Annotated in this window: 50 protein-coding genes and 1 pseudogene (2 of these 51 cut by a window edge); 46 read left to right on the top strand and 5 right to left on the bottom strand. The window is 71.3% G+C overall.

What is annotated here, in order from left to right:
• The 17 genes from ACFRAL_RS06135 to ACFRAL_RS06055 form a co-directional block, all read left to right on the top strand.
• Window positions 1-254 carry the 3' portion of a hypothetical protein gene (locus tag ACFRAL_RS06135; protein ID WP_336397996.1) on the top strand. Its footprint begins 136 nt before the window's first position, so 254 of the gene's 390 nt are visible here — the last part of the coding sequence; the start codon falls outside the window, past its left edge; its stop codon occupies window positions 252-254.
• Between the two features lie 176 nt (window positions 255-430).
• Window positions 431-1,060 (top strand): 30S ribosomal protein S4, encoded by a 630-nt coding sequence (gene rpsD / locus ACFRAL_RS06130; RefSeq protein WP_336397995.1) that lies wholly within the window; start codon window positions 431-433, stop codon window positions 1,058-1,060.
• Window positions 1,061-1,162: 102 nt separating this feature from the next.
• Entirely contained in the window at window positions 1,163-1,444 is a 282-nt protein-coding gene (locus ACFRAL_RS06125) for an ATPase (RefSeq protein WP_336397994.1), read from the top strand.
• Between the two features lie 92 nt (window positions 1,445-1,536).
• On the top strand, window positions 1,537-4,194 hold the full coding sequence (gene alaS, locus ACFRAL_RS06120; RefSeq protein ID WP_378880840.1) for an alanine--tRNA ligase: 2,658 nt from the start codon (window positions 1,537-1,539) through the stop codon (window positions 4,192-4,194).
• A gap of 13 nt (window positions 4,195-4,207) precedes the next feature.
• Window positions 4,208-4,675, top strand: a complete 468-nt coding sequence (ruvX, locus tag ACFRAL_RS06115) for a Holliday junction resolvase RuvX (protein WP_378880838.1) — start codon at window positions 4,208-4,210, stop codon at window positions 4,673-4,675.
• Window positions 4,675-6,291, top strand: coding sequence for an endolytic transglycosylase MltG (gene mltG, locus ACFRAL_RS06110; RefSeq protein ID WP_378880835.1), 1,617 nt, complete (start codon window positions 4,675-4,677; stop codon window positions 6,289-6,291). Before ruvX ends, mltG begins: the two co-directional genes overlap by 1 nt.
• Complete coding sequence (locus tag ACFRAL_RS06105; protein WP_378880832.1) at window positions 6,258-7,145, top strand: shikimate dehydrogenase family protein; 888 nt, start codon at window positions 6,258-6,260, stop codon at window positions 7,143-7,145. The genes mltG and ACFRAL_RS06105 overlap by 34 nt, the downstream gene beginning before the upstream one ends.
• Before the next feature lie 30 nt (window positions 7,146-7,175).
• A complete protein-coding gene (gene aroC, locus ACFRAL_RS06100) occupies window positions 7,176-8,405 on the top strand; it encodes a chorismate synthase (protein WP_378880829.1) in 1,230 nt (409 codons plus the stop codon).
• The gene (locus tag ACFRAL_RS06095; protein WP_378880826.1) at window positions 8,389-8,976 is read left to right on the top strand and encodes a shikimate kinase; all 588 of its coding nucleotides are present in this window, start codon (window positions 8,389-8,391) and stop codon (window positions 8,974-8,976) included. The genes aroC and ACFRAL_RS06095 overlap by 17 nt, the downstream gene beginning before the upstream one ends.
• Complete coding sequence (gene aroB, locus ACFRAL_RS06090; RefSeq protein WP_378880823.1) at window positions 8,973-10,049, top strand: 3-dehydroquinate synthase; 1,077 nt, start codon at window positions 8,973-8,975, stop codon at window positions 10,047-10,049. Before ACFRAL_RS06095 ends, aroB begins: the two co-directional genes overlap by 4 nt.
• Complete coding sequence (locus tag ACFRAL_RS06085; protein WP_378880821.1) at window positions 10,046-10,576, top strand: GNAT family N-acetyltransferase; 531 nt, start codon at window positions 10,046-10,048, stop codon at window positions 10,574-10,576. Before aroB ends, ACFRAL_RS06085 begins: the two co-directional genes overlap by 4 nt.
• 53 nt (window positions 10,577-10,629) lie before the next feature.
• Window positions 10,630-11,088, top strand: coding sequence for a type II 3-dehydroquinate dehydratase (locus tag ACFRAL_RS06080; protein ID WP_378880819.1), 459 nt, complete (start codon window positions 10,630-10,632; stop codon window positions 11,086-11,088).
• 115 nt (window positions 11,089-11,203) lie between these two features.
• Window positions 11,204-11,764: an elongation factor P gene (gene efp / locus ACFRAL_RS06075; protein ID WP_336397984.1), complete on the top strand. Its 561-nt coding sequence runs from the start codon at window positions 11,204-11,206 to the stop codon at window positions 11,762-11,764.
• Between the two features lie 18 nt (window positions 11,765-11,782).
• A complete protein-coding gene (gene nusB, locus ACFRAL_RS06070) occupies window positions 11,783-12,193 on the top strand; it encodes a transcription antitermination factor NusB (protein WP_378880815.1) in 411 nt (136 codons plus the stop codon).
• A gap of 58 nt (window positions 12,194-12,251) precedes the next feature.
• Window positions 12,252-15,503, top strand: a complete 3,252-nt coding sequence (locus ACFRAL_RS06065) for an SNF2-related protein (RefSeq protein WP_378880812.1) — start codon at window positions 12,252-12,254, stop codon at window positions 15,501-15,503.
• 101 nt (window positions 15,504-15,604) lie between these two features.
• Window positions 15,605-17,173, top strand: coding sequence for a Rieske 2Fe-2S domain-containing protein (locus tag ACFRAL_RS06060; RefSeq protein WP_378880809.1), 1,569 nt, complete (start codon window positions 15,605-15,607; stop codon window positions 17,171-17,173).
• Between the two features lie 171 nt (window positions 17,174-17,344).
• Window positions 17,345-17,881, top strand: a complete 537-nt coding sequence (locus ACFRAL_RS06055) for a DoxX family protein (protein ID WP_336397981.1) — start codon at window positions 17,345-17,347, stop codon at window positions 17,879-17,881.
• A 167-nt stretch (window positions 17,882-18,048) separates the two neighbouring features.
• Here ACFRAL_RS06055 and ACFRAL_RS06050 read toward each other — a convergent pair whose 3' ends face one another.
• Both ACFRAL_RS06050 and ACFRAL_RS06045 read right to left on the bottom strand, forming a co-directional pair.
• Entirely contained in the window at window positions 18,049-20,130 is a 2,082-nt protein-coding gene (locus tag ACFRAL_RS06050) for a hypothetical protein (RefSeq protein ID WP_378881320.1), read from the bottom strand.
• Between the two features lie 33 nt (window positions 20,131-20,163).
• Window positions 20,164-20,490, bottom strand: a pseudogene (locus ACFRAL_RS06045) (SIR2 family protein); the annotation flags it as partial.
• 633 nt (window positions 20,491-21,123) lie between these two features.
• Here ACFRAL_RS06045 and pyrR point away from each other — a divergent pair.
• The 13 genes from pyrR to ACFRAL_RS05980 all read left to right on the top strand — a co-directional run bounded on the left by pyrR (window position 21,124) and on the right by ACFRAL_RS05980 (window position 36,673).
• Window positions 21,124-21,654, top strand: coding sequence for a bifunctional pyr operon transcriptional regulator/uracil phosphoribosyltransferase PyrR (gene pyrR / locus ACFRAL_RS06040; protein WP_336397980.1), 531 nt, complete (start codon window positions 21,124-21,126; stop codon window positions 21,652-21,654).
• Window positions 21,651-22,664, top strand: coding sequence for an aspartate carbamoyltransferase catalytic subunit (locus ACFRAL_RS06035; protein ID WP_378880806.1), 1,014 nt, complete (start codon window positions 21,651-21,653; stop codon window positions 22,662-22,664). Before pyrR ends, ACFRAL_RS06035 begins: the two co-directional genes overlap by 4 nt.
• Window positions 22,661-23,971 (top strand): dihydroorotase, encoded by a 1,311-nt coding sequence (locus ACFRAL_RS06030; RefSeq protein WP_378880804.1) that lies wholly within the window; start codon window positions 22,661-22,663, stop codon window positions 23,969-23,971. Before ACFRAL_RS06035 ends, ACFRAL_RS06030 begins: the two co-directional genes overlap by 4 nt.
• Complete coding sequence (locus ACFRAL_RS06025; RefSeq protein ID WP_378880802.1) at window positions 23,968-24,477, top strand: hypothetical protein; 510 nt, start codon at window positions 23,968-23,970, stop codon at window positions 24,475-24,477. The genes ACFRAL_RS06030 and ACFRAL_RS06025 overlap by 4 nt, the downstream gene beginning before the upstream one ends.
• The gene (gene carA / locus ACFRAL_RS06020) at window positions 24,474-25,631 is read left to right on the top strand and encodes a glutamine-hydrolyzing carbamoyl-phosphate synthase small subunit (protein WP_336397976.1); all 1,158 of its coding nucleotides are present in this window, start codon (window positions 24,474-24,476) and stop codon (window positions 25,629-25,631) included. Before ACFRAL_RS06025 ends, carA begins: the two co-directional genes overlap by 4 nt.
• On the top strand, window positions 25,624-28,911 hold the full coding sequence (carB, locus tag ACFRAL_RS06015) for a carbamoyl-phosphate synthase large subunit (RefSeq protein ID WP_378880799.1): 3,288 nt from the start codon (window positions 25,624-25,626) through the stop codon (window positions 28,909-28,911). The genes carA and carB overlap by 8 nt, the downstream gene beginning before the upstream one ends.
• On the top strand, window positions 28,908-29,741 hold the full coding sequence (gene pyrF, locus ACFRAL_RS06010) for an orotidine-5'-phosphate decarboxylase (protein WP_378880796.1): 834 nt from the start codon (window positions 28,908-28,910) through the stop codon (window positions 29,739-29,741). The genes carB and pyrF overlap by 4 nt, the downstream gene beginning before the upstream one ends.
• Window position 29,742: 1 nt before the next feature.
• Window positions 29,743-30,684 carry a guanylate kinase gene (gmk, locus tag ACFRAL_RS06005; protein ID WP_378880793.1) on the top strand — a complete coding sequence of 314 codons (942 nt, stop codon included), beginning with the start codon at window positions 29,743-29,745 and terminating at the stop codon, window positions 30,682-30,684.
• An 89-nt stretch (window positions 30,685-30,773) separates the two neighbouring features.
• Entirely contained in the window at window positions 30,774-31,028 is a 255-nt protein-coding gene (gene rpoZ, locus ACFRAL_RS06000) for a DNA-directed RNA polymerase subunit omega (protein ID WP_194398411.1), read from the top strand.
• Between the two features lie 112 nt (window positions 31,029-31,140).
• The gene (metK, locus tag ACFRAL_RS05995; protein WP_378880790.1) at window positions 31,141-32,334 is read left to right on the top strand and encodes a methionine adenosyltransferase; all 1,194 of its coding nucleotides are present in this window, start codon (window positions 31,141-31,143) and stop codon (window positions 32,332-32,334) included.
• A gap of 10 nt (window positions 32,335-32,344) precedes the next feature.
• Window positions 32,345-34,366, top strand: a complete 2,022-nt coding sequence (locus ACFRAL_RS05990) for a primosomal protein N' (protein ID WP_378880788.1) — start codon at window positions 32,345-32,347, stop codon at window positions 34,364-34,366.
• Window positions 34,367-34,382: 16 nt separating this feature from the next.
• On the top strand, window positions 34,383-35,306 hold the full coding sequence (gene fmt, locus ACFRAL_RS05985) for a methionyl-tRNA formyltransferase (protein ID WP_378880786.1): 924 nt from the start codon (window positions 34,383-34,385) through the stop codon (window positions 35,304-35,306).
• The gene (locus ACFRAL_RS05980; RefSeq protein ID WP_378880783.1) at window positions 35,303-36,673 is read left to right on the top strand and encodes an RsmB/NOP family class I SAM-dependent RNA methyltransferase; all 1,371 of its coding nucleotides are present in this window, start codon (window positions 35,303-35,305) and stop codon (window positions 36,671-36,673) included. Before fmt ends, ACFRAL_RS05980 begins: the two co-directional genes overlap by 4 nt.
• Before the next feature lie 48 nt (window positions 36,674-36,721).
• On the opposite strand, the gene glsA is transcribed toward ACFRAL_RS05980, so the two are convergent.
• The gene (gene glsA / locus ACFRAL_RS05975) at window positions 36,722-37,894 is read right to left on the bottom strand and encodes a glutaminase A (protein ID WP_336397968.1); all 1,173 of its coding nucleotides are present in this window, start codon (window positions 37,892-37,894) and stop codon (window positions 36,722-36,724) included.
• 20 nt (window positions 37,895-37,914) lie between these two features.
• On the opposite strand from glsA, the gene rpe reads away from it, so the two are divergent.
• From rpe to pyk, 15 genes are all read left to right on the top strand, one after another.
• On the top strand, window positions 37,915-38,613 hold the full coding sequence (gene rpe / locus ACFRAL_RS05970) for a ribulose-phosphate 3-epimerase (RefSeq protein WP_378880779.1): 699 nt from the start codon (window positions 37,915-37,917) through the stop codon (window positions 38,611-38,613).
• A gap of 53 nt (window positions 38,614-38,666) precedes the next feature.
• Window positions 38,667-38,930, top strand: coding sequence for a phosphoribosyl-ATP diphosphatase (locus ACFRAL_RS05965; RefSeq protein ID WP_344091978.1), 264 nt, complete (start codon window positions 38,667-38,669; stop codon window positions 38,928-38,930).
• A 43-nt stretch (window positions 38,931-38,973) separates the two neighbouring features.
• Window positions 38,974-39,816: an ATP phosphoribosyltransferase gene (hisG, locus tag ACFRAL_RS05960; RefSeq protein WP_336397966.1), complete on the top strand. Its 843-nt coding sequence runs from the start codon at window positions 38,974-38,976 to the stop codon at window positions 39,814-39,816.
• Window positions 39,816-40,592: an imidazole glycerol phosphate synthase subunit HisF gene (gene hisF, locus ACFRAL_RS05955; RefSeq protein WP_336398062.1), complete on the top strand. Its 777-nt coding sequence runs from the start codon at window positions 39,816-39,818 to the stop codon at window positions 40,590-40,592. Before hisG ends, hisF begins: the two co-directional genes overlap by 1 nt.
• On the top strand, window positions 40,589-40,942 hold the full coding sequence (gene hisI, locus ACFRAL_RS05950) for a phosphoribosyl-AMP cyclohydrolase (RefSeq protein WP_336397965.1): 354 nt from the start codon (window positions 40,589-40,591) through the stop codon (window positions 40,940-40,942). The genes hisF and hisI overlap by 4 nt, the downstream gene beginning before the upstream one ends.
• A 154-nt stretch (window positions 40,943-41,096) precedes the next feature.
• Window positions 41,097-42,938, top strand: coding sequence for a cell wall-binding repeat-containing protein (locus ACFRAL_RS05945; protein WP_378880774.1), 1,842 nt, complete (start codon window positions 41,097-41,099; stop codon window positions 42,936-42,938).
• 13 nt (window positions 42,939-42,951) lie between these two features.
• On the top strand, window positions 42,952-43,563 hold the full coding sequence (locus tag ACFRAL_RS05940) for a Trp biosynthesis-associated membrane protein (protein WP_378880771.1): 612 nt from the start codon (window positions 42,952-42,954) through the stop codon (window positions 43,561-43,563).
• A gap of 55 nt (window positions 43,564-43,618) precedes the next feature.
• Entirely contained in the window at window positions 43,619-43,849 is a 231-nt protein-coding gene (locus ACFRAL_RS05935) for a DUF6704 family protein (RefSeq protein WP_336397962.1), read from the top strand.
• Between the two features lie 2 nt (window positions 43,850-43,851).
• Window positions 43,852-44,628, top strand: coding sequence for an indole-3-glycerol phosphate synthase TrpC (gene trpC / locus ACFRAL_RS05930; RefSeq protein WP_378880767.1), 777 nt, complete (start codon window positions 43,852-43,854; stop codon window positions 44,626-44,628).
• Complete coding sequence (gene trpB, locus ACFRAL_RS05925; protein WP_336397960.1) at window positions 44,625-45,890, top strand: tryptophan synthase subunit beta; 1,266 nt, start codon at window positions 44,625-44,627, stop codon at window positions 45,888-45,890. The genes trpC and trpB overlap by 4 nt, the downstream gene beginning before the upstream one ends.
• Window positions 45,887-46,681: a tryptophan synthase subunit alpha gene (gene trpA / locus ACFRAL_RS05920; RefSeq protein ID WP_378880764.1), complete on the top strand. Its 795-nt coding sequence runs from the start codon at window positions 45,887-45,889 to the stop codon at window positions 46,679-46,681. The genes trpB and trpA overlap by 4 nt, the downstream gene beginning before the upstream one ends.
• A gap of 54 nt (window positions 46,682-46,735) precedes the next feature.
• Entirely contained in the window at window positions 46,736-47,707 is a 972-nt protein-coding gene (gene lgt / locus ACFRAL_RS05915) for a prolipoprotein diacylglyceryl transferase (protein ID WP_336397958.1), read from the top strand.
• 77 nt (window positions 47,708-47,784) lie between these two features.
• On the top strand, window positions 47,785-52,392 hold the full coding sequence (gltB, locus tag ACFRAL_RS05910) for a glutamate synthase large subunit (protein WP_378880759.1): 4,608 nt from the start codon (window positions 47,785-47,787) through the stop codon (window positions 52,390-52,392).
• Window positions 52,385-53,851, top strand: coding sequence for a glutamate synthase subunit beta (locus ACFRAL_RS05905; protein WP_336397957.1), 1,467 nt, complete (start codon window positions 52,385-52,387; stop codon window positions 53,849-53,851). The genes gltB and ACFRAL_RS05905 overlap by 8 nt, the downstream gene beginning before the upstream one ends.
• 47 nt (window positions 53,852-53,898) lie before the next feature.
• Entirely contained in the window at window positions 53,899-55,347 is a 1,449-nt protein-coding gene (pyk, locus tag ACFRAL_RS05900) for a pyruvate kinase (RefSeq protein ID WP_336397956.1), read from the top strand.
• A 6-nt stretch (window positions 55,348-55,353) separates the two neighbouring features.
• Here the strand turns inward: pyk and ACFRAL_RS05895 are convergent, their stop codons facing one another.
• Window positions 55,354-56,979: a RecQ family ATP-dependent DNA helicase gene (locus ACFRAL_RS05895; RefSeq protein ID WP_378880754.1), complete on the bottom strand. Its 1,626-nt coding sequence runs from the start codon at window positions 56,977-56,979 to the stop codon at window positions 55,354-55,356.
• 146 nt (window positions 56,980-57,125) lie between these two features.
• Here ACFRAL_RS05895 and ACFRAL_RS05890 point away from each other — a divergent pair, with 146 nt between their 5' ends.
• Window positions 57,126-57,515, top strand: coding sequence for an SHOCT domain-containing protein (locus ACFRAL_RS05890; RefSeq protein ID WP_336397954.1), 390 nt, complete (start codon window positions 57,126-57,128; stop codon window positions 57,513-57,515).
• 73 nt (window positions 57,516-57,588) lie between these two features.
• On the opposite strand, the gene ACFRAL_RS05885 is transcribed toward ACFRAL_RS05890, so the two are convergent.
• Window positions 57,589-57,671: the 3' portion of an ABC transporter permease gene (locus ACFRAL_RS05885; RefSeq protein ID WP_336397953.1), read on the bottom strand. The gene runs 685 nt beyond the window's last position; only the last 83 of its 768 coding nucleotides appear in the window; the start codon falls outside the window, past its right edge; it ends in the stop codon at window positions 57,589-57,591.

Below are 57,671 nucleotides of genomic sequence, written 5' to 3'. Positions count from 1 at the left end.
CGCGTCGCCTGCGCATCGGCAGCGCCGTCTCGGTGGTGCTGTACGCGGCCTTCGCTGTCGTGCTGCTCAGCCGGGCGGGCGCGCTGCCCGGCGGCGACAGCCCCGCCGTCGCGGTGATCACCTGGGTGCTCTTCGGTTACTTCGTCGTCGGCATCGCCATGAACGCGGTCTCGCGCAGCCGGGCCGAGCGCCTCACGATGACCCCCGCCTGCGCCGCTCTCGCAGCCGCCACGCTGGTCGTCGCCCTCTCATGAAGGGCCCGGCGGACCTCTGGTAGGCTTGAGCGGCTCGAAACACCGTTTTCGGGCATCCCCTCTCTTCTTCACCGACCTGCCGGCATGCCCCGGCGTGCAGTCCGGACAGGGCGAAGACAGGGCGATACGCCCGCGAGCCGTGAAAGACACGGCAGCGTCATCGAAAGGAACACTTCGTGGCTACGAAGTCCCAGGACCGCCGCAAGGTCCGTCTGTCGCGCGCGCTCGGCGTCGCGCTCACCCCGAAGGCCGCCCGCTACCTCGAGAAGCGTCCCTACGCTCCGGGCGAGCACGGCCGCACCAAGCGCAAGGCCGACAGCGACTACGCCGTCCGTCTCCGCGAGAAGCAGCGTCTGCGCGAGCAGTACGGCATCCGCGAGAAGCAGCTGCGCATCCAGTTCAACGAGGCCCGCCGCACCCAGGGCCTGACCGGTGAGAACCTGGTCGAGCAGCTCGAGATGCGCCTGGACGCCCTCGTGCTCCGCGCCGGCTTCGCCCGCACCACCGCGCAGGCGCGTCAGCTCGTCGTGCACCGCCACATCCTCGTGGACGGCCAGCTCGTCGACCGCCCGTCGTTCCGCGTGAAGCCGGGTCAGCTCATCCATGTCAAGGGCAAGAGCGAGGGCCTCGAGCCCTTCCAGGTGGCGGCCGCCGGCGGTCACGCCGACGTCCTGCCCCCGGTCCCGGGCTACCTCGAGGTCGAGCTCGACAAGCTCCAGGCCCGCCTGGTGCGCCGCCCGAAGCGTGCCGAGGTCCCCGTGGTCTGCGACGTCCAGCTCGTCGTCGAGTACTACGCGGCCCGGTAACACGGTCGCACGAAGGGCGCCGGGGCAACCCGGCGCCCTTCGTCGTTTCCGCATACGATGGGAGGATGCCGCGCTCCGGCGGCCCCGCGAGGAAGTGGTGACATGAAGCTCCTGTGGTTCCTGTTCGGCATCGCCGGCGGATTCGTCCTCGCGCACCTGGTCAACAAGGACCCGCGTGGCCACGAGATCCTCGCCGAGGTCGACGCCCGCATCACGGAGTTCACCGACCGCATCGGCGACGCGTACCGCGAGCAGGAGTCCCGGTTCGCGGGGATCGTCGACGACGTGCGCGATGCCGCCGCCGACGCCGCGGGCACGGCCGCCGCCGCGGCATCCGAGGTCCTCGACTCGGCTCAGACCGCCGCCCGCAAGATCGCGGACTGACGACGCCGGCCGCCACGCGGCCACCGGCTCCGAACACCGTCGAAACACCCTCTCCCTCACGCACGCCCCCGCACGCATCAGCAAGGACCCGCATGAAGACCGCCGAGATCGCCCAGCGCTTCCTCGATTACTTCGAGAAGAACGGCCACACCATCGTCCCGTCGGCCTCGCTCGTGACCGACGACCCTGCGCTGCTGTTCACCGTGGCCGGCATGGTGCCCTTCATCCCGTATCTGTCGGGCGACGTGCCCGCGCCCTATCCGCGGGCCGCCGACAACCAGAAGTGCATCCGCACGAACGACATCGAGGAGGTCGGCAAGACCCCTCGGCACGGCACGTTCTTCCAGATGCTGGGCAACTGGTCGTTCGGCGACTACTTCAAGGAGGGCGCGATCCGCTACGCGTGGGAGCTCCTCACGAGCGCCGAGGCGGAGGGCGGCCTGGGCTTCGACCCGAAGGACCTGTGGGTGACCGTCTACGAGGAGGACGACGAGGCCCACGACCTGTGGCTGCGGCTCACCGGCCTGCCCGAGGAGCGGATCCAGCGTCTGGGCAAGGACACCAACTACTGGAGCACCGGGCTGCCCGGCCCCGCCGGCCCCTGCTCGGAGATCTTCTTCGACCGCGGCCCCGCGTACGGCGTCGACGGCGGCCCCGCCACCGATGACGACCGGTACGTCGAGATCTGGAACCTCGTGTTCATGCAGTACGAGATCACCAACGTGCGCTCGAAGTACGACTTCGACGTCGTGGGGGAGCTGCCGAACAAGAACATCGACACCGGCATGGGCCTGGAGCGCATCGCGTTCATCAAGCAGGGCGTCGACAACATGTACGAGACCGACCAGGTGCGTCCGGTCCTGGACCGCGCGGTGGCGCTGTCGGGCCGCACGTACGGCGCGAACCACGACGACGACGTGCGCTTCCGCGTGGTCGCCGACCACGTCCGCTCGTCCCTCATGCTCATGTCGGACGGCGTCACGCCGTCCAACGACGGCCGCGGCTACATCCTGCGCCGCCTGATGCGACGGGTCATCCGCTCGATGCGCCTGCTCGGCGTCGACGGGCCGACGTTCGCAGAGCTGTTCGCGGCCTCGCGCGATGCCATGAAAGATGCCTACCCCGTCGTCGAGACGGACTGGGCGCGCATCTCGCAGTACGCCCTCGCCGAGGAGGCCACCTTCCTGCGCACCCTCGCCGCGGGTGAGGCGATCCTCGAGGAGTCCCTGACCGGGACGAAGGCCGCCGGCGGGACCTCCATCCCCGGCGATGAGGCGTTCCTGCTGCACGACACCTACGGCTTCCCGATCGATCTCACCCTCGAGATCGCCGAGGAGGCGGGCCTGAGCGTCGACCGGGCCGCGTTCGACACCCTCATGCAGGAGCAGCGCGCGCGGGCCAAGGCCGATGCGCGCGCCCGCAAGCGTCAGCTCGCCGACACCAGCGTGTACCGCGATCTGCGCGCGCAGGGCGAGACGGTCTTCACGGGGTACACCGACCTCGAGACCGAGTCGCGCGTGCTCGGCATCCTCGTCGACGGCACGTCGGTCGATCGCGCGAGCGTCGGGCAGATCGCGGAGGTCATCCTCGCCGAGACGGCGCTGTACGCCGAGTCGGGCGGACAGGTCGCCGACAAGGGCGTGATCGTGGGTCCGGGCTACGAGCTCGAGGTCCTCGACGTGCAGAAGCCCGTGCCGGGCCTGGTGAGCCACACCGTCGAGGTCTCCACCGGAGAGGTCGGCGTCGGCCAGCCGGCCACGTCGGTGGTGGATGCCGCGAACCGCCGCGCCGCCCGCCAGGCGCACTCCGCGACCCACCTCGTGCACGCGGCCCTGCGCGACACGCTCGGCAAGACCGCGACGCAGGCCGGCTCGCTGAACCGCGCCGGCTACATGCGCTTCGACTTCTCGTGGGGCCAGTCGCTGTCCGACCAGACGAAGTCCGAGATCGAGGAGATCGCCAACAACGCGGTGCGGGACAACCTCGAGGTGACCACGCGCGTGCTCCCGCTGGACGAGGCCAAGGCCCTGGGCGCGATGGCGCTGTTCGGCGAGAAGTACGGCGACACGGTGCGCATGGTCGACATCGGCGGCCCGTGGTCGCGCGAGCTGTGCGCCGGCACGCACGTGTCGGCGAGCGCCGAGGTCGGACTCATCAGCCTCGTGGGCGAATCGTCTGTCGGCGCCTCCAACCGCCGTGTCGAGGCGCTGGTCGGCCTCGACGCCTTCCGGTCGCTGGCCGCGGAGCGCGCGCTCGTCTCGCAGCTCACCTCCTCACTCAAGGCGCCGCGCGAGCAGCTCCCCGCCCGCATCGCCGAGCTCCAGGCCAGCCTCAAGGCCGCCGAGAAGAAGATCGCGGCTTTCGAGGCCAAGGCGCTCGGGGACCGCCTGCCCGCCCTCGCCGGCACCGCGACCCGCGTCGGTGAGACCCTGGTGGTCGCCGAGTCGCTCGGCACCGCCGCGTCGGCCGACGACGTCCGCTCGCTCGCCCTCCAGGTGCGCGAGCGCCTCGGATCGGACGCCGCCGTCGTCGCACTGGGCGCCGTCGTGAACGACCGCCCCGTCGTCATCGTCGCGACCAACGACGCCGCGCGCGCCGCGGGCGCCAAGGCGGGCGCTCTCGCCAAGGGCGCCGCGGGCGTGCTCGGCGGCGGCGGAGGCGGCCGAGACGACGTCGCGCAGGGCGGGGGAGCGGATGCCGCCTCCCTGCCGGCCGCGCTGGCCGCCGTGAAGGACGCCCTCGCCGCGTGAGCGGCGCACGCTCATGAGCGGGTTCCGCAGGGGGACGCGGCTGGGTGTCGACGTCGGCAAGGCCCGCGTCGGGGTCGCGAAGTGCGACCCCGACGGGCTGCTCGCGACGCCGGTCGAGACCGTGCCGCGCGACGACGGCTCCGTCGCGCGCATCATCGCCCTCGCCGACGAGCACGGGGCCTTCGAGGTGCTGGTCGGTCTGCCGCTGAACATGAGGGGCGAGGACACCGCCTCGACCCGGGACGCACGGGAGTTCGCGGCGGCGCTGGCCGCGGCATCCGCTCTCCCGGTGAGGCTCGTGGACGAGCGCCTCTCGACGGTCTCCGCACACGCGGCCCTGCGCAGTTCGGGCAGATCCCAGCGTTCGTCGCGTACCATCATTGACCAGGTCGCCGCGGTCGTCCTGCTCCAGCAAGCGCTCGATGTCGAGAAGAGCACCGGCCGTCCGCCCGGAATCACCGTCCCCCAGGAGCCAGCCTGATGCCCGACTCATCGCCTGACGGCGAAGCGATCCCCCAGTCGCGTCGCGCCGCCCGCGAAGCCGCAGCCCGCCGGTCCTCGACCGGCGCCACACCTGCGCAGGCCCCGGCCTCGTCGCCGGCGGCCGCTCCGCCGGCGTCGTGGGAGACGCTCGTCTCCGGGCCGTCGCCGGTGAGCCGGAGCGATTCCGCGCCGTCGCCGGCTCACGCCGCGCCGGCGGGCGACGGCTCCGGCGAGGGATTCCAGCCCGTGCCGCTTCGGACCCCGCGACCGGCGGACCCGGTCGGCGCCGAGGGCTCGTCCTCCGACGACGACCCATGGATCTTCGCCGGCGCCGGCGTCGGCCCCGCGATGCCCTACAGCCGCGCCGCGAACGGCACCGCCGCCGGGGCCGCGCCCTCCGCAGCGCGGTCGGCGGCGCCCCGCGGCGACGCGCCGGCGGCGGACTTCGCGAGCGGGACGCTCGAGGAGCTGTTCAGCGGTTCCACCTCGACGGAGGACATCGGAGACGTGCCACCCGCCAAGAACCGGAGGCGCCGGCGCGCCGCGGGGTGGATCGCGCTCGGCGTGGTCCTCGCCATCCTCGGCGGCGTCGCCGCCGGCGGCCTCTGGGTGTGGAACACCTATGAGGACAACATCCGCGAGGTCATGGGGTGGGAGGAGCCCAAGGACTACGAGGCGGGCCTGGCCAACGGCGAGGCGTTCGTGACGATCGCCTCGGGCGACACCGGCTCGCCCATCTCGCAGTCGCTGTACGACGCCGGGGTGACCAAGACGCCCGACGCGTTCTACGACTACCTCATCGAGAGCGGGCAGAACCCGAACTTCCAGCCGGGCGTGTTCAAGCTGCAGAAGCAGATGACGAGCGAGGCCGCGCTGGCGGCGCTGCTCGATCCGGCCAACAAGCAGGAGTTCACGGCGCAGATCCCCGAGGGCTTCACGGTGGACGGCACGCTCGAGCGGCTCGCCGAGGGCACCGGGCTGCCGCTGGATCAGCTGCAGGCCGCCGCGGCGGACCCCGCCGCGTACGGCGTGCAGGCCGACAGCCTCGAGGGCTGGCTCTTCCCCGCGACCTACACGTTCGATCCGAGCGTCACCCCCCAGTCGGCGATCCAGACGCTCGTCGACCGCACGGTGCAGTCGCTGGACGAGGCAGGGGTGCCGCCCGAGGATCGTCAGCGCATCCTGACGATCGCGTCGATCATCCAGCGCGAGGCGCGGTTCGAACAGGACATGCAGAAGGTGTCGACCGTCATCCAGAACCGGCTCGATCCGAGCAACCAGGAGACGTTCGGCAAGCTGCAGATGGACTCCACCGCGCAGTACGGCTACGGCGAGATGCACGACGGGACGGTGAGCTCCTCCGAAGAGGCGCTGAACGACCCCAACCCGTGGAACACCTACGTCCACACGGGGCTGCCGGTCGGACCGATCGCCAACCCCGGCGACGTCGCGATCGACGCGGCCATGCATCCCGCCGAAGGTCCGTGGCTCTACTTCGTCACGGTCAACATGAACACCGGCGAGACCGTCTTCACCGAGACCTACCGCGAGCACCTGCGATACGTCGAGCAGTGGCAGCAGTGGTGCGCCGACAACCCGGACTCGGGGTGCTGACGCCCGGCGCGACGCGTCTGGAGGTATGGGGCGATCCCATCGCGCACAGCCGCTCGCCGCAGCTGCACGCCGCCGCCTACGCGGTGCTGGGCCTGGACTGGTCGTACGGCCGCCGCCGCGTCGACGCAGCGTCGTTCGGGCAGGAGCTCGCCGGGCTCGACCGTGAGTGGCGCGGTCTGTCGCTCACGATGCCGCTCAAGGCGGTCGCCTTCGCCGCCGCGGCGACCCGCGACCGCCGGGCCGAGCTCACCGGCGCCGTCAACACGCTCCTGCTGCGGGGCACGGACTCGGGCATGCCCCGCGGCTTCAACACCGACGTCGGCGGCATCGTGCGCGCGCTCTCGGACGACCGGATCACCGTCGTCCCCCGTGCGCGGATCGTGGGAGCGGGCGCCACGGCGACCTCCGCCCTCGTGGCGCTGTCCGAGCTGGGAGCCAGCGAGGTGGAGGTGGCCGCCCGTCGGCCCGAGGCCGTCCACGCTCTGGTGCAGCTCGGAGAGCGGCTCGGCATCGCGGTCTCCCCAACGCCGCTGGCGGCATCGGATCATCCCGCCGTCCCCGTGACGATCGCGACGCTCCCGGGCGAGGCGCAGCTGCCCGCCGCCGTCGCCGATGCGCTCGCGCGCTCGGGCGGGCTGCTCCTGGACGTCGTGTACGGGCACTGGCCGACCGCTCTCTCCGACGCGTGGGAGCGCGCGGGCGCTCCGGCACGGTCGGGCCTGGGCATGCTGCTGCACCAGGCCCTGCTGCAGATCCGCATCTTCCGCCACGGCGACCCCGACATGCCGATGGACCGGGAGGACGAGGCCCTCGCAGCCATGCGCCGCGTGCTCGTCGATCCTCACACGGCGTAACCCGCCCGCCCCGCGTGGGAGACTGGAGCAATGCTCCGCGTGCTCACGGCCGGCGAATCGCACGGCCCAGAACTCGTCGCCATCATGGAGGGACTTCCCGCCGGCGTCCCGATCTCCCGCGCTGCGATCCAGGCGGACCTCGCGCGCCGCAAGCTCGGCTACGGTCGAGGGTCGCGCATGAAGTTCGAGGAGGACGAGCTGACCATCTCGTCCGGCGTGGTCCACGGATCCTCGCTCGGCAGCCCCATCGCGCTGCGCATCGGCAACACCGAGTGGCCGAAGTGGGTCGAGGTCATGAGCGCCGAGCCGGTCGAGCTGACGGAGAAGTCGCGCGGTCGCGGTGCCGCGCTCACCCGCCCGCGCCCCGGACACGCCGACCTCGTCGGCATGCAGAAATACGGCTTCGACGAGGCCCGGCCGATCCTCGAGCGCGCGAGCGCCCGCGAAACGGCCGCTCGCGTGGCGCTCGGCGCCATCGCCCGCGCCTTCCTGGCGGAGCTCGGCATCCGCCTGGTCAGCCACACCCTGTCGATCGGCCCGGTCCGCGTCCCAGAGGGCGCAGCGCTGCCCGCACCCGACGACGTCGAGGTCCTCGACGCCGATCCGCTGCGCTGCTTCGACCCGCTCACGAGCCAGGCGATGGTCGCAGAGGTCGACGCCGCCCGGAAGGACGGCGACACGCTCGGTGGGATCGTCGAGGTGCTCGCCTACGGCCTGCCGCCCGGCCTCGGCTCGCACGTCCACTGGGACCGGCGCCTGGACGCCAAGCTCGCACAGGCGCTCATGAGCATCCAGGCGATCAAGGGCGTCGAAGTCGGCGACGGCTTCGAGACCACGCGCCGGCGCGGATCGGCGGCGCACGACGAGCTGTTCACGGCCGAGGACGGCATCACGCGCTCCAGCGACAAGGCGGGCGGCACCGAGGGCGGCATGTCCACCGGCACGGTGCTGCGCGTGCGCGCCGGCATGAAGCCGATCGCGACGGTGCCCCGCGCCCTGCGCACCGTCGACGTCTCCACCGGAGACGCCGCCTCCGCACACCACCAGCGCTCCGACGTGTGCGCGGTCCCGGCCGCCGGCGTCGTCGCCGAGGCGATGACCGCCGTCGTCCTGGCGGACGTGGTCCTCGAGAAGTTCGGCGGCGACAGCGTCGCCGAGACGCGTCGCAACATCGAGGGCTACCTCGCGGCGATCCCCGAGGAGCTGCGCACGGCTGCCCGGAGCGACGCCGGCCTGCTCTCGCATGACGCCGCACTCTGACCCGGTCGTGCTGATCGGCCCGATGGGCTCGGGCAAGACCAGCATCGGCAAGAAGGCGGCGCGGGCACTGGGCGTCCCGTTCTTCGACACCGACGCCGCCGTGGTGCGCGAGCACGGACCGATCGAGCGGCTGTTCGCCGAGCACGGCGAGGAGCACTTCCGCGCGCTCGAGCGCGAGGCGGTCGTCGCGGGGCTCCGCGGCGGCGGCATCGTGTCGCTCGGCGGCGGCGCGGTCATGCACCCGCAGACGCGCGCCGACCTCGCCGGCCACCGGGTCGTGCTGCTGACCGTCACGGCGCGCGTGGTGGCCGGCCGCGTCCGCGACTCGGCCCGCCCGCTGCTGCAGGGCGAGGATGCCGTCCAGCGCTGGACCGCCATCTACGAGCAGCGGCGTCCGGTGTACGAGGAGCTCGCCGACGTGACCTTCGACACGTCGAGCGGACCGGTGCAGGATGTCGTGGACGCCCTCGTGGACTGGGTGCGCGGCGACGCGGCGCACGAGGCGCTCGGGCCCGCCGGGGCCGAGCAGGAGGAGACGGACGTGCCCAGCGAGCGGAGCGAGTCGAGATGACGGATGCCACGACCATCGGCGTGAGCGGCGACGCGCGCTACGACATCACCGTGGGGCGCGGCATCCTGTCGACGCTCGGCGAGGCGCTGCCCCCCGCCGCCCGCAAGGTGCTGGTGATCCACCCCCCGACGCTCGCGGCGCAGGCCGAGCGCCTGCGCGCGCAGCTGATCGACGACCGCGAGGTGCTCCTCGCCGAGATCCCCGACGCCGAGGCCGGCAAGCGCATCGAGGTCGCCGCGTTCTGCTGGCAGGTGATGGGCAAGGCGGACTTCACCCGCACCGACGCCGTCGTCGGATTCGGCGGGGGAGCGGTGACCGACCTCGCCGGCTTCGTCGCGGCGACCTGGCTCCGCGGCGTCGAGGTCGTGCAGGTGCCGACGACGGTGCTGGGCATGGTCGACGCTGCGGTGGGCGGCAAGACCGGCGTCAACACCGCCGAGGGCAAGAACCTCGTCGGCGCGTTCTGGGCGCCGCGCGCGGTCATCTGCGACCTCGATCTGCTCGATTCGCTCTCGCGCAACGAACTCGTCGCCGGGTACGCCGAGGTGGTCAAGGCGGGCTTCATCTGGGCTCCCGAGATCCTCGACCTCGTCGAGGCCGACGCCGAGGCCGCGGTCGATCCCCGCAGCGACGCGTTCCGGCGCACGATCGAACTCGCCATCGACATGAAGGCGCGGGTCGTGGGGGAGGATCTCCGCGAGGCCGGACTGCGCGAGATCCTCAACTACGGCCACACGCTCGGCCACGCGATCGAGCACGCCGAACGGTACCGCTGGCGCCACGGCGCCGCGATCTCGGTCGGCATGGTGTTCGCCGCCGAGCTCTCGCGGCTGGCGGGACGCCTGCCGGATGCCGCGGCGCAGCGTCACCGCGAGATCCTCGAGACCCTCGGGCTTCCGACGAGCTACCGCCCCGGCGCGTGGCCGCAGCTCCTGGCCACGATGCAGCGCGACAAGAAGAGCAGGGGCGGCATGCTGCGCTTCATCGTGCTGGACGACATCGCCAAGCCCACCGTGCTGCAGGCGCCGGACGAATCCCTGCTGTTCGCGGCCTACCAGGAGGTCGCGGGGTGACGGCGGCGGTCGCGCGACGCGTCCGCGAGGACGAGTGGGCGCGCGTGCGCGACCTCCGGATCCGTGCCGTGGGCGATCCGGACGCCGGCATCGCCTTCCTCTCCACCCCCGAGCAGGAGCTCGCGCACGACGACGAGTTCTGGCGCCGACGGACTCTGGACGCGGCGATCGGCGACGAGGCGGCGCAGTTCGTCGCCGAGGCCGACGGCCGGTGGGTCGGATCGGCCACCGTCCTCGTGCGCGCCGTCGGCACCGTCGACCACACCGGTCGCACCGTGTACACCGCCCGTGCCGACGTCGTCGGCGTCTACGTGAGCCCGGAGCACCGCGGCGCCGGCACGATCGACGCGCTGTTCGACGCCGCCGCCGCGTGGGTCGCCGGGCTCGGCATCCGTCGTCTCACCCTGGACGTCCACGCCGACAACGCCCGTGCGCAGGCCGCCTACCGGCGCAACGGATTCGTCCCCACCGGCGAGACCTTCACGAGCACCATCGGGCCCGAGATCGTGATGGCGCGCGCGCTCTGAACCGGCGAGCCGGACCCACCGGCGCGGCGGCGTCACCCCGGTAGGGTGGGCGCGTGACCGTTCCGCGCCGCCTGCTCCTCGTCAACGGCCCCAACCTGAACCTCCTGGGCACCCGGGAGCCCGCCGTGTACGGGACGGCGACGCTCGCCGACGTCGAGCGGGTGACGACGGATGCCGCGGCCCGCCGCGGCTTCGAGGTCCGTGCCGTGCAGAGCAACCACGAGGGCGTGCTGCTGGATGCCATCCACGCCGCCCGCGAGGACTGCGCCGGCATCGTCATCAACCCGGGCGGGCTCACGCACACCTCGGTGGTGCTGCGCGACGCCCTGTCCGGCGTCGGGCTCCCCGTCGCCGAGGTGCACATCTCCGACATCCTCTCCCGCGAGGAGTTCCGTCACCGTTCGTACGTCGCGGACGTCGCCATCGTCCACGTGATCGGCGAGGGCGTTCCCGGGTACGCCCGGGCGGTGGAGCTTCTCATCGACGCCGTCACAGGCCAGGCCGAGGGCTGACGGACCGGCGGGGGACCGGGCATCCCGTAGAATCGACCGTCGGCGCTCTCCGGCCCCCGGCCTCTTCGCCGGGCGTGACGCCCTCTCCTCTCGAACGAAACGGACCCGCACCCTCATGGCATCCACCGCAGACATCAAGAACGGCGTCGTCCTCAACATCGACGGTCAGCTCTGGAGCGTCGTGGAGTTCCAGCACGTCAAGCCCGGCAAGGGCGGCGCGTTCGTGCGCACCAAGCTCAAGAACGTCATGACCGGCAAGGTCGTCGACAAGACGTTCAACGCCGGCGCCAAGGTCGAGCTCGAGAACGTCGACCGCCGCGACTTCACCTACCTCTACAACGACGGCGAGGGCTTCGTCTTCATGGACGTCGCCGACTACGACCAGATCACGGTCGGCGCGGCGACCGTCGGCGACGCCGCGAACTTCCTGCTCGAGAACCAGCAGGTGCAGATCGCGCTCAACAACGGCAACCCGCTGTACGTCGAGCTCCCGGCATCCGTCGTCCTGGAGATCACCTACACCGAGCCGGGCCTGCAGGGCGACCGCTCGTCGGCCGGCACCAAGCCTGCCACCGTCGAGACCGGTTACGAGATCCAGGTGCCGCTGTTCCTCGAGACCGGAACGAAGGTCAAGGTCGACACCCGCACGGGCGACTACCTCGGCCGCGTCAACTGACGTCGGCGGCTGCTGACGATGAGCGCTCGTTCGAAGGCGCGCAAACGCGCGCTCGACATCCTGTTCCAGGCGGACGTCCGCGGCGACCAGCCGGCGACGATCCTCGCCGCCGAGGCGCGCCGCGCCGCCGGCGAGCCCGCACGCCAGGCCTCGTGGCTGTACGCCCGTGAGATCGTCGACGGGGTGATCGACAACCAGGACGCGATCGACGAGCAGATCACGACGTTCGCGAAGGACTGGTCCCTCGCCCGCATGCCCGCCGTCGACCGCGCCGTGCTGCGCATCGCCACGTGGGAGCTGCTGTACAACGACGAGGTGCCTGCCGCCGTCGCGATCGACGAGGCCGTGGAACTGGCGAAGGAGTTCTCCACCGACGACTCGGGCGCCTTCGTGCACGGCGTGCTCGCACGCATCGCCCGCGCGTCCTGACCGACCCCGGCCGGCCCGGCTGCCCCGACTGTCCGGAGCACTTGCCAGGATGGATGCCGTGACCCCGCCGTTCGTCGACCCGTCGCACATCCGCGGCCTCACCGACGCCGGCTCGTTCGAGCGGGGCCGGGCCTATCTGGCCGAGGGCGCCGTGCAGCAGCTGTCGTGGGACCCGGCGACGTCCGTCATCGAGTCCGCGGTCGCCGGAAGCGGCGGCCGCACCTACCGCTGCCGCGTGCGCCTGGACGCCCAGCGTCCCGACCGCCCGATCGCGGCGACGTCGTGCACCTGCCCCGTGCAGTTCGACTGCAAGCACACCGTCGCCACGCTGCTGGCGAGCAACCGTCTCGCCGGGTCCGCCCCTGCCGCCGGGGAGGGGACGTCGTGGCGCGCGGTCTTCGCCCCCTCGCCGCCCACGCCGACGGAGCACGCGCCGCTCGCACTGGGTGTCGAGCTGCGCCAGCGCGTCCGCCGCGGCGCCTCCACGTGGGCGCCGGCACGGGTCGAGACGGCGACGCCGCGCGGCCTGCACCAGTTCGGCGCCGACGTGCTCGTCGGGCTGCGCCCCCTCCAGCGATCGGACCGGTCCGACGCGTGGATCAAGGGCGCCGTCTCGTGGGACGCGCTGCGCCGACCCGGCACCGCGTTCGACCCCGCGCAGGCGCGGTGGTTCGCCGAGCTCCACAGCATCGGGCGGGACGTCCGCTCCTTCGGTGCGTTCTCCGACGTCTCGGAGTGGCTCACCCTCGACGACATCGAGTCGAGCCTGCTCTGGCCGCATCTGGCCGCGGGGGCGGACCGCGGCATCCCCCTCGTCCCGACGAAGCGGGGCGCCGTGGTGACGCTCGCGAGCACCGCGACGGTCGCCGTCCACGCCCGGCGCTCGGCGCGCGGCCTCGACGTCGCCCCGGTGGTCACGATCGACGGCGAGCGGGCGGATGCCGCCACCGTGCGTCCGGTGGGACGCACGGGCGTCTACCGCTTCGCCGTCGTCCGAGAGCGGATCGAGCTCGTGCTGGCGCCCGTCGCGCTCCCCGAGCCGGTGCCTCGGCTGCTCGGCGCGCACGAGATCGTCAGAGTGCCCGTCGAGGAGGCCGACGAGTTCCTCCGCGACCATCTCCCGAGGATCGCGCGCCGCGTGAGCGTCGAGGCGCCCGGGATCGATCTGGCGGCACCGTCGCGTCCGCAGCTCGTGCTGCGCGTCCACTTCGAGCCGAACCACCGGCTCGTGTACGCCCTGGCGTGGCGCTACGACGGGAAGGATCTCGGCTTCGACGCCACCGGCGCCGACGGGGACGCCGAGACCGAGTCGGAGATCCGCGCCCGGGTCCACGGGCTGTGGAGCGAGCACGCGCCGGTGGACTTCGCCTCCTCGGGCTCGCTCTCGGGCCTGGACGCCGCCGAGTTCTCCTCGCGGCTGCTGCCGCTGCTCGAGGCCGACGCCGACGTCCGCGTGGAGGTCTCCGGCGAGCGCCCGCGGTACCGCGAGCTCACCGGCGACCCGCGCATCGGCGTGCGCACGGTCGAGACGACCGACTCCGACTGGTTCGACCTGGGGGTGGTCGTCACGATCGACGGCCGGCGGATCCCCTTCGGCACGCTGTTCACCGCGCTCGCACGCGGCCGCCGGCGGATCCTGCTCAGCGACGGCGCCTACTTCTCGCTCTCGCACCCCTCGCTGCGACGCCTGCGCGATCTCATCGAGGAGGCGGGCGAGCTCGAGGAGTGGGAGGCCGGACCCCGGATCAGCAGGTATCAGACGGCCCTGTGGGCGGACTTCGAGGATCTGGCCGACGAAGCGGAACCCGCGGTGGCCTGGCGTGAGACGGTCGACGCGCTGCGCGATGCCGACGGCGTACCGGCCGCGCCGCTCCCGTCCGCTCTGCACGCCGAGCTTCGGCCGTATCAGCGGGCGGGGTACGACTGGCTCGCCTTCCTCTGGCGGCACCGGCTGGGCGGCATACTCGCCGATGACATGGGCCTGGGCAAGACGCTGCAGCTGCTGGCGCTCATCGCCCACGCGCGCGAGAGCGGCGAGACCCGCCCGTTCCTGGTCGTCGCGCCCACCTCGGTGCTGTCGACGTGGCGCAGTGAGAGCGAGCGGTTCACGCCGGATCTGCGGGTCGAGGTCGTCGACGCCACGCGAGCCAAGCGGGGGCGGTCGCCGGCCGACGCCGCCGGCACGGCCGACGTCGTCGTGACGTCGTACACGCTGCTCCGGCTGGACGAGCGCGAGTTCGCCGGCCTGGAGTGGGCCGGTCTCATCCTCGACGAGGCGCAGTTCGTCAAGAACAGCCGCACCCAGGCGTACCGCGCGGCACGAGACCTCCGCACCGACGTGGTCTTCGCCGTGACCGGCACCCCGCTGGAGAACAGCCTGACCGAGCTGTGGGCGCTGCTCTCGCTCACGGCACCCGGCCTGTTCGCCTCGTCCCGGCGGTTCCGCGAGGAGTACGTGGGCCCCATCGAGAAGGGCAAGGTGCCCGAGAACCAGGAGGGCGGGGCCTACCGTGCCGCTCGGCTGGACCGGCTGCGGCGACGCATCCGGCCGCTCGTGCTGCGGCGCACGAAGGAGCTCGTCGCCGCGGACCTGCCTGCCAAGCAGGAGCAGGAGGTCCGCATCGAGCTGGGCGCCGCCCACCGCGCCCTCTACGACACCGTGCTGCAGCGCGAGCGTCAGAAGGTGCTCGGGCTCCTGGAGGACCTGGATCGCAACCGCTTCATCGTGTTCCGGTCCCTCACGCTGCTGCGGATGCTGAGCCTTGCACCCGAGCTCGTCGATCCCGCGCACACGCACATCCCGCCGAGCAAGCTCGGCGCCCTCTTCGAGCAGCTGGACGAGGCCCTCGCGGAGGGTCACCGGGCCCTCGTGTTCAGCCAGTTCACGTCGTTCCTCGGCCTCGTCGCCGCCGAGCTGGAGAAGCGCGGGGTGGCCTACGCGTACCTCGACGGGTCCACGCGGGATCGGGATGCCGCCGTGGCCGCGTTCCGCGGGGGAGAGGCCCCGGTGTTCCTCATCAGCCTGAAGGCCGGCGGCTTCGGCCTGACGCTGACCGAGGCCGATTACGTCTTCCTGCTCGACCCGTGGTGGAACCCGGCCGCCGAGGCGCAGGCCGTGGACCGCGCCCACCGCATCGGCCAGCACCGCAGCGTCATGGTCTACCGCCTCATCGCCTCGGGCACGATCGAGGAGAAGGTGATGGCACTGCAGCGGCGCAAGGCGCGGCTGTTCCGCTCGGTCATGGACGACGACGCCCTCTTCGGGCAGGCGCTCACCGCCGACGACATCCGCGGGCTGTTCGACGCCTGAGGACGAGCACACGCGGGTGGATCGGGTTTTGCACGGCCGGTGCGACAGGTGCCCGCGCGAGCCTCGCCTAGAATCATCTGGTTCGACACGGGAGGACACCCATGCGCATCACGGGCCTCGGCCACGCCGGAATGTTCATCGAGACGGCGGGGGGAAGCATCCTCTGCGACCCTGTGATCGGCCCGACCTTCTTCGGGTCGTGGTTCCCGTTCCCCGACAACCGGGGACTCGACTGGGAGCGGTTCGGCAACGCCGACTTCCTCTACGTCTCGCACCGGCACCGCGACCACTTCGACCCGGCGCTCATGGACCGGTACGTGCCCAAGACCATCAAGGTGCTGCTGCCGGAGTACCCGACGGACGACCTCGAGCAGGATCTCCGCAGGCTCGGCTACGACGACATCATCTACACCCAGGCCGGCGTGCCGCTGGAGTTCGGACCGCTCAAGCTGATGGTGACGCCGCTGCGCGCGCCGAGTGACGGCCCGATCGGCGACTCGTCGCTGAGCGTCGACGACGGGACCGCCAGCATCCTGAACCAGAACGACTCGCACCCTCTGGATCTCGAGAAGCTCATGGCGTTCTCCAAGCCGGAGGCGTACTTCACCCAGGTGTCGGGCGCCATCTGGTGGCCGATGGTCTACGACCTGCCACAGGACGCCAAGCAGAACTTCGCCAAGCTCAAGCGCGACGCGCAGAACAAGCGCGCGATGTACTACATCGAGAAGGTCGACGCCGAGCACGTCTTCCCGATGGCCGGCCCCCCGATGTTCCTGCGCGAGGAGCTCTTCCGCTACAACGGGACGGGGCTCGAGAACGACTCGATCTTCACCGACCAGCGCGAGTTCCTCGCGCACATGAAAGAGCTCCGGCCCGATCAGAAGGGCTACGAGTTCGTGCCCGGCACGGTCGTCGAGCTGAACGACGGCGAGCTCACGGTCACCCAGACGCTGTACACGGATGCCGAGATCGACCGCATCTTCGACGACAAGTGGGCCTACCTCGCCGAGCAGCGCGACTCCCGCCAGGACGAGATCCGCGCGGAGGAGGCGTCGCGGGCCCCGGTGCTCGCGCCGGATGAGATGCTCGCGGCGATCAAGGAGTGGTGGGAGCCGCTGCTGCGCCGCGCCCGCACGATCCGCAACGGCGTGGGCGGCGTGGTGCGCTTCCGCATCGGCGAGCTGGACATGGTGGTCGATTTCCCGAAGGCGAAGGTCCGGGAGTATGCCGGCGAGGAGTGCATCTACTGGTACACGATCCCCGCCGACCTCGTCTCCACCAACATCGCCGACCACGAGATCGACTGGTCGAACTCGATCTTCCTGTCGATGCAGTTCGAGGTGGGCCGCAGCGGCAAGTTCAACGAGTTCCTCACGACCTTCCTCAAGTGCCTCTCGCGCGACCGCATCGAGTACGTCGAGAACTGGTACGCCGAGCAGACCGACCAGACCGAGGACGCCCAGCTCGGCGACTGGCTGGTGCAGCGGCGGTGCCCGCATCTGCGCGCGGACCTCACCAAGACCGGGAAGATCGAGGACGGCGTGCTCACCTGCTCGCTCCACGACTGGAAGTGGGACCTCGCCAGCGGCAAGTGCCTCACCAGCCAGGGACACCCGATCCGCGCATCGCAGGTGGAGGACGATCGCGCGGCGACGACGCCCGCCGCCTGAACCACCGCACCGCCGTCTGGTTGTAGCTCATCTACAACCAGACGGCGGTCTGCTGTCGGTGCGGCTGTAGCAGGAGCGTCAATCTCGGGGCGCGCGTATCACTGCGGCTCCGATCGGGTCCTGATCACCGTGCCCGCCATCGCGGGCGATCACACCCGAAGGAGTCACGCCATGACCACCGTCCCCGTCCACGGCGCCGCCGGCGTCGTTCCCGCGTCCGCCGGCCGCCAGAACCCGCTCCGCGCCCTGATCGCCCTCGAGGCACGCGCGGAGTCCGCGCTCAAGGTGTCGCTGCAGCGCTGGAGCATCCCGGCGCTGCGCGTCGCGCTGGGAGCCGTCTTCGTCGTCTTCGGCGCGCTGAAGCTGATCCCCGGCGTGAGCCCCGTCGAGGCGCTGGTGAGCGCCACGTGGGAGAAGCTCACGTTCGGCATGGTCAGCGGCCAGGCCGCGTTGATCGCGACCGCCGTCATCGAGGTGCTCGCCGGAGCCCTGCTCATCGCCGGCGGCGCTTTCGCCCGAATCGGCCTCGTGGTGCTGGCGCTGGCGTTCGTCGGCATCCTGTCGCCGATCGTCCTGCTGCCCGCGGAGGTCTTCGGCCCGGTCGGTCCGACGCTGACCGGCCAGTACATCTTCAAGAACGTCGTGCTGATCGCCGCCGCCCTCGTGGTGGCATCCCGCGTCCTGCGCGGTCCCGCTGCCAGGCACTGACGTCGCCTCCACCGCGTGAAGGCCGGTCCCGTACGGGGCCGGCCTTCACACGATGGATGGAACACACAAGATCACACAGCCAGCACAGTGAAACGCCGGAGAATCGGACGGGCACCGTTCGCGTCGGCTGTTCCAGCCGCACCACAAGCGGACTAGGTGCTGCGCACTTACGACCGACGCCGTCGCCTCCGAACTGGTGCTCGATTCCTGCGCACATCGGCATGCAAGACTCCGTCGATCGTGCGGATCGCAACGTCGTCGATGGAGGCCTTCAGCGCCGCGGTGAAGGATGAGTAGCCGCCCCAACCCTGCCGGTGCCCGGGGTAATACGAGGCCGCTTGCCGTGCGAGATCGCGTACGGGAGCGGGCAGTTGCGCTTCCGAGACAGCCCGCCGGATGGCTGCTGTCACCTCCGGGACGTTCGCGTGAGCGGTCGTTTCCTCAATCGAGACAGCGCCCACGGTCACGCTCGCGCCCGGCTGATATTCCAAGAACTCCCGCGAAAGCCGCTCGGCTCGATCGATAAGATCGAAGCCGTCATCCGCACTCAATCCGACTCGCAGGATGGTGTACGCCGTACGCCAATCAGATGCGACCCGCTCCGTGGCATCCTCACCTACGAGCCCTCGCTGAGCGCGATCGCTCAGCGTCCGAACGAGCTTCAGCCCCCCCTGAAGCTGAGCGAGTCGCGAGACGTGCCCACCGTCCGCCCCGATGGCCTGCTCAAATGCCGTGTACGAGCGCTCGTAGTAGGTCTCCCAAAGCTCGTCGCCTTCTGCAGACAAAGCCGTCGCCCTCGCGATGAGGACCGTGCCTAGGGTCGTATACGTATACGAGTCTTCTTTGATCGTCACCGCGCGTTCCGCAAACGATTCCGCTCGTGGCCAGTCCTCAACACGACGCGCATAGATGGCACGCTGCTCCCAATAGCGGGCATTCCATGCGCCGAAGCGGTCACGAATACTCTCGTAGAAGACTTGAAGGTCGGCGTGGGGAAAGATTTGTCTCAGCATGTCAGCCCCCATGAGGCTTCCGACGAGCACCGCGGCCCTGTTCTGCTGCCGAAGGCTCTGCCGGTTATCGAGCGGGGCGAGCGCGTTCAGCATCACAGCCAGACGCGGAAGAAAGTCTTCACCCGTCGCCCGTTGGAGCGCCGCGATTCCGCGTTCGCGCTGACGAGGGCGCAGCAGACCATTTACGACCGCCACGAGTGCCCCCAAGTGATCGTTCTGCTCGATCGCAGCCTGGATCGCTTGTACGGACACTCCCACGGCGAAGCTCGCCTCTTGTAGGCCTACTTGTGAGCCCGCATGCGACGAGAGAGCAAGCAAGAAGACGAGGTCCTGCTGCCACTCGTCGTAGAGGTTTCGAATCTCTCGGTCTAGTCTTGCGCGAAACCCCGCTCCATGCTCGACCTCGCCCATCGCTGAGAAGACGTCGCGACCCTCGAAATGCGACAACCGGTCCGACGGATCCCCCAGGCGTTCCAAGGCGCCCAAGCGACCGTGCGACGACAGCACTTCAAGAAGCGCTCGCCCATCGGCTCGTGTTCGCTCCAGCGACACCCGAGTGACCTGGACTGGCACACCGCCAGTCAGTTGATCTTCCACCAAGTCCTGGTTGCTAGAGCGCTCTGCGAACAATACGTACAACGACACCTCCGGCTCCTGCGATGCCAGGCGTGTCAGCTCGCGAATATCCCGCGCGAAATCGTGACCGCCGTCGACGATTAGCAGCACAGGGGACCGCTCCCTGCAGTAGTCCAACACCTGCATCGGGTCAAGCCGGGAGGAGCGATCGAACCAGACGACGGTCGCATTGCGCGAATCCGCCGAGCTTGCGAGCCACAGTACTCCGGACGTGATGCCTGTCAATCGGGCCGCGAGCAAGACGCGGATGGTGATTCGGTCACCTCGGCCAGCAATCCATCTTTGGACCTCAGCGTCAATCGAATGCATCCATGAGAATCCCGCGACAAGGCCTGTTACGGCATCCGACCAAAGTGGATCGTCGCCCGCCAAGTAGTCATGCGACACCGGCGAGGGCGGGACATGGCTTCGGGTGAGCTGCTGCAGTTGAGGAATGTTGACCCCCACGGACTGGTAGAGCCGCCCCAGCGCCTCGCCTTCGAGGCCGAAAGTAGCCTGCCAGGATTCCACAAAGTCTTCTGCGGTCGCCTGCACGACCAAGTAGCCCGCCCGTTCAAGTTCCCACTTGTTTCCCGGCGTGATGCCAGGGTCCACCACCACCGACGGCGCGTCGTTGCTTGGCCTTGAAGCCAGGACCACCGCCTCGACGTCGGGATCTCCAAGAATGCTCGTACCTATGAGTACAACTGGTTCCGCGGACAACACCCCTTGAAACACCTGATGCCATACTCGCCGCGCGGACGCAGCTCCATGGTATTCACCGAGGGAGAAGATGATGGGAGTTGGATGTGGTGATGAGATGCTGCCGTGGAGGTGAACAAGTTCGACCTCTGAGGAGTCGGCGTACTCATCCGCCCAATTAATGACCTTCAGTCGGCGATACCCTTGGCGCGTCCCCCGCCTGTATGCGCGTTCGTATGCGTCATCGATGTTTAGCGTCCAGGTTCGGCGCCAGGGCATCGAGGCGAGCGATGTAAACCATCCCGCGTGATCGCTACCGAGAAAGATGTCACGCAGCTGGGCGTACACTTTGTCCGCACCAGCTGACGTAACCGCCCGCTGGTATGCGCGCATGAGCGGGCCGTCTGGTTCAATATGCGCATCCGAGAATGATCTGGCAAGCCTCCTCACGAGGTCCCCGCTACCCGGGACCGGCTTCCCCTGGCGGTTCTTTGCACCGATACTCGCGCCGGCACCGAGAACGAGTTGATACCTGCCACCCCGTACTGCCGCTCGCGCAGCATCCAACCGGTCCCCGAAAACGCTCGCCAGATCAATCCCAGACATTCCGCCCATCCCTATCCGCCCCCACCGCGGCGCCCGACGCCACGCGACTACGCGTCAACATACAGCGATCATCAGCGTGACCAGCGCAGGTGTCGCCATACTTTGTCGTGAAAGTCCGCCAGCTCGTGTCGCCGAGTCAAGTGCCGGTATGTGATGCAATAGAAACAATTGTCGACTCCGCAAAGCGAAAATGTCGCCGATGCCTCGCCAGCCCCAGCAGTCCTGGCCGGCCTTCGCCGTGCCGTAGGATGGACGACGATCGCAGCAACCTTTAACACCGTCCTGTGAGGCGGAGAAGGGAGCCGGATGAGCACGCGCACCGTGCTGCACGAGGCCGACATCGCCCGAGCACTGACTCGGATCTCGCACGAGATCCTCGAGTCCAACAGAGGCCCCGACGGCCTCGTCCTCCTCGGCATCCCCACCCGCGGCGTCACGCTCGCCCACCGCATCGGCGCGCTCGTCGAGCAGTTCGGCGGAGCTTCGGTCGCCGTCGGCGCGCTGGACGTGACGATGTACCGCGACGATCTGCACCGCAACCCCACGCGCGCACCCCAGCCCACCCAGATCCCCGCGGGCGGCATCGACGGCAAGGTGGTCGTGCTCGTCGACGACGTGCTGTTCTCGGGCCGGAGCATCCGGGCGGCGCTGGATGCCCTGCAGGACATCGGACGACCGGCGGCCGTGCGCCTGGCGACCCTCGTCGACCGGGGCCACCGCGAGCTGCCCATCCGCCCCGACTTCGTCGGGAAGAACCTCCCGAGTGCGCGCGACGAGCGGGTGAACGTCCGTCTCACCGAGACCGACGGCCGCGAGGAGGTGACGATCGAGTCATGAGGCACCTCCTGGACACCCAGACGCTCGGCCGCGAGGACGCCCTGCGCGTGCTCGACGTCGCCGAGGACATGGCCGACACCCAGCAGCGCGAGGTGAAGAAGCTGCCGACGCTGCGCGGCAAGACCGTCGTCAACCTCTTCTTCGAGGACTCGACGCGGACGCGCATCTCGTTCGAGGCGGCCGCCAAGCGCCTGTCCGCCGACGTCATCAACTTCTCCGCGAAGGGCTCGAGCGTCTCCAAGGGGGAGTCGCTGCAGGACACGGCGCAGACGCTGCAGGCGATGGGGGCGGATGCCGTCGTCATCCGTCACGGTGCCTCCGGCGCCCCGCGCACGCTGGCCACGAGCGGGTGGATCAGCGCCGGCGTGGTCAACGCCGGCGACGGCACCCACGAGCATCCCACGCAGGCCCTGCTCGACGCGTTCACGATCCGCAGGCGCCGCTTCGGCCGGGAGAGCCGCGGACGCGACCTCGCCGGGGTCAAGGTCGCCATCGTCGGCGACATCCTGCACTCCCGCGTCGCGCGCTCGAACGTTTGGCTGCTGAACACGCTGGGCGCCGCGGTCACACTCGTCGCCCCGCCCACGCTCGTCCCGCAGGACATGTCCGGGTGGCCCGTGTCGGTCGTGTACGACCTCGACGAGGCGATCTCCGGCGCTCCGGACGCCCTCATGATGCTCCGCATCCAGCTGGAGCGCATGAACGCGGCGTATTTCCCCACTGAACGGGAGTATTCGCGCCGCTGGGGCCTGGACGCACGCCGCCTGGCCGCGCTCGGAGCCGATAGCATTGTCATGCACCCCGGACCCATGAACCGGGGCCTGGAGATCTCCGCCGAAGCCGCCGATTCGCCGCGCTCGACCGTGCTCGAGCAGGTGGCGAACGGCGTCTCGGTGCGCATGGCCGCGCTCTACCTGCTGCTGGCGGGAGCGGAGCGCACCACGGCCGACGACATCCCTGCGACGGACATCCCCGCGGCGGATCGCACAGCGAAGGAGAACACCCGATGAGCGAGACCTTCCTCTTCCGCGGAGCGCTGATCGAGGGCAGCGGCGCCGCCGACGTGATCGTCTCGGACGGTGTGATCGCCGAGATCGGCGCCGGCCTGAGCCGCATCGGCGCGACGACGGTCGACGTCGGCGGGCTCGTTCTTCTCCCCGGCCTGGTCGACCTGCACACGCATCTCCGCGAGCCCGGGTACGAGGCATCCGAGACGATCCTCACCGGGTCCCGCGCCGCCGCCGCCGGCGGCTACACGGCCGTCTTCGCGATGCCGAACACCTCACCGGTCGCCGACACCGCCGGCGTCGTCGAACAGGAGCTCGCCCTCGGCGAGGCCGCCGGGTACGTCACCGTGCAGCCGATCGGTGCCGTCACCGTCGGGCAGAAGGGCGAGCGCCTGGCCGAGCTCGGCGCGATGGCGGACTCCCGCGCCCGCGTGCGCGTCTTCAGCGACGACGGCTTCTGCGTGTGGGACCCGCTCATCATGCGGCGCGCCCTCGAGTACGTGAAGGCGTTCGACGGCGTCATCGCGCAGCACGCCCAGGACCCCCGGCTGACCGAGGGCGCCCAGATGAACGAGGGCGCCGTGTCGGCCGAGCTCGGCCTGGCCGGCTGGCCCGCCGTCGCCGAGGAGTCGATCATCGCGCGCGACGTCCTCCTCGCCGAGCACGTCGGCTCGCGCCTGCACGTGTGCCACCTGTCGACGGCCGGTTCGGTCGAGATCATCCGCTGGGCCAAGAAGCGGGGCGTCGACGTCACCGCCGAGGTGACCCCCCACCACCTCCTCCTCACCGACGAACTGGTGCGCGACTACGACGCGCGCTTCAAGGTGAACCCGCCGCTGCGCCGCGAGGAGGACGTGATCGCGGTGCGCGAGGGCCTGGCCGACGGCACGATCGACATCGTCGCCACCGATCACGCGCCGCATCCGGCGGAGGCGAAGGCCTGCGAGTGGCACGCGGCCGCGAACGGCATGGTGGGGCTGGAGAGCGCGCTGCGGGTCGTGCAGCAGTCGATGGTCGACACGGGTCTCATCACCTGGGGAGACGTCGCGCGGGTCATGTCGCGGGAACCCGCGCGCATCGGCCGGCTCTCGGGCCACGGCACTCCGCTCACCGAAGGCCAGCCCGCCTCCCTGACGTTCTACGACCCCTCGCCGCGGCGCACCTTCACCGCCGGTGACCTCCGCGGCCGCAGCGTCAACTCGCCCTACCTCGGGCGGGAACTCCCGGGTGACGTGCGGTGGACCCTCCACGGCGGCACGGCCACGGTCGCCGACGGCGCCCTCCTGGACGCACCGGGGGTCCGCGGATGACCCGAGAAGGCGCACTGGGCATCATCGTCGCCGTCACGGTCGTGCTCCTCGCCCTGCTCGTCTGGGCATGGCGACGACGCACCCGTCGTGACGCGCATCTCGCCGCTCCCGTGGGCGAGATCCCCCCGGGCGCCACCACCCGTTCGTCGTGGCCCGCGCTCTATGTGGCGACCACCCGGCACGGCCAGCCGCTGGAGCGCCTCGCCATCGGCGGCCTGGGCTTCCGCTCGCGGTCCGACGTCACGGTGACCGACGCCGGCATCGCCCTCGACGTGACCGGCCGGCCGCGGGTCTTCCTCGCCGCCGACCGGATCCAGGACGTCGCGCAGGCGACGGTGGCGATCGACCGCGTGGTCGAGCGCGACGGCCTCGTCCGCCTCGCCTGGCGCCTCGACGACGGCACCGTCGTCGACTCCTACTTCCGACCTCAGGATGCCTCCGCCCGCGCCCTCGCCGACGCCATGGCCGCCATCCTTCCCCCGACCCAGACGGGAACACGCGCATGAACTCCCTCTTCCAGACCGACCCCGCCGTCCTGGTGCTCGAGGACGGCACCCGCCACGTCGGGCGCGCCTACGGCGCCATCGGCACGACGCTCGGCGAGGTCGTCTTCTCCACCGGGATGACCGGCTACCAGGAGACCCTCACCGACCCCTCGTACGCGGGCCAGATCGTGCTGCAGACCGCGCCCCACATCGGCAACACCGGCATGAACCGCGAGGACCCCGAGTCACGGCGCATCTGGGTGTCCGGGTACATCGTGCGCGACCCCTCGCGCGTGGTGTCGAACTGGCGGGCCGACGAGTCGCTCGACGACGCGCTCGTGAACGACGGCGTGGTCGGCATCAGCGGCATCGACACGCGCGCCGTCACGCGCCACATCCGGTCGGCAGGAAGCATGCGCGGCGGCGTCTTCTCCGGCGAGGCCGCGGGGATCGACCCGGAGGAGCAGCTGCGCCTCGTCCGCGAGGCGCCCGAGATGGCGGGCCGGAACCTCTCGGCCGAGGTGTCGGTCGCGGCCGCCGAGGTCACGAAGGCGACGGGGGAGCGGATCGGCAACCTCGCGGTGCTCGACCTCGGCGTCAAGCGGGCCACGGTCGACAACCTCGCAGCACGGGGCTTCGACGTCCACGTGCTGCCGCAGGACGTCTCCATCGACGACATCCGCGCGATCGACCCGGTCGCGGTGTTCTACTCCAACGGCCCCGGCGACCCCGCCGCCTCGGGGGATCACGTCGACCTCCTCCGCGGCGTCCTCGACGACGGCCTGCCGTTCTTCGGCATCTGCTTCGGCAATCAGCTGCTGGGGCGCGCCCTCGGACTCGGCACGTACAAGCTGCCGTTCGGCCACCGCGGGATCAACCAGCCGGTCCTCGACAAGGCCACCGGCCGCGTCGAGATCACCGCGCACAACCACGGGTTCGCCGTCGACGCCCCGGTCGAGGGCGCGTTCGACAGCCCGAACGGCTACGGCCGCATCGAGGTGAGCCATGTCGGCTTGAACGACCAGGTCGTCGAGGGACTGCGCGCGCTGGACATCCCGGCGTTCTCGGTCCAGTACCACCCCGAGGCGGCGGCCGGCCCGCACGACGCCAATTACCTGTTCGACCGCTTCCGCGACCTGGTCGTCGCGACCCTGGAGACCAAGAAGAATGCCTAAGCGCGACGACATCCACTCCGTCCTCGTCATCGGATCCGGTCCGATCGTCATCGGCCAGGCGGCCGAGTTCGACTACTCGGGCACGCAGGCCTGCCGCGTGCTGCGCGAAGAGGGCATCCGGGTCATCCTGGTCAACCCCAACCCGGCCACGATCATGACCGACCCCGACTTCGCCGATGCCACCTACATCGAGCCGATCACCCCCGAGGTGATCGAGACGATCCTCGCCAAGGAGAAGCCGGACGCCATCCTGCCGACGCTCGGCGGGCAGACCGCCCTCAACGCGGCGATGGCTCTCCACGATCGCGGCATCCTGGACAAGTACGGCGTCGAGCTCATCGGCGCGAAGGTCGACGCCATCCGCAAGGGCGAGGACCGCCAGATCTTCAAGGAGCTCGTCCTCGAGGCGGGCGCCGACGTGGCCCAGTCCGTCATCTGCCACTCGATGGACGACCTGATCGAGGGCGCCGAGAAGCTCGGATACCCGCTGGTGGTGCGTCCGTCCTTCACGATGGGCGGCCTCGGCTCGGGCTTCGCGTACGACGAGGCCGACCTCCGCCGCATCGGCGGTGCCGGCCTGCACGACTCGCCCACGAACGAGGTGCTCCTGGAGGAGTCCATCCTCGGGTGGAAGGAGTACGAGCTCGAGCTCATGCGCGACACCGCCGACAACACGGTCGTCGTCTGCTCCATCGAGAACGTCGACCCGGTCGGCGTCCACACCGGCGACTCGATCACCGTCGCCCCCGCTCTCACCCTCACCGACCGCGAGTACCAGAAGCTCCGCGACATCGGCATCGACATCATCCGGGCCGTCGGCGTCGACACCGGCGGGTGCAACATCCAGTTCGCCGTCGACCCCGCGACCGGGCGCATCATCGTCATCGAGATGAACCCGCGCGTGTCGCGCTCGTCGGCGCTGGCCTCGAAGGCGACGGGATTCCCCATCGCGAAGATCGCCGCGAAGCTGGCGATCGGCTACCGCCTCGACGAGATTCCCAACGACATCACGAAGGTGACGCCGGCGAGCTTCGAACCGACGCTGGACTACATCGTGGTGAAGGTCCCGCGCTTCAACTTCGAGAAGTTCCCGGCCGCCGACACCACGCTCACGACCACCATGAAGTCGGTCGGCGAGGCCATGGCGATCGGTCGCAACTACGCCACGGCCCTGCAGAAGGCGCTCCGCTCGCTCGAGAAGCGCGGCTCGAGCTTCCACTGGGGCGACGAGGACCGGTCGGTGGCCGAGCTCCTGGAGATCGCGAAGACGCCCACCGACGGCCGCATCGTCGTCCTGCAGCAGGCGCTTCGCAAGGGGGCCACCGTCGAGCAGGCCTTCGACGCCACCAAGATCGACCCGTGGTTCCTCGACCAGATCGTGCTCATCAACGAGGTCGCCGAGTTCGTGCGCCGGGCGGGGGAGTTGGATGCCGCCACCCTCCGCATCGCGAAGGAGCACGGCTTCAGCGACGCCCAGATCGCGCAGCTGCGCGGCGACACGGAGGCCGAGGTGCGGGGCGTCCGCCACGGGCTGGGCATCCGCCCGGTCTACAAGACCGTCGACACCTGCGCGGGGGAGTTCCCGGCGCTCACGCCCTACCACTACTCCAGCTACGACGCCGAGACCGAGGTGTCCGCCTCCGAGCGCACCAAGGTCGTCATCATCGGCTCGGGCCCCAACCGCATCGGGCAGGGCGTCGAGTTCGACTACTCGTGCGTGCACGCGTCGTTCGCGCTCGCCGACGCCGGCTACGAGACCATCATGGTCAACTGCAACCCCGAGACGGTCTCGACCGACTACGACACCTCCGACCGCCTCTACTTCGAGCCGCTGACGCTCGAGGACGTGCTGGAGGTGCTGCACGCGGAGTCCCGGTCGGGGAGGATCCTCGGCGTCATCTGCCAGCTCGGCGGCCAGACGCCGCTGGGCCTGGCCAAGGGCATCGAGGAGGCCGGCTACACGATCCTCGGCACGAAGCCCGCAGCGATCGACCTGGCGGAGGAGCGCGAGCAGTTCTCGCGCCTGCTCGACGACGCCGGGCTCGTCGCGCCGCGCAACGGCACCGCGATCGACGTCGAGGGCGCTGTCGCCGTGGCCGAGGAGATCGGCTACCCGGTCCTCGTGCGCCCGAGCTTCGTGCTGGGCGGCCGCGGCATGGAGATCGTGTACTCGACCGAGGCGCTGCGCGACTACTTCGTGCGCATCGCCGACCAGGCCATCATCGGCCCCGGCCTTCCGCTGCTCGTGGACCGGTTCCTCGACGACGCCATCGAGATCGACGTCGACGCGCTGTTCGACGGTGAGGAGCTCTACATCGGCGGCGTGATGGAGCACCTCGAGGAGGCCGGCATCCACTCCGGCGACTCGTCGTGCACGCTGCCGCCGGTGAGCCTCGGACGCACCGACATCGACCGCGTGCGCGAGGCGACGCGCGCCATCGCCGAGGGCGTGGGCGTGCGGGGCCTGCTCAACGTGCAGTTCGCCATCTCGGCCGGCGTCCTCTACGTCATCGAGGCGAACCCGCGCGCCAGCCGCACGGTGCCGTTCGTGTCGAAGGCGCTGGGCATCCCGCTGGCCAAGGCCGCCGCGCGCGTCATGGCCGGCGCGACCATCGCCGAGCTGCGGGGCGAGGGCATGCTGCCCGAGCAGGACGGCTCGCGCGTGCCCCTGGACGCCCCGGTCGCCGTCAAGGAGGCCGTGCTGCCTTTCAAGCGGTTCCGCACGGCGGACGGCCAGACGGTGGACTCGGTCCTCGGCCCCGAGATGCGCTCCACGGGCGAGGTGATGGGGATCGACCGCGACTTCCCGACCGCGTTCGCGAAGTCCCAGGAGGCGGCCTACGGCGGCATGCCGCAGTCGGGCACCGTGTTCATCTCGGTGGCCGACAGCGACAAGCGCGCCGTGATCCTGCCCGCCCACCGGCTGCAGGAGCTGGGCTTCGACCTCGTCGCCACGGAGGGCACCGCCGAGATCCTCGCCCGCAACGGCATCGCGGTCGACGTCGTCCGCAAGTACTCCGAGACGCACGGCTCCGGCGACACGAACATCGTCGACCTCATCAACGCCGGCGAGATCGACATCGTCGTGAACACCCCCTCGGGAGGAGCGGCGCGCGCCGACGGCTACGAGATCCGCGCCGCGGCCGTCGCCGGCGACAAGGCGCTGTTCACCACGATGGCCGTCCTCGGAGCGGCGGTCAGCGCGCTGCCGGTGCTGCGCGACGGCTTCGACGTGAAGAGCCTGCAGGAGTACGCCGCCGACCGGCGGGCGGACGCATGACCTCATTCGGCGAGCGCATCCGCGCCGAGATGGCGGCGCACGGGCAGCTGTGCGTCGGCATCGACCCGCACGCGCACCTGCTCGCCGAGTGGGGGCTGGATGTCTCGCCCGCGGGCGTGCGCGAGTTCGGCCTCCGCGTGGTGGAGGCCGCCGCGGGACGCGTGGCCGTGGTCAAGCCGCAGGTGTCGTTCTTCGAACGCTTCGGATCGGCGGGGATCGCCGCGCTGGAGGACGTGCTCGCCGCCGGCCGCGAGGCCGGGCTCGTGGTCATCGCCGACGCCAAGCGCGGCGACATCGGCTCGACGATGGACGCGTACGCCGAGGCGTGGCTCGAACCCGAATCGCCTCTGGAGGCGGACGCGGTCACGGTGAGCCCGTTCCTCGGCGTCGGGGCGCTGGAGGGCACGTTCGAGCTCGCGCAGCGCCACGGCAAGGGCGTCTTCGTGCTCGCCGCGACCAGCAATCCCGAGGCGCTGACCCTGCAGCGCGCGCATCACGCGGGCGGCGAGACCGTCTCCGCCGCCATCGTGCGGGAGGTCTCCGCGCGCAACGCCGCCGTGACGCCGGACGGCCGGTGGGGGAGCCTCGGCTTCGTCGTCGGGGGCACCGTGGACTGGGCGGATGCCGGGCTCCGGCCGTTCTCCCCGGTGGCGCCGATCCTGGGTCCCGGCTTCGGGCACCAGGGCGCCGAGCCGCACCAGCTCCGCGCGCGCTTCGGCGCGCTGTCGCAAGCGGTGATAGCGTCGGAGAGCCGCAGCATCCTGGCTGCCGGACCCGACCGGCTCGCCGCGCGCATCTCCGAGCGCGCCCTTCTCTACCGTGGTGAGTGACATGCCCGATTCGCGCACTGTACCCAATGGGGCTTCGCCCCATGCCTCCGGCGCACCTGGGCGGCCGCCCGAGGTCGACCGTGCGGCGGCATCCCGCCGTGCCGTCGCCGCCCGCCGCGAGCGCGCCGCACTGAAGAAGGACGTCGCGATGCGGGTGATCACGCCGCAGGAGCTCCTGCGGCGCGCCCTCGCCGACCCCTCATCACCGGCGGGCGCGATGCGCGTGCCCGAGTTCCTCACCGCGATCCCCGCGATCGGCGAGGGCAAGCGCGACCGCATCCTCCACGACCTCGAGATCTCGCCGGTCAAGCGTCTGGGCGGCCTCGGCTCGCGCCAGCGCGAGGATCTGCGGCGATTCCTCGACACCCGCTGGCCGGAGCTGGAGCCCCGCGGCGGCCGCAGCCGCCTCGTGGTGCTGGCCGGTCCGACGGCCGTCGGCAAGGGGACGGTCGCCGCCTACATCAAGGAGCACCACCCCGACATCCACCTCTCGGTCTCGGCGACCACGCGCGCGCCGCGCCCGGGCGAGGTCGACGGCGAGCACTACTTCTTCGTCGACGACGCCGAGTTCGATCGCATGGTCGAAGGCGGCGAGCTGCTCGAGCACGCGACGGTCCACAACGCGTACCGCTACGGCACGCCGCGCGGCCCGATCGAGAAGGCTCTCGCCGCCGGACGCACCGTCCTGCTCGAGATCGACCTCCAGGGCGCGCGGCAGGTGCGCGAGGCCGACCCGTCCGCCTCCCTGGTGTTCCTGCTGCCGCCGAGCTGGGACGAGCTCGTCCAGCGCCTCGTGGGTCGCGGCACGGAGGACGCCGCCGAACGCGCACGGCGTCTGCGGACCGCCAAGACCGAGCTGGCGTCGCAGAGCGAGTTCGACTACCGCGTCGTGAACGACGACGTGGCCCGCGCCGCCGCCGAGGTCGCCGCCCTCGCGCACTGACAGCGGCCCGTCCCGTAGACTAGTGGGATGCCTCGGCACCCGAGGCCCGCAGACTCCCACTCCTTCCATCCGATCCAGGAGGTTTCGCCATGGCCGGAACGAACCAGGGCATCATCGAGCCCCCCATCGACAGCCTGCTCGAGAAGGTCGACTCGAAGTACCAGCTCGTGATCTACGCGGCCAAGCGCGCGCGCCAGATCAACGACTACTACTCCGACCTGCACGAGGGCAACCTCTTCGACAACGTCGGTCCGCTCGTGGACTCGACGGTCGAGGACAAGCCGCTGACGATCGCGCTGCACGAGATCCACGAGGACAAGCTGCGCCTTCGCCACCTCGAGTGACCTGTGACACCCTGATGCCCCCGTCGACGGAGATGTCCGTCCACGGGGGCATACTGGTGTCCGCCCCCTCGGCGCCCACGTCCGCGTCCGAGGCCCGACAACTGGAGCATCGATGACCGAACTGCGTCTGTTCACGTCCGAGTCCGTCACCGAGGGGCACCCCGACAAGATCTGCGACCAGATCTCGGACTCGATCCTCGACGCGATCCTCACCGACGACGCCGACGGACGCGTCGCGGTCGAGACGCTGGTGACCACCGGGCTGGTCCACGTCGCGGGCGAGGTGTCCACCTCGGCGTACGTCGAGATCCCGGCCATCGTGCGCGACGTCGTCAACCGGATCGGGTACACCTCGAGCGAGACCGGCTTCGACGGCGACTCGTGCGGCGTGAGCGTGTCGATCGGCGCGCAGTCCTCCGACATCGCCGCCGGCGTCGACAAGGCGTTCGAGCGGCGCGAGGACGGCTCGGAGGATCCTCACGACCTGCAGGGCGCGGGCGACCAGGGCATCATGTTCGGCTACGCCACGACCGAGACGCCGCAGCTCATGCCGATGGCCGCTTGGACCGCTCACCGCATGGCCGAGCGCCTCGCCGAGGTGCGCCGCTCCGGCGAGCTGCCGTTCCTGCGGCCCGACGGCAAGACGCAGGTCACGCTCGGCTACGAGGGCCACACCCCCAGAACGGTCGACTCGGTCGTGCTGTCCACGCAGCACCACCCCGACATCTCGCAGAAGGCGCTGCGCGCCGCCGTGCGGGCCGAGGTGATCGACCCCGTGCTCGAGGCGACGGGGCTCGACCTCGCCGACGTGAAGTTCTACATCAACCCCGCGGGGCCCTTCGTGATCGGCGGGCCCAAGGGCGACGCCGGCCTCACCGGGCGCAAGATCATCATCGACACCTACGGCGGCGCCGCCCGTCACGGCGGCGGTGCGTTCAGCGGCAAGGACCCGTCGAAGGTCGACCGCTCCGGCGCGTACGCGATGCGCTGGGTCGCGAAGAACGCGGTCGCCGCCGGTCTCGCCGAGCGGCTGGAGGTGCAGGTGGCGTACGCCATCGGCAAGGCCAAGCCCGTGGGACTGTACGTCGAGACGTTCGGCACCGGCACGGTGGCCGACGAGGTGATCACGCGGGCCGTCCTCGAGGTCTTCGACCTGCGTCCGAAGGCCATCATCGACCAGCTCGATCTGCTGCGCCCGATCTACGCGCAGACGGCGGCGTACGGCCATTTCGGGCGGGAGCTGCCCGACTTCACGTGGGAGCGCACGGACCGCGCAGACGCGCTGCGCGCGGCCGCCGGGCTCTGACTGCGGCCGCGTGACCGCGGTGCACGACGAGCCTCAGCCCGACGAGGGCGACGCACGGCGTGGGCGTCGCATCGCCCGCGTGCTCATCGACTCCCCACTGCCACAGCTGGATCGCCTCTTCGACTACGAGATCCCCGCCGCGCTCACCGCCGATGCGGTCCCCGGCGTGCGCGTGCGGGTCCCGCTGCGCAGCGCAGGCCGGATGGTCGACGGGCTGCTCGTCGAGGTGGGGGAGCCCGATGCCGATGGGCGGCCCCTCTCTCAGCTCGAGGCCGTGGTGTCGCCGGTGCCGGTGCTGACCCCCTCGCTGTACGCCCTGGCCCGCAGGGCCGCCGACCGGGCCGCGGGTTCGGCGGGCGACATCCTGCGCCTCGCGATCCCCAAGCGCATGGTGAGGGCCGAGAAGGCCTGGCTGGCCGCAGACCCGCCGGCCCGTCCCGAGGTGGATCCCGCCCACGTCGCATGGGCGGACGACGTGCTGCGCGCGTATCCGGGGCTGGCGGAGGCGCTGGACCGCGGCGAGCGCCTCGCTGTCGACGCACCCCCCGTTCCGGCGGTGCTCGACGACGGGCGCGCGGTCGGCTCGTGGGCGGTGCTGCTCGCCGCTGCGGCGACGCACACGCTGGCCGCAGGGCGCAGCGCCGTGGTGGCGGTGCCCGACCATCGTGACCGCGCCCAGCTGGAGGCCGTGCTGGAGGCGCGGATCCCCGCCGATGCGCTCGTCCGCGACGACGCCAAGCAGAGCGGGCCGGCCCGCTACGCCGCGTTCCTGCGCACGCTGGACGCCGCGCCGTGCGTCGTCATCGGCAACCGGTCCACCGTGTACGCGCCTGTCTCCGACCCCGGGCTCGTCGCGATCTGGGACGACGGCGACCCGCTGCTCGGCGAGCCGCTCAGTCCCGGCGTCCACGCGCGCGATGCCGCCCTGCTGCGCCACGAGCTCGACGGCGGCGCGCTCGTGTTCGCGGGGCACACCCGCACCGCCGACGTGGAGCGCCTCGTGGCGATCGGCTGGGTCAGGGACCTCCCGGCCGCGCGGCGGATGAGCCCCCGGGTGGTCCTCAGCGCCACCCGTGAAGGGGAGTCGCGCGCCGCGCGCGTGCCCTCCTCGGCGTTCGCCGCGGCGCGCGAGGCGCTCTCGGGGGGACCGGTCCTCGTCCAGGTCGCGCGCCCCGGCTACGCCCCGGTCCTGGTCTGCGCGGCGTGCCGGCACCCGGCGCGCTGTCCGCACTGCGGCGGCCCCCTGCACGCCGCCCGCCACGGCGCGGTGCCGACGTGCTCCTGGTGCGGGCGCGCCGCCCACGCGTGGGCCTGTCCCGAGTGCTCCTCCACGATGCTGCGGATGGCTTCGGCCGGGAGCGAGCGCACCGCAGACGAACTGGGCCGCGCGTTCCCCGGCATCCGGGTCATCCTCGCCGACGGGGACCACCCCGTGATGCAGGTCGACGAGCGTCCGGCCCTCGTGGTCGCGACCCGCGGCGCAGAGCCTCTCGCTCTCGGCGGCTACCGGGCGGTGATCCTGCTGGACGGCGACCGGATGCTGATGGCCGACGACCTCCGCATCGGCGAGTCGTGCCTGCGCTGGTGGTCGAACGCCGCCGCCCTGGCCGCGCCCGGGGCGCCGGTCCACCTCGTCGGCGTGGCGGGCGAGATCGCGCGCGCGCTGGCCACGTGGACGCAGGCGTCGTACGCCCGCGGCGAACTGGCCGACCGTGCGCCGCTGCGCATGCCGCCCACCGTGCGGGTGGCCGCCGTGGACGGGCCGCGCACCGCCGTGGACACGGCTCTGGCGGAGCTGCGCCGGGCGGTTCCGGAGCTCGACGCGGAGGCCGTGCTGGGGCCGCTCCCGCGCGGCGAGTCGGTGCGGGCTCTGGTGCGCTTCGAGTACGCGCTCGGCGCGCGGGTCGCCGAGAGCCTGCGCGCCTCGGTCGTGAGCCAGGCCGTGAAGGGCAGGCGTCCGGCGAAGGGTCGTGCCCCCGCGGCCGCCAATACACTGAAGGTCCGGGTCGACGTGCCCGACCCCGACCTCTGATCCGTTCAGGAGCTTCATGCGCCTCGTCTTCGCCGGCACACCGGCGCCGGCTGTGCCGTCGCTGCGCCGGCTCGCGGCATCCGCCCACGACATCGCCGCGGTCGTCACCCGCCGTGACGCGCCCGTCGGGCGCAAGCGGGTGCTCACGCCGTCGCCCGTCGCGGCGGCCGCAGAGGAGCTGGGGCTCCCGGTGATCCGCGCCGATCGGCTGGACGAGGACGCCACCGGGCGGATCGCGGCGCTCGCGCCCGACCTCGGCGTCATCGTCGCCTACGGCGGCCTCGTGCGCGAGCCGCTCCTGTCGACGCCGGCGCACGGGTGGATCAACCTCCACTTCTCGCTGCTTCCGCGCTGGCGGGGCGCCGCGCCCGTCCAGCACGCGCTGATCGCCGGCGACGCGCAGACCGGGGCGAGCGTGTTCCAGCTGGTGCCCGAGCTCGACGCCGGCGATGTGTTCGGCGAGCTCGCCGTCGACATCCCGGGCGATGCGACCGCGGGCGACCTCCTCGCGTCGCTCGCGGAGGACGGCGCCGGGCTCCTCGCCGAGGTCGTGGACGCCATCGGCACCGGGGCCGCCGTCGCTCGCCCGCAGGCCGGCGAGGTCACCTACGCCGGCAAGCTCGGCGACGAGGACGGTCGCATCCGGTGGGACGAGCCGGCGCCGGCGGTGCTCGGCCGCATCCGCGGCGTCACCCCCGAGCCGGGGGCGCACACGACGATCGAGGGCGCACGCTTCAAGGTCCTGGCGGTCGCCGAGGCGCCCGCGGACGCACCCGTCCTCGCGCCCGGGATGCTCGCCCTCCACGGCAAGGAGGTCCTCGCGGGCACGGGCTCGACGCCGATCGTGCTCGACACCGTGCAGCCGGCGGGCAAGGGCGCCATGCGCGCCGCGGACTGGTGGCGGGGCCTGCGCGACGCGACCCCGGTGGCGGGATCGTGAGCCGCACGGTCGCCGCGCGCCGGGTCGCCTACGACACGCTGCGAGCGGTCCACGAGTCCGACGCCTACGCCAATCTCCTGCTGCCCACCGCGATCACGCGTGCGGGGCTCTCGACCGCCGACGCCGCCCTCGCGACGGAGCTCACCTACGGGACGCTGCGGCGGCAGGGTACCTACGACGCCGTCATCTCCATCGCCGCCGACCGTCCCGTCGCCGACATCGACCCCGCGGTGCTGGATGCGCTGCGCCTGGGCGTCCACCAGCTGCTGTCGACCCGGGTGGCCTCGCATGCCGCCGTCAACGAGTCGGTCGAGCTCGCCCGCGCGGCGGGCGGCCGCGGTGCGGGCGGGTTCGCCAACGCGGTGCTGCGGCGCGTCTCGCGCGACACCCCCGGCGACTGGATGACCCATGTGGCCGCCAGCGCCCGGTCCGATGACGAGCAGCTCGGCCTGCTGTTCTCGCACCCGGTGTGGGTCGTGCGCGCATTCCGGCGCGCCCTCGCCGCGGAAGGGCGCGCCGACGAGCTGGAAGCGCTCCTCACCGCCGACAACGCATCGCCGCGCGTCACGATGGCCGCGCTCCCGGATCTCGCCGAGGTGCCCGACGACGCCCGCCGCACGCCGTTCTCGCCGATCGGCTTCCGTCTGGGCGGCGGCGACCCCGACGCACTGGTGCGGGGATCCGAGGGGCGCGTGCGCGTGCAGGACGAAGGCTCGCAGCTGGCCGCACTCGCCCTGACGCGGGCGATGCCGGTCTCGGCGGGGGAGCGCTGGCTCGACCTGTGCGCCGGCCCCGGCGGCAAGACCGCCGTGCTCGCGGCCGAGGCGCTCGCGCACGGGGCGTCGCTCGAGGCTAACGAGATCTCGCCCGCGCGGGCGGGGCTCGTCCGCCAGGCGCTGGCCGGGGTGCCGCTGGAGGTTTCGGTGTCGGAGGAGGACGGTCGCACGCGCGCCGGCGGTTCTCCCGACACCTACGACCGGATCCTGGTGGATGCCCCGTGCACCGGCCTCGGCGCGCTGCGGCGCCGTCCCGAGGCGCGGTGGCGCAAGGCGCCCAGCGACGTCCCCGGACTCACCGAACTGCAGCGTGAGCTGCTGAACGCCGCTGTGAGCGCGCTCCGGCCGGGCGGCGTGGTCGCGTACGTCACGTGCTCGCCGCACCTCGCCGAGACCTCGGGCGTGGTGTCCGACATCCGCCGGGAGTGGGACGGCGCGCTCGAAGAGCTGTCGGCGCGCGAGGTCATCACGTCCCTGTCCGCCGCCGACCCCGGCCTGCCTCCGCAGACGGACGGCAGCGGACGCGCGCAGCTGTGGCCGCACCGTCACAACACCGACGCGATGTCGGTGTCACTCCTGCGCCGCGTCTGAGCACACTTCCGCAGCGCCGCGTCGGGGCGACGAGCCGCAACACCGGAGTCACTCGGCGAGTCGCATCGACCGGGGCATCTGCTCGAACTCGGCGCGCAGCGCGATCAGCGCCGCGCTGTGCGCGCGGCCGAGGGCGCGCGCGTCGACGGTCACCTCGGCGCCCTCGGGCAGAGCCTCCGCGATCTCGCGCAGCACCGCGACGACGCGCTCCATCCCGGCCAGGCCCAGCTCGCCGGAGAGGCGCAGCGTGCGCCCGTGGTCGGTGTCCTCGACGGTGAACGCCGGAACGGCGATGCTGTCGTGAGCCTCGAGCATGTGCATGCCGAAGCGCTCGGCCAGCGTCTCGAGCAGAGCGATGGCGCGCACGGAGTTGCCGTGCACATCGAGGCGGGGGCTGAACGCGGCGACGCCGAACTGCGAGGGGGCGACGGCGAGGAGCCCGCCGCTGACGCCGCTCTTGGCGGGAAGGCCCACCCGCAGCAGCCACTCGCCGGAGTAGTCGTACATGCCGCAGCTCGTCATGATCGACAGCACGTCGCGCGCGACCGCCTCGGCGACGACGCGCTCGCCCGTCACCGGGTTCACCCCGCCGAACGCGAGCGTCGCGGACATCACCGCCAGGTCGCGCGCGGTCACGAGCAGCGAGCACTGCCGGAAGTAGGTCTCGACCGCTGCGTCGACCGGGCCGTCGATGATGCCGTGGGACCGCAGGAGGTGGGCGAGCGCGCGGTTGCGATCGCCGGTGGCGGACTCGGAGGCGTACACCCGCTCATCGACCCACAGCGAGCGTCCCGCGAACGCGGACAGTCCGGCGACGATGTGCGCCGTCCTCTCGTCCACGCCGTCGCCGGGGATGAGCGCCGACGTCGCGATCGCGCCGGCGTTGACCATCGGGTTGGCGGGGCGTCCGGTCACCGGCTCGAGACTGATCGCATTGAACGGCTCGCCGCTGGGCTCGGCACCCACCTTGCGCAGCACGGCATCCCGCCCGCGGTCGGCGAGCGCCAGCGCCAGGACGAACGGCTTCGAGATCGACTGGATGGTGAACTCGTGGTCGACGTCTCCGACCGCGCGCACCCTGCCGTGGGGGCCCACCACCGCGAGCGCGAGCCGGTCGGGATCCGCCGACGCGAGCTCGGGGATGTACCCGGCGGGCGCGCCGCCGCCGAGGGGCCGCACATCCTCGAGGACCTCGTGCAGGAGTACGGTGATCGGATCCACGGCTCGACCATAATGGACGGGTGCTCCCGAACGACGAGACCGGCCGCGCGGGCGGCATCCGCATCAACCCCAGCATCCTCGCCGCCGACTTCGTGAACATGCAGGCAGAGCTCGCGCGCATCGCCACCGCGGACTTCGTGCACGTCGACGTCATGGACAACCACTTCGTGCCCAACCTCACGTTCGGGCCGCAGATGGTCGAGCGCGTCCAGGCGACCAGCCCCGTGCCGCTGGACGTCCACCTCATGATCACGAATCCCGACCGGTGGGCGCCCGGCTACGCCGAGCTCGGGGCCGCGTCCGTCACGTTCCACCTGGAGGCGGCGAAGGAGCCCGTGGCCCTCGCCCGGCGGCTGCGCGCGATCGGCGCTCGCGCGGGGGTCGCGGTGAAGCCCGCGACGCCGGTGGAGGGTCTGTTCGACCTGCTCGACGACTTCGATCAGATCCTCGTCATGACGGTCGAGCCCGGCTTCGGCGGTCAGTCCTTCATGCCCGAGACCATGCCGAAGCTGCGCCGGCTCGCCGACGAGGCACGCCGTCGCGGATCCTCCGTGTGGCTGCAGGTCGACGGCGGGATCGGCGAGAACACGATCGCGCAGGCCGCCGAGGCGGGCGCTGACACGTTCGTCGCCGGATCCGCGGTGTTCGGCGCCGACGACCCCGCGAACGCCATCGCGGGGCTGCGCGCCACGGTCGCCGCCCACCACCACGTGCACTGAGCCGCGGCGTCACGCGGCACCGGGGCGTCCCGGCCGGACGGTAACCTGTGATGGTGAAGACGTTCGACGCGCTGTACGCCGAGCTGGCCGCGAAGGCGGCCGAGCGCCCTGAGGGATCGGGCACCGTCGCGCAGCTGGACGCGGGCGTCCACGCGATCGGCAAGAAGATCGTGGAGGAGGCCGCCGAAGTCTGGATGGCGGCCGAGTACGAGTCGACGGATGCCGCAGCCGAGGAGATCTCGCAGCTGCTGTACCACCTTCAGGTGCTGATGCTCGCGAAGGGGCTGAGCCTCGAAGACGTCTACCGACATCTCTGAGCGCGCGTCCCCGTCCGCCCTCGAACCCGAAAGCCCCGCTGCCATGCTGCGAATCGCCGTGCCGAACAAGGGCTCGCTCGCCGAGACCGCCTCCGAGATGCTCCACGAGGCCGGCTACATCGGCCGCCGCGACCCGAAGGACCTCCACGTCATCGACCCTCAGAACGAGGTCGAGTTCTTCTATCTGCGCCCCAAGGACATCGCGACCTACGTCGGCTCGGGTGCACTCGACGTGGGCATCACCGGCCGCGACCTGCTCCTGGACGCCCGCATGCCGGGCGCGCGCGAGATCGAGGCCCTCGGCTTCGGCGACTCGACGTTCCGCTTCGCGGGCCCGCCCGGACGCTTCGCCGACGTGAAGGACCTCCAGGGCTTCCGCGTCGCCACGGCGTACCCGGGTCTCGTCGACGCGTTCCTGGACGACCACGGCGTCGCCGTGGACCTGGTGCCGCTGGACGGCGCCGTCGAGTCGGCGGTCCGTCTGGGAGTGGCGGATGCCGTCGCCGACGTCGTCTCGACGGGCACCACGCTCCGTCAGGCGGGCCTGGAGATCTTCGGCCCCGTGCTGCTGCAGTCCGAGGCGGTGCTCATCACCTCGCCCACCGAGGCGGAGGGGACCGACACGCTGCTGCGCCGCCTGCGCGGCGTCATGGTCGCCCGGCGGTACGTGATGGTCGACTACGACCTCCCGGCCGAGCTCGTCGACGACGCCGTCAAGATCGCTCCGGGCATCGAGTCGCCCACGATCTCGCCGCTGCGCGATCCGGCGTGGGTGGCGGTGCGCGTGATGGTGGCCCGGAAGGGGGTCAACCAGGTCATGGACGCGCTGTACGCGATCGGCGCCCGCGCGATCCTGGTCACGGCGATCCACAACGCGAGGCTGTGATGGGCCTCGTCTGCCGCGTCATCCCCTGCCTCGACGTCGCCGCCGGACGCGTCGTCAAGGGCGTCAACTTCCAGAACCTGCGCGACATGGGCGATCCCGTCGAACTCGCGCGGGAGTACTTCCGCCAGGGCGCCGACGAGATCACCTTCCTCGACGTCACCGCCACCGTCGACGAGCGCTCCACGACGTACGACGTCGTCCGGCGCACCGCCGAAGAGGTCTTCATCCCGCTCACCGTCGGCGGTGGCGTGCGCTCGGCCGACGACGTGGCGCGGCTGCTCTCCGTCGGTGCGGACAAGATCGGCGTCAACTCGGCGGCGATCGCCCGCCCCCCGCTCCTGGACGAGATCGCCGACCGCTTCGGCGCGCAGGTGCTGGTGCTGTCGCTGGACGTCAAGCGCTCGCCGGCGACCGCGTCCGGCTTCGTCGTGACGACGCACGGCGGGCGCACCGAGACCACCCTCGACGCGCTGGACTGGGCGCGCGAGGCGATCGAGCGCGGCGCGGGCGAGCTCCTGGTGAACTCCATCGACGCCGACGGCACCAAACAGGGCTTCGACCTCGAACTCGTCGCCCTCATGCGCGAGCTCTCCAGCGTCCCCGTGATCGCCTCGGGCGGCGCGGGCAAGGCGTCGGACTTCGGGCCCGCCATCGCCGCGGGCGCGGACGCGGTGCTCGCGGCATCCGTCTTCCACTCGGGTCAGCTCACCATCGGCGACGTGAAGGCGGCGATGATGGCCGAGGGCATCGCGGTGCGGGAGGTGGCCGCGGCATGAGCGAGACGGTCGACGAGCGCATCGCGCGCGTGACGTTCAACGGCGACGGGCTCGTCGCCGCGATCATCCAGCAGTGGGACTCCCGCGAGGTGCTGATGCTCGGATGGATGGATGCCGAAGCCCTGCGCCGCACGCTCACCGAGGGGCGCGTCACATTCTGGTCGCGCTCCCGTCAGGAGTACTGGCGCAAGGGAGACACCTCCGGCCACATCCAGATCGTGCGCGGCGCCCGCCTGGACTGCGACGGCGACGCGGTGCTGGTCGAGGTGGAGCAGGTCGGGCCCGCGTGCCACACCGGCACGCGCACGTGCTTCGACGCCGACGATCTCGAGCCCACCCGCGGCGTCTGACACCCCGCGTGACGATCTGCCCGGATCGCGCGGCCGTTCGGTAGCGTGTCACCCAGTGGCGGGCGCTCCGGTCCGGCGACCCGCCGGCCGACTGCGACGCCGACGGCACCACGGGGGCGATGTGACGGCGACGGCCAGACGACTTTCGACGGCCATGACGGTGATCGCCGTCCTCATCCTGGGGGTGCTGTCGCCATGGTCGCCCCCGGCGAGCGCCGCCACCGCGATCGACCGCGTGGCCGGGGCCGACCGGTACGCGGTCTCGGCCGCCGCGAGCGCGCGCGCCTTCCCGAGCGGCGCCCGTGTGGCCTTCCTCGCGAGCGGGCACGTGTTCGCCGACGCGCTCGCGGGCGCACCGGCGGCGACCACGCTCGGCGGTCCTGTGCTGCTCACGCAGCCGTCGGGGCTGCCGCCGGCCATCCGCGACGAGCTCGCGCGACTCGCCCCGACGCGCGTCGTGATCTTCGGCGGTGCCGGCGCCGTGTCCGACACGGTGGCCGAGCAGGTCCTCGAGCTCGTCGGGGTGGCACCCGAACGCTGGTCCGGCGACGACCGGTACGGATCGGCCGTGGCGATCAGCCGGCAGAGCCACCCCGCCGGGGCGCCGGTGGTGTTCCTGGCCAGCGGCGAGATGTTCCCCGACGCGCTGAGCGGCGCACCGGGCGCCTCGGCGCAGTCGGCGCCCGTGCTCCTCACCGCGGCCGAGGCGCTGCCCGATGTGATCGAGACGGAGCTCGTCCGCCTGCGGCCCGGCCGGATCGTCATGCTCGGCGGCGCCGGCTCCGTGTCGGACGGCGTCGCCGAACAGGCCCGCGCGCTCACGGGCGCCGCCGTCGAGAGGTGGTCGGGCACCGACCGCTACGCCACCGCGGCCGAGGTGAGCCGGCGGACGTTCACCGCCCCGGCGCAGACCGTCTACCTCGCCAGCGGCACCGAGTTCGCCGATGCCCTCTCCGGCGCGCCGGTGGCCGGCCGCGAGCGGGCGCCGGTGCTGCTCACCCGGGCCGACGCGCTTCCCGGGCCGACGATGACCGAGCTGCGGCGGCTGAAGCCCGCGCGCGTGGTCATCCTCGGCGGAGACGCGGCAGTCTGGCCCCAGGTCGCGCAGCACCTCGCCTTCATCGCCGCGGAGCTGCCGCAGGCGACAGGCGGACGGCTGACCCGCAGCACGGAAGTGCACGCGGGGGAGTGCCTGTCCTCGCCGAACGGCGCGCACGCACTCTGCGTGAGTGCCGACGGCCGCATCGAGGTCCGCAGCGGCGGCGCGTCGCTGTGGCAGTCCGGGTCGTCCGGCCGCAGCGCCGGGGCGCTGCGCATCGGAACCGACGGGAACCTGGTCCTCGTGGCGATCGACGGAAGCGTGATGTGGCAGTCCAGCACGGCCGGGACTGCCGCGGTCGAGCTGGTCGTCGGCGACGACGGCGACGTCAACCTGCGCACCTCGACCGGCCAGGTGGTCTGGTCGACCATGACGAGTCCGAGCTCCCCGCGGTGGCGGATGCCCTATCTGTCCGGTCAGTGGTGGGCGGCCGGCGCCCCGCACAGCAACTCCGGCGGGACGGGTGCCCGTGGTTCGCTGGACTTCGGCCCGACCGCCGGCGGGGATCGCCGTGTGGTGGCGATCGCCGACGGCGTGGTGTACCGCGTCCAGTGCCAGTCCGGCTCGTACCTCGGCATCAACCACGCCGGAGGGTGGCAGTCCACCTACTACCACCTCGTCAACTATCAGAACCACCTCGTCGGCCAGCGCGTGACGGCCGGGACCTACCTCGGCGACGTGGGGCGGACGGTGCCCTGCGGCGGCGGCGCGACCTTCGACCACGTCCACCTCGTCATCCGGCGCGGCGGCGTCCCGGTCTCGGTCGAGGGCATGAGGTTCGGCGCCTACACCGCGCGCAGCGACGGGCGGGACTACTGGGGCTTCTGGACCGACGCGTGGGGCAACCGGGTGCTCACGGCCCCCGGAGGTGCGCGCTGCTGCCTCCCTGCGGAGTGACTACAGTGAACGGGTGATCCGCCGCTCCCGCATGCTCGCCGTCGTCGTCGCCGCCCTGTGCGGGGCGGTCGGGGTCATCTCGTCGACGCAGACGTGGCTGACCGTCGTCCTGCGAGACGGCGCCCAGGAGGCGCTCGAGGTGCCCGGCGCATCCGCGATCCCCGTCCTGGCCCCGCTCAGCCTCGCCGCCCTCGCTCTGGGGGCGGCGCTGTCGATCGTCGGGCTCGTCCTGCGCTACGTCTTCGGCACGCTGGCCATCCTCATCGCCGGCGTCCTCGCGTGGCTGACCGTCCCGGTGGTGTTCGCGCCGCCGGTGGCGGCGGTCGCCGCCGTGGTGACGGGATCGACGGGCATCGCCGGTGAGGCATCCGTCGCAGCGCTCGTCGCCGGCATCGACACGACGCCGTGGCCGGCGGTGACCCTGGTCGTGTGGGTGGTCCTGTTCGTCACGGGCGTCTTCGTGCTCGCCACCGCGCACACGTGGCCGCGCAGCGGACGCCGGTACCGCACCGACGATGCGGCGGCGTCTTCCGCTCCGGCCGGATCCCGCCCCCACGACGCCGCAGGATCGCGGGCCATCGACGACTGGGACGACCTGTCGCGTGGCCAGGACCCCACCGCCTGACCGCTAGACTGGCGACATTCCGCGCTTCCCAGGCTTCACCGAGGAGACATCCACCATGAGCAACAACATCGGCGACCCCGGCCACGGACACTCGCCCGCCGCCTGGACGGCCGTCGTGATCATGCTCGTCGCGGTCTGCCTGGGCACACTCTTCTTCTTCCTCGACATCCCCGCCCTGGTGTGGGCATCGGCGGCCCTGCTGATCGTCGGCCTCATCGTGGGCTGGGCGATGGCCAAGGCGGGCTACGGCGTCGGCGGTTCGAAGTACACCGCGAAAGAGCACTGAGCATGCTCGCCGACCTGACGGCCGGCGCTGTTGAGGACGCCGAGGCACGCGCCTCGGGGCGTCCCCTGGCGGCGGTCGAGGCGGCGGCCCTCGCACAGCGTCCCGCACTCGACGTGCTCGCTGCGCTGGCACCCGCCGACCGCGTGAAGATCATCGCCGAGGTCAAGCGCGCGAGCCCTTCGCGCGGCGACCTCGCCGCCATCCCCGACCCCGCGCTGCAGGCTCGCCGGTACGAGGAGGGCGGCGCGTCCGCGATCTCCGTGCTGACCGAGGGCCGGCGCTTCAAGGGCAGCCTCGCCGACCTCGAAGCGGTCAAGTCCGCCGTGTCGCTTCCGGTGCTGCGCAAGGACTTCATCGCCACCGAGTATCAGGTGCTGGAGGCCCGGGCGTCGGGCGCCGACCTCGTGCTGCTCATCGTGGCGGCCCTGGAGCAGGACGACCTGGCACGGCTGTACGCGCTGACCCGCGAGCTGGGCATGGCCGCGCTCGTCGAGACGCACAGCGCCGACGAGGTCGACCGGGCCGTCGACCTCGGCGCCGAGCTCATCGGCGTCAACGCGCGGGACCTGTCGACGTTCGAGCTCGACCGCGACCTGTTCGGGCGGCTCGCGGAGCGCATCCCCGCGGGGGCGGTGAAGATCGCGGAGTCGGCTGTGCTCGTGCCCGCCGACGTCGCCCACTACCGCGCGGCCGGCGCCGACGTCGTGCTGGTCGGCGAGGCCCTCGTCACCAACGATCCCGTGTCCACACTGCGTGCATTCCTGGAGGCCGGCGCATGAGTCTACGTGAGGCTCCCGGGCCACTGTTCGGCGAGTTCGGCGGGCGGTACATGCCCGAATCCCTGATCGCCGCGATCGACGAGCTGACCGCCGAATACGAGGCGGCGAAGATCGACCCCGACTTCCAGGCGGAGTTCGTGCGCCTGCTGCACTCGTACGCCGGCCGCCCGTCGCCGATCACCGAGGTGCCCCGGTTCGCCGAGCACGCCGGGGGAGCCCGGGTGTTCCTCAAGCGCGAGGACCTCAACCACACCGGCTCGCACAAGATCAACAACGTGCTCGGCCAGGCGCTGCTGACCAAGCGCCTGGGCAAGACGCGCGTGATCGCCGAGACCGGCGCGGGCCAGCACGGGGTGGCCACGGCCACGGCCGCGGCGCTGTTCGGGTTCGACTGCACCATCTACATGGGCGAGGTCGACACCGAGCGGCAGGCGCTCAACGTCGCCCGCATGCGTCTTCTCGGCGCGGAGGTGGTGCCGGTGAAGACCGGCTCGCGCACGCTGAAGGACGCCATCAACGACGCCTACCGGGACTGGGTCGCGAGCGTCGAGACGACGAACTACATCTTCGGCACGGCCGCGGGGCCCCATCCCTTCCCCGCCATGGTGCGCGACTTCCAGAAGGTGATCTCCGAGGAGGCGCGCGCGCAGCTGCTCGAAGAGGCCGGGCGACTGCCCGACGCGGTCCTCGCGTGCGTCGGTGGCGGCTCCAACGCGATCGGCATGTTCGACGCGTTCCTGGACGACGAGGGCGTCAAGCTCTACGGCGTCGAAGCGGCCGGCGACGGGGTCGACACGGCGCGCCACGCCGCGTCGATCGAACGCGGCCGGCCGGGCGTCCTGCACGGCGCCAAGACGTTCGTGCTCCAGGACGAGGACGGCCAGACCATCGAGTCCCACTCGATCTCGGCGGGCCTGGACTACCCGGGCGTCGGTCCCGAGCACGCCTGGCTCGCCTCGATCGGCCGCGCCGACTACATCCCGGCGACGGATGACGAGGCGATGCAGGCGCTGCGCCTGCTGTCCGAGACCGAGGGGATCATCCCCGCCATCGAGTCCGCCCACGCGCTCGCCGGCGCGCTGCGCATCGGCCGCGAGCTCGGCCCGGACGCGATCCTCGCGATCTGCCTGTCCGGCCGCGGCGACAAGGACATGGACACCGCTGCGCGCTACTTCCACCTCTACGACGAGGGAACGGATGCCGCAGCCGCCGCGGCCGCGCCGCACGACGACGCCGCCAAGGGCGAGGGGGAGAAGCTGTGACCTCGCGCGTCGCCGCGGCGATCGACGCCGCCCGCGCCCAGGGCCGCGGCGCCTTCGTCGGCTACCTTCCCCTCGGATACCCGGATCTGCGTACGAGCATCGAGGCGGCCGTCACGCTCGCCGAGAGCGGCGCGGACGTGCTCGAGCTCGGGCCGCCGTACTCCGACCCGGTCATGGACGGCACCGTGATCCAGGAGGCGACCCAGGAGGCGCTCGCGCGCGGCTTCCGCATGCGCGACACCTTCACCGCCGTGCGCGAGATCACCCGGCGCGTCGACGTGCCCGTGCTCGTGATGACGTACTGGAACCCCGTCCTGCAGTACGGCGTCGACCGGTACGCGGACGACCTGCGCGATGCCGGGGGAGCAGGGCTCATCACGCCCGACATCACGCCGGACGCGGCACCGGAGTGGATCGCCGCCAGCGAGCGCACGGGCCTCGACCGTGTGTTCCTCGCCGCGCCCACGTCCACCGACGAGCGCCTCGAGCTCATCGTGCGGGAGTCGACCGGCTTCGTCTACACCGTCTCGACGATGGGCATCACCGGGGAGCGCGCCGAGCTGGATGCCGCGGCCCGCACGCTCGTCGCCCGCCTGCGCGCGCACGGCGCCGAGCACGCCTGCGTCGGCATCGGCATCTCCAACGCCGCGCAGGTCGCGGGAGTGCTGGAGTACGCCGACGGCGCGATCGTCGGGACGGCGCTCGTGCGGGCGCTGCGGGAGGGGGGCCTGGAGGCCCTCGATCGCACCGCGCGCGCCCTCGCCGCAGGCACCGCGCGGAGCGCGAACTAGAATCTCAAGGTCGGCGGTCGCCGCCACCCATCCCAGCAAGGACACGGTTCTCCCATGATCAACGCCGCCGCGAGCGTCGTCGCCAGCATCCCGAGCCCGGAGATCAGCTACTTCGACCTCGGCCCCCTGCGCATCCACATCTACGCGCTGTGCATCATCACGGGCATCATCGCCGCGGTCCTGTGGACCAACGCGCGCTTGACGAAGCGGGGCGCCGAGCCCTGGGTGGTCATCGACATCTCCCTGCTGGCGGTGCCGCTGGCGATCATCGTCGCCCGCATCTACCACGTGCTCACGCACTGGGGCTTCTACTTCGGCGAGGGCGCGAACCCCATGTCGGCGCTGTACATCTGGGAGGGCGGCATCGCGATCTACGGCGCCCTCATCGGCGGTGCCATCGGCGCCTGGCTCGGCTGCCGCTGGACCGGGATCCGCTTCTGGACCTTCGCCGACGCGCTGGCGCCCGGCCTCCTCCTGGCCCAGGCCATCGGCCGCTTCGGCAACTGGTTCAACCAGGAGCTGTACGGTCTTCCCACCGACGTGCCGTGGGGTCTCGAGATCGACTACCCGAACCCCGCGTGGCCCATCGGGCTGCCCGAGGGCACGCTGTTCCACCCCACCTTCCTCTACGAGGTGATCTGGAACGTGCTCGGCGTCGTCTTCCTGGTGGTGGTCGGTCGGGCCTTCCGTCTGCAGTGGGGTCGCCTCTTCGCCCTCTACCTCGTCTGGTACAGCGCCGGGCGCATCGTGTGGGAGACGATCCGCGTCGACCCGAGCGAGATCATCCTGGGCCTGCGCACGAACGTGTGGGCCGCGATCTTCGGCGTGATCCTCGGGCTCGTGATCTTCTTCGTCCAGAAGCGCCGCCACCCCGGCCTGGAGCCGTCGCCCTACGTGTCCGGCCGCGAGTGGAATGCCGGACAGGCTGTACAATCGCAGGACACCGACGACTTCGTCGACGTCAGCGAACCCCCGACGTCCGAGGCCGACGGGGTCAGCGCCACAAGCACCCCTGCCACGAAATAACGCGCTCCTCGCCCCGAGAGAGAGCGCGCCCGGGCCGACGTCGTCCCATCTTGAGTATCAACGTGAGGACGGTAGGTATGGCTTCGAGCCCCCGTCATGTCACCTCCACCGAGGTGAGGACCCCCGCATCGTCGGGACAGGCCGGCTTCCCCGCGAAGCAGGGCATGTACAACCCTGCGTTCGAGAAGGACGCGTGCGGCCTGGCGATGGTCGCGACGCTGCGCGGCGAGGCCGGACACGACATCATCGACCTGGCGCTCACCGCGCTGCGCAACCTCGAGCACCGCGGAGCCATCGGCTCCGACGCCGGCACCGGTGACGGTGCGGGCATCCTCACGCAGATGCCGGATGCCTTCCTGCGCGCCGTGGTCGACTTCGAGCTGCCGCCCGTCGGCGAGTACGCCGCCGGCATGGTGTTCCTCCCGCGCGACGACGAGGCACGCAAGGCCCAGAAGGCGGGGATCGAGCGGATCGCGGCATCCGAGAACCTGACCGTCCTCGGATGGCGCGACGTGCCCACCGCGGAGGAGAACCTCGGCAAGCTCGCCTTCCAGGCGCGGCCGGTGTTCGAGCAGCTCTTCGTGTCGCGCCCGGCGACCGGCGACGCCCCTGCGCTGTCGGGGATCGCCCTGGACCGGCGCACCTTCCGCCTGCGCAAGCGCGCCCGCACCGAGCTCGACGCGTACTTCGTGTCGCTGTCCGCGCGGACGCTCGGCTACAAGGGCATGGTGACGACGCTGCAGCTCGAGCCCTTCTACCCCGACCTGCAGGACGAGCGCTTCGCGTCGGAGCTGGCCGTCGTCCACTCGCGCTACTCCACCAACACCTTCCCGTCGTGGCCGCTCGCGCAGCCGCTGCGCATGCTCGCGCACAACGGCGAGATCAACACGGTCAACGGCAACCGCAACTGGATGCGCGCACGCCAGTCCCAGCTCGAGTCCGAGCTGCTGGGCGACATCCGTCCGCTGCTGCCGATCTGCACCGAGGGCGCCAGCGACTCCGCGTCCTTCGACGAGGTGCTCGAGCTCCTCACCCTGACCGGCCGCAGCCTGCCGCACGCCATCATGATGATGGTGCCGGAGGCGTACGAGAAGCAGGCCGACATCGACCCGAAGCTGCGCGCGTTCTACGAGTTCCACTCCATGCAGATGGAGCCCTGGGACGGCCCGGCCGCGCTCATCTTCACCGACGGCACGCTCGTCGGCGCCACTCTCGACCGCAACGGCCTCCGCCCCGGGCGCTGGACCGAGACCACCGACGGCCTGATCGTGATCGGCAGCGAGACCGGCGTGCTCGACATCGCGCCGGAGCGCATCAAGCGCCGCGGACGGCTCCGCCCCGGACGCATGTTCCTCGTCGACACCGAGCAGCGCCGCATCATCGAGGACGACGAGATCAAGGCGGGCCTGGCCGATCTCGAGCCCTGGCAGGAGTGGCTGGACGCGGGCCGCGTGCGTCTGGCCGAGCTTCCCGAGCGCGAGCACATCGTGCACCCGATCGCCTCGATCACCCGCCGTCAGCGCACGTTCGGGTACACCGAGGAGGAGGTCAAGATCCTCCTCGCGCCGATGGGTCAGAACGGCGCGGAGCCGCTCGGCGCGATGGGTTCCGACACCCCGGTCGCCGTGCTCAGCGAGCGTCCGCGACTCCTGTTCGACTACTTCACGCAGCAGTTCGCCCAGGTCACCAACCCGCCGCTGGACTCGATCCGCGAAGAGGTCGTGACGTCCCTGTCGCTGGGCCTCGGACCGGAGCGCAACCTCCTGGAGTGGGGACCCGACCACACGCGCGTGGTCACCCTCGACTTCCCGGTGATCGACAACGACGAGCTCGCCAAGATCCAGCACATCGACACGGCGCTGCCGGGCCGCACCTCGGTCACCATCCGCGGCCTGTACCGCGTCGAGGCCGGCCACAAGGGCATGCGCAAGCGCCTGGAGCAGATGTGCCAGGAGGTCGACCAGGCCATCGAGGACGGCGCCGAGTTCATCGTGCTGTCCGACCGCGACTCCAACAAGGACCTCGCGCCCATCCCGTCGCTGCTCATGCTCGCCGCGGTGCACCACCACCTCATTCGCAAGCAGACCCGCATGAAGTGCGGTCTCGTGGTCGAGGCGGGCGACGTGCGCGAGGTGCACCACATCGCCACGCTCATCGGCTACGGCGCGTCCGCGGTGAACCCGTACCTGGCGATGGAGACCGTCGAGTACCTGGTGCGCGCCGGCATGATCACCGGCATCTCGCCGCAGAAGGCCGTCAAGAACCTGATCTACGCGCTCGGCAAGGGCGTGCTGAAGATCATGTCGAAGATGGGCATCTCGACCGTCTCGTCGTACGCGGGCGCCCAGGTGTTCGAGGCCGTCGGCCTGTCGCAGGACTTCGTCGACACCTACTTCACGGGTACGGAGTCCAAGCTCGGCGGCGTCGGGCTCGACGTCATCGCCGCCGAGAACGCCGCCCGGCACGCCTACGCGTACCCCGAGGACGCCGCCGTGCGCGCGCACGAGCGGCTCTGGACGGGCGGCGAGTACCAGTGGCGCCGCGACGGCTCGCCGCACCTGTTCAACCCCGACACGGTGTTCCGCCTGCAGCACTCGACGCGCACGCGGCGGTACGACATCTTCCGCGAGTACACCAAGCTGGTCGACGACCAGGCGGGCGAGCTGAAGACGCTGCGCGGACTGTTCGCGCTGAAGACCGAGGGACGCACGCCGGTGCCGATCGACGAGGTCGAGCCGGTCTCGTCCATCGTCAAGCGGTTCTCGACGGGTGCGATGAGCTACGGGTCGATCTCGAAGGAAGCGCACGAGACGCTGGCGATCGCGATGAACCGCCTCGGCGGCAAGTCGAACACCGGCGAGGGCGGCGAGGACGTCGATCGCCTGCTCGACCCCGAGCGCCGCAGCTCGATCAAGCAGGTGGCCTCGGGTCGCTTCGGCGTCACGAGCCTGTACCTCACGGAGTCCGACGACATCCAGATCAAGCTGGCCCAGGGCGCCAAGCCGGGCGAGGGCGGGCAGCTGCCCCCGACGAAGGTGTACCCGTGGGTGGCGCGCACGCGCCATGCGACCGCGGGCGTCGGCCTCATCTCGCCGCCGCCGCACCACGACATCTACTCGATCGAGGACCTCAAGCAGCTGATCTTCGACCTCAAGCGCGCGAATCCCGGCGCCCGGGTCCACGTGAAGCTCGTGAGCCAGTCGGGCATCGGGGCCGTCGCCGCGGGCACGGCGAAGGCGCTGGCGGACGTCATCCTGGTCTCCGGCCACGACGGCGGGACGGGCGCGAGCCCGCTGAACTCGCTGAAGCACGCCGGTACGCCGTGGGAGCTGGGCCTGGCTGAGACGCAGCAGACGCTCATGCTCAACGGCATGCGCGACCGCGTGGTCGTGCAGGTCGACGGCCAGCTGAAGACCGGCCGCGACGTGATCATCGGCGCGCTGCTCGGCGCGGAGGAGTTCGGCTTCGCCACGGCTCCGCTCGTGGTCTCGGGCTGCATCATGATGCGCGTGTGCCACCTCGACACCTGCCCCGTGGGTGTCGCCACGCAGAACCCGACGCTGCGCGCACGCTTCAACGGCAAGCCCGAGTTCGTGGTGAACTTCATGGAGTTCATCGCCGAGGAGGTGCGCGAGTACCTCGCCGAGCTGGGCTTCCGCTCGCTCGACGAGGCGATCGGCCGCAGCGACCTGCTCGACGTCGACGGCGCGGTCCGGCACTGGAAGGCGAGCGGACTCGACCTCGCACCGGTGCTCGCCGGCCCCGTCTTCGCCGACGACGAGCCCCGCCGCAACACGACGGGCCAGAAGCACGAGCTCGAGGAGCACTTCGACGTCGCCCTGCTCGAGCGCGCCCAGGATGTCGTCGCCCACGGCGGCCAGATCACCATCGATCTGCCCATCCGCAACACCGAGCGCGCGGTCGGGACCCTGCTGGGCCACCACGTCACGCGCGCCCACGGCGAGAACGGCCTGCCGTCGGGCAGCATCGTGGTGAACCTGACCGGCTCGGCCGGGCAGTCGTTCGGCGCGTTCATGCCCGCCGGCATCACGCTGCGACTGGAGGGCGACTCCAACGACTACGTCGGCAAGGGCCTGTCCGGCGGACAGATCGTGGTCCGGCCGCCGCGGGGTGCCTCCTTCGACGCGTCGAAGAACGTCATCGCCGGCAACGTCATCGGCTACGGCGCGACCCAGGGCACGATGTTCCTGCGCGGTGTCGTGGGCGAGCGCTTCTTCGTGCGCAACTCGGGCGCGACGGCGGTCGTCGAGGGTGTCGGCGACCACGCGCTGGAGTACATGACCGGCGGCCTCGCCGTCATCCTCGGCGCGACGGGCCGCAACCTCGGCGCCGGCATGTCGGGCGGCACCGCGTACGTGTACCGGCTCGACACCAAGCTGGTCAACCGGGAGGCCCTCGCCAGCGGCGAGCTCGTCCTGGGCGAACTCGGCTCCGGCGACGCCGAGATCCTCCGCGACCTGCTCGAGCAGCACGTCGCGGAGACCGAATCGACTCTCGCCCAAGCGCTCCTCGACGACTTCGAGGCGGAGCTGGCGAACTTCGTCCGGGTGCTGCCGCGCGACTACGCCGCAGTGCTGCAGACCCGGCAGGCGGCCGTCGCGGAGGGGCTCGACCCCGACGGAGACGTCGTCTGGAACCGCATCCTGGAGGTGACAGGTGGCTGACCCGAAAGGCTTTCTCAAGGTCACCGAGCGCGAGCTGCCCCCGCGGCGGCCGGTGCCGGTGCGCATCATGGACTGGAAAGAGGTCTACGAGCCGGGCGACTCCGCCGTGCTGCGCCGGCAGGCCGGCCGCTGCATGGACTGCGGCGTCCCGTTCTGCCACAAGGGCTGCCCGCTGGGAAACCTCATCCCGGAATGGAACGACCTGACGTGGCGCGGCGAGGGCCGTGCCGCCAGTGAGCGCCTGCACGCCACGAACAACTTCCCGGAGTTCACCGGCAGGCTCTGCCCGGCGCCGTGCGAGAGCTCGTGCGTGCTCGGCATCAACCAGCCTGCCGTGACCATCAAGCAGGTCGAGGTCTCGATCGCCGACGAGGCGTTCGCGAACGGCTGGATCGAGCCGGAGCCCCCCGGTCGCCTGACCGGCAAGACCGTCGCCGTCGTCGGCTCGGGTCCCGCCGGGCTCGCGGCGGCCCAGCAGCTCACGCGCGCCGGCCACACGGTGGCGGTGTTCGAGCGCGACGACCGCATCGGCGGTCTCCTGCGCTACGGCATCCCGGACTTCAAGATGGAGAAGAAGCACCTCGAGGTCCGGCTCCGCCAGATGCAGGACGAGGGCACGCGCTTCCGCGCCGGCGTCGAGATCGGCAAGGACATCTCGTGGGCCGATCTGCGCGCCCGGTACGACGCGGTCGTCGTCGCGACGGGCTCGACCGTGCCGCGAGAGCTGCCGATCCCCGGACGGGACCTCGCCGGCGTGCATTTCGCGATGGAGTACCTCGTGGAGTCCAACAAGGCTGTCGCGGGCGACGCGGTTCCCCATCAGATCACCGCGCAGGGCAAGCACGTCGTCGTCATCGGCGGCGGCGACACCGGCGCCGACTGCATCGGCACGGCCCACCGTCACGGTGCGCTGAGCGTGACGAACCTCGCGATCGGCCGCCAGCCCCCGGGCGAGCGCCCCGAGCACCAGCCCTGGCCGATGACGCCGACGGTGTTCGAGGTGCAGTCCGCCCACGAAGAGGGCGGGGAGCGCTCCTACCTGGCCTCCACCGTCGAGTTCCTCGCCAACGGCGCGGGAGAGGTGCGCGCGCTGCGCGTCGCCGAGACCGAGTTCGTCGACGGCCGCCGCGTCCCCAAGAGCGGCACCGAACGGGAGATCCCGGCCGACCTCGTGCTCATCGCGATGGGCTTCACCGGCCCCGAGCGCAGCCTGCTCGAGGAGCAGCTGGGCGCGCGCTTCACCGAGCGCGGGAACGTGCGCCGCGAGGACGACTACCAGACGACCGCCCCGGGCGTCTTCGTGGCCGGCGACGCCGGTCGCGGCCAGTCGCTGATCGTGTGGGCCATCGCCGAGGGCCGTGCCGCCGCGGCGAGCGTCGACCGGTACCTCATGGGCGACACCGAGCTGCCCGCTCCGGTGCGCCCCACGGATGTCGCCATCGGCCTGCAGCCCGCGTAGGCTGGCCGAGGCATTCGCCAATCCACCCCAACCCGGAGATACCACGGATGAGACGCGCGAAGATCGTCGCCACCCTGGGTCCGGCCACATCCACGTATGAGATGGTCCGTGCGATCATCGATGCCGGTGTGGACGTCGCCCGCTTCAACCTGAGCCACGGGGACTACTCGGTCCACGACAACAATTTCGCCAACGTGCGCAAGGCCGCGGAGGACGCCGGCCGCGCCGTCGCGATCCTCGTCGACCTGCAGGGCCCGAAGATCCGACTCGGCAAGTTCGAGAACGGTCCCCACGAGCTCGCCGTCGGCGACATCTTCAAGATCACCACCGAGGACATCCTCGGCACGAAGGAGATCGTCGGGACGACGTTCAAGGGCCTCCCGAACGACGTCAAGGCCGGCGACTTCCTCCTCATCGACGACGGCAAGGTGCGCGTGAAGGTCCTCGAGACCGACGGCACGGTCGTGACCACCGAGGTCGTCGTGGGCGGCGCGGTGTCCAACAACAAGGGCATCAACCTCCCCGGTGTCGCCGTCAACGTCCCGGCCCTGTCCGAGAAGGACGAGGCGGATCTGCGCTGGGGCCTCCGCGCCGGCGCCGACCTCATCGCGCTGTCGTTCGTCCGCGACGCCAAGGACGTGCAGCGCGTGCACGTGATCATGGCCGAGGAGAGCCGGCACGTCCCGGTCATCGCCAAGATCGAGAAGCCGCAGGCGGTCGACAACCTCGAAGAGATCATCGACGCGTTCGACGGCATCATGGTGGCCCGCGGCGACCTGGCCGTCGAGCTGCCGCTGGAGGCGGTGCCGATCGTGCAGAAGCGCGCGGTGGAGCTCTGCCGCCGCATGGCCAAGCCCGTCATCGTCGCGACGCAGATGCTCGAGTCGATGACGCACTCCCCGGTGCCCACCCGCGCCGAGGCCTCCGACGTCGCCAACGCCGTCCTCGACGGCGCCGACGCCGTGATGCTGTCGGGCGAGACCAGCGTCGGCGACTACCCGGTGGTGACCGTCGAGACCATGGCGCGCATCATCGGCTCGACCGAGGAGCACGGCCTCGAGCGCATCCTGCCGCTCACGACGAAGCCGCGCACCCAGGGCGGAGCCATCACGCTCGCCGCCAACGAGGTGGCCGAGTTCGTCGAGGCCAAGTTCCTGTGCATCTTCACGGAGTCCGGCGACACGGCCCGGCGCATGTCGCGCCTGCGCCCGCGCATCCCCATGATCGGGTTCGCCCCCGAGCCGGCGATCCGCCGCCGCATGGCCATCACGTGGGGCGTGCAGTCGACACTCGTCGAGCACGTCGCGCACACCGACCTGATGTTCATCCAGGTCGACGACTACCTGCTGTCGAACGACCTGGCGAAGGTCGGCGACAAGGTCGTCGTGATCTCGGGATCGCCTCCCGGGATCATCGGCTCGACGAACGACATCCGCATCCACAAGGTGGGCGACGCGGTGCACGGCAAGGCGCCGATCTACAAGACGCGCGACTGACCGGGCTCAGCCCACGCGGCTGAGCAGGTCGTTCTCGACGACGGTGTCGAGGGCGAGCGTCTTGTAGCCGTGTTCCTCGAAGAACACGGTGAGACGGTCGCCCTCCACCGCCGAGACGGCTCCCCGGCCCCACTCGGTGTGCTCGACCTCCGCGCCGGAGGGGAACGGCGCCCCGGCCTCGTCCGTCGCCGCGTCCGCCGCGGTGCCGGCACGGCACGTGTCGCAGCTGCCGCAGGGCGCGTCGAGATCCTCGCCGAAGTAGCGCAGGAGGGCGCGTCGGCGGCAGTCCCGCGTCTCCGCATAGCGCCGCATCACGTCCAGCCGCGACTGCTCGATCCGCTCGCGACGCTCCGACGCCTCCGCGGCGCGGGCCGCTGCTTCGGACGGGCTGACGGATGCCGCCGCCACCGCCCCGCGGCGGCCGACGCGAACCACCCCGCCTTCGACGAGCAGGTTGATCAGGTGCGTGACCCTGCGGGGCGGCGCATCGACGGCCGCCGCCAGCGCCTTCGTCGGGAGCGGTCCGTCGGCCTTTGCCACGGCGGAGTACGCCGCGGCGAGCTCGTCGAGGTCGACGCTGCGCGAGACGAAGTAGGTGCGGATGCCGAGGTCCTCCTGGCGGTAGAAGAGCGTGGCGTCCGCCGCGTCGCCGTCCCTGCCCGCACGGCCGATCTCCTGGTAGTACGCGTCGAGCGACTCGGGCACCGATGCGTGCGTCACGAAGCGCACGTCGGGCTTGTCGATGCCCATCCCGAACGCGTTGGTGGCGACGACCAGGTCGACCTCGTCCGCGAGGAAGGCCCGGTGGGTCTCCTCGCGCTCGGACCGCGACAGGCCGGCGTGGTAGACGCGGACGCGAGAGCCCGCCTCGGCGATCGTCGCCGCGTACTCCTCGGCCTCGCGCCTCGTCGCGGTGTAGAGGAGTCCCGATCCCGTCATCGCCGACACGTGTGCGATGACGGCGGCGCGCTTCTCGTCGGCGGTGACGGCTCGGCGCACGGTCAGGTCGATGTTCGGGCGGTCCACCCCGTGCACGACGACGGCGGGGTCGACGAGCCGCAGCCGCTCGGCGACCTCGACCCGCACCGGCTCGGCACCCGTGGCGGTGAGCGCGACCACCGGGGGAGCGTCGAGCCTCTCGCGCACCGCGCCCAGCCGCAGGTAGTCAGGCCGGAAGTCGTGGCCCCAGCTGGCCACGCAGTGCGCTTCGTCGACGGCCAGCAGCGCCACTCCGACGTCGCGGAGCGCGGCCACGACGTCGTCCTTCGACAGCTGCTCCGGCGTGAGGAACAGGTATCCCACGGCGCCCGACCGGAGCTCGTCCCACAGCTCGGCGGTCGCACGCTCGCCGAGCGTCGAGTTGAGGACCGCCCCGCGCGCGGCGCGCGGTGCGGACGACAGCTGCGCGACCTGGTCGTCCTGAAGGGCGATGAGCGGGGACACCACGACGGTGAGACCGTCGCGCAATGCGCCCGCGAGCTGGTAGACGGCGGACTTCCCGGCGCCCGTGGGCAGGACCACGATGGCGTCGCGCCCGGCGACCAGCGCGTCGATCGCCTCGGACTGTCCGGCGCGCAGCGTCGTCCAGCCGAAGATCTCGCGCGCCGCCCGGGCGATGGCCGTGTCGGGCATCCGGGTCCTCTCCCTCGTGACGGAGTGGCCATCCTCGCATCTCGCGTGAATCCGCCCCGCGGGGTTGACACGCCCGGCGCGCCCATAGGTCCCGGCACGGCCGGACGCTACGCTATCGCCACCACATCTCGCCGACAGGGGACGCCATGTTCTTCAACGACTTCATCTGGTTCCTGCTCTGGAGCTTCTACTTCATCGCCTATCTCTACGTGGTGATCGTGATCATCACGGACCTGTTCCGTGACGACAAGCTCAACGGCTGGATGAAGGCGCTGTGGATCATCCTCCTGGTGTTCGTGCCTTTCCTCACCGCGCTGATCTACGTGATCGCCCGCGGGAAGGGCATGGCGGAGCGCGCCCAGGCCGCGCGCGGGGGAGTGGTGGCCGAAGCGGACGACTACCGTCCGGCCGCCTCCACCAGCCCCGCCGAGGACATCGCCAAGGCGAAGGAGCTCCTCGATGCCGGCATCATCACGCAGGGCGAGTTCGACGCCCTCAAGAGCAAGGCCCTGGGCAACCAGTACTTCGGCGCCTAGCGCCGGCGCAGCAGAAGAGCGGATGCCTCGGGGTCGAGGCATCCGCTCATCTGCTCTTGGGCCGGAGCGCGCGTCAGCTGATCTTGCGACGGTAGATCGCCATCGACGCGACGTAGGCGACGACGAGGATGCCCACGAGCCACGCCATCGCGACCC

Source organism: Microbacterium sp. NPDC056736, assembly GCF_042790415.1.
Lineage (GTDB): Bacteria > Actinomycetota > Actinomycetes > Actinomycetales > Microbacteriaceae > Microbacterium.
Note: the sequence above shows the minus strand (reverse complement) of the source record. Positions and strands in the feature narration are given on the sequence as shown.

Coding starts and splice junctions, on each gene's coding strand:
- ACFRAL_RS06060 (WP_378880809.1), top strand. CDS start 15,605: ATGCGCATCACGGGCCTCGGCCACGCCGGAATGTTCATCGAGACGGCG.
- ACFRAL_RS05890 (WP_336397954.1), top strand. CDS start 57,126: ATGTTCTTCAACGACTTCATCTGGTTCCTGCTCTGGAGCTTCTACTTC.
- ACFRAL_RS05935 (WP_336397962.1), top strand. CDS start 43,619: ATGAGCAACAACATCGGCGACCCCGGCCACGGACACTCGCCCGCCGCC.
- ACFRAL_RS05895 (WP_378880754.1), bottom strand. CDS start 56,979: ATGCCCGACACGGCCATCGCCCGGGCGGCGCGCGAGATCTTCGGCTGG.
- carA (WP_336397976.1), top strand. CDS start 24,474: ATGAACTCCCTCTTCCAGACCGACCCCGCCGTCCTGGTGCTCGAGGAC.
- pyrF (WP_378880796.1), top strand. CDS start 28,908: ATGACCTCATTCGGCGAGCGCATCCGCGCCGAGATGGCGGCGCACGGG.
- carB (WP_378880799.1), top strand. CDS start 25,624: ATGCCTAAGCGCGACGACATCCACTCCGTCCTCGTCATCGGATCCGGT.
- hisF (WP_336398062.1), top strand. CDS start 39,816: ATGGGCCTCGTCTGCCGCGTCATCCCCTGCCTCGACGTCGCCGCCGGA.
- ACFRAL_RS06055 (WP_336397981.1), top strand. CDS start 17,345: ATGACCACCGTCCCCGTCCACGGCGCCGCCGGCGTCGTTCCCGCGTCC.
- fmt (WP_378880786.1), top strand. CDS start 34,383: ATGCGCCTCGTCTTCGCCGGCACACCGGCGCCGGCTGTGCCGTCGCTG.
- aroB (WP_378880823.1), top strand. CDS start 8,973: ATGACGGATGCCACGACCATCGGCGTGAGCGGCGACGCGCGCTACGAC.
- ACFRAL_RS06125 (WP_336397994.1), top strand. CDS start 1,163: ATGAAGCTCCTGTGGTTCCTGTTCGGCATCGCCGGCGGATTCGTCCTC.
- trpC (WP_378880767.1), top strand. CDS start 43,852: ATGCTCGCCGACCTGACGGCCGGCGCTGTTGAGGACGCCGAGGCACGC.
- ACFRAL_RS06025 (WP_378880802.1), top strand. CDS start 23,968: ATGACCCGAGAAGGCGCACTGGGCATCATCGTCGCCGTCACGGTCGTG.
- hisI (WP_336397965.1), top strand. CDS start 40,589: ATGAGCGAGACGGTCGACGAGCGCATCGCGCGCGTGACGTTCAACGGC.
- ACFRAL_RS06030 (WP_378880804.1), top strand. CDS start 22,661: ATGAGCGAGACCTTCCTCTTCCGCGGAGCGCTGATCGAGGGCAGCGGC.
- hisG (WP_336397966.1), top strand. CDS start 38,974: ATGCTGCGAATCGCCGTGCCGAACAAGGGCTCGCTCGCCGAGACCGCC.
- alaS (WP_378880840.1), top strand. CDS start 1,537: ATGAAGACCGCCGAGATCGCCCAGCGCTTCCTCGATTACTTCGAGAAG.
- mltG (WP_378880835.1), top strand. CDS start 4,675: ATGCCCGACTCATCGCCTGACGGCGAAGCGATCCCCCAGTCGCGTCGC.
- nusB (WP_378880815.1), top strand. CDS start 11,783: ATGAGCGCTCGTTCGAAGGCGCGCAAACGCGCGCTCGACATCCTGTTC.
- gmk (WP_378880793.1), top strand. CDS start 29,743: ATGCCCGATTCGCGCACTGTACCCAATGGGGCTTCGCCCCATGCCTCC.
- ruvX (WP_378880838.1), top strand. CDS start 4,208: ATGAGCGGGTTCCGCAGGGGGACGCGGCTGGGTGTCGACGTCGGCAAG.
- pyrR (WP_336397980.1), top strand. CDS start 21,124: ATGAGCACGCGCACCGTGCTGCACGAGGCCGACATCGCCCGAGCACTG.
- ACFRAL_RS06035 (WP_378880806.1), top strand. CDS start 21,651: ATGAGGCACCTCCTGGACACCCAGACGCTCGGCCGCGAGGACGCCCTG.
- ACFRAL_RS06095 (WP_378880826.1), top strand. CDS start 8,389: ATGACGCCGCACTCTGACCCGGTCGTGCTGATCGGCCCGATGGGCTCG.
- ACFRAL_RS05945 (WP_378880774.1), top strand. CDS start 41,097: ATGACGGTGATCGCCGTCCTCATCCTGGGGGTGCTGTCGCCATGGTCG.
- rpoZ (WP_194398411.1), top strand. CDS start 30,774: ATGGCCGGAACGAACCAGGGCATCATCGAGCCCCCCATCGACAGCCTG.
- lgt (WP_336397958.1), top strand. CDS start 46,736: ATGATCAACGCCGCCGCGAGCGTCGTCGCCAGCATCCCGAGCCCGGAG.
- gltB (WP_378880759.1), top strand. CDS start 47,785: ATGGCTTCGAGCCCCCGTCATGTCACCTCCACCGAGGTGAGGACCCCC.
- pyk (WP_336397956.1), top strand. CDS start 53,899: ATGAGACGCGCGAAGATCGTCGCCACCCTGGGTCCGGCCACATCCACG.
- trpB (WP_336397960.1), top strand. CDS start 44,625: ATGAGTCTACGTGAGGCTCCCGGGCCACTGTTCGGCGAGTTCGGCGGG.
- aroC (WP_378880829.1), top strand. CDS start 7,176: ATGCTCCGCGTGCTCACGGCCGGCGAATCGCACGGCCCAGAACTCGTC.
- metK (WP_378880790.1), top strand. CDS start 31,141: ATGACCGAACTGCGTCTGTTCACGTCCGAGTCCGTCACCGAGGGGCAC.
- efp (WP_336397984.1), top strand. CDS start 11,204: ATGGCATCCACCGCAGACATCAAGAACGGCGTCGTCCTCAACATCGAC.